Below are 57,671 nucleotides of genomic sequence, written 5' to 3'. Positions count from 1 at the left end.
TCGAAGCGGCTGGCCACGGGCTCACGCAGCTGCACGCGGCGTCGATCGCGGGCGGCCGTCCCGGCGTGCTCCACGGCAACCGCACTTATCTCTTGATGGATGCCGACGGCCAGATCCAGGACGCGCATTCGATCTCCGCCGGCCTCGACTATCCCGGCATCGGCCCCGAGCATTCCTGGCTGCACGAGGTCGGCCGCGTCAATTATCTCTCCGCGACCGACGACGAGGCGCTCGCCGCGTTCCAGCTGCTGTCGAGGCTCGAAGGCATCATCCCCGCGCTCGAACCGGCGCATGCCATCGCCAAGGTGATGGAGCTCGCACCGAAGCGGCCGAAAGACCACCTGATGGTCGTCAATCTCTCCGGCCGCGGCGACAAGGACGTCCCGCAGGTCGGCGACATCCTGAGGGGCAAGAAGTGACCACGCGTATCGACACCCGTTTTGCCGAGCTGAAGACGCAGGGTCGCTCGGCCTTCGTCACCTATGTGATGGCCGGCGATCCCGATCTCACGACTTCGCTCGAGATCGTCAAGGCGCTGCCCAAGGCAGGCGCCGACGTCATCGAACTCGGCATTCCCTTCACCGATCCGATGGCGGATGGTCCCTCGATTCAGGCTGCAGGTCTGCGCGCGCTCAAGATCGGCATGACCTTGAGGAAGACGCTGGAACTGGTGCGCGACTTCCGCAAGGACGACAACGTCACGCCGCTGGTGCTGATGGGCTATTACAATCCGATCTACATTTACGGCGTCGACAAATTTTTGGCTGATGCCAAGACATCAGGCGTTGACGGCCTGATCATCGTCGATTTGCCGCCGGAGGAAGACGACGAGCTCTGCATTCCCGCGCTGAAGGCGGGCCTGAACTTCATTCGCTTGGCGACCCCGACCACCGACGACAAGCGCCTGCCCGCGGTGCTCGCGAACACATCAGGCTTTGTCTATTACGTCTCTATCGCCGGCATCACCGGTGCAGCTGCGGCGGACGCCAATGCCGTTGGCGAAGCTGTCGCGCGCATCAAGCGGCATACCAAGCTGCCGATCTGCGTTGGTTTTGGCATCCGCACGCCGGAGGCGGCGCGTGCCATTGCCGAGAAGGCCGATGGTTCGGTGGTCGGCACCGCGCTGGTGGATGCGCTCAAGAACAGCCTCGATGCCGAGGGGCGTGCGACCGCCAAAACCGTTAACGCCGTGGCGGAGCTGACGGCGGCCCTGGCCCAGGGCGTCAAAGGTGCGAAACAGGCGGCGGAATAGGCCATAATTCCGCTTCCGGGGCGGGCGACACGGCGGCTTGCCGGGCAGGGGCCCGGCCGCCATATATTCCTTCAGGCGATTCCCAGCGGGATCGCACATCGGAGCAAACCATGAACTGGCTTACCAATGTGGTCCGGCCGAAGATCCGCAACATGCTGCGGCGGGAGACGCCGGAGAATCTTTGGATCAAGTGCCCGGATTCCGGACAGCTCGTGTTCTACAAGGACGTCGAGGCCAACCAGTTCGTCATCCCCGGCTCAAACTACCACATGCGCATGAACTCGGTGGCGCGTCTGAAGTCGATCTTTGACAACGAGACCTGGTACGACGTCGCGCTGCCCGAGGTCTCGCCCGATCCGCTCAAGTTCCGCGACGAGAAGAAATACGTCGACCGCATCAAGGATGCGCGGGCGCGCACCAACCTGAACGACGCGATCAAGGTCGGCTACGGCAAGCTCGAAGGCGCCGCCGTCGTCGTCGCCGTGCAGGATTTCGATTTCATGGGCGGCTCGCTCGGCATGGCCGCGGGCGAAGCCATCGTTCGCGGGCTGGAGCTCGCGGTCGAGAAGAAGTCGCCCTTCATCGTGTTCGCCGCATCCGGCGGCGCGCGCATGCAGGAAGGCATCTTGTCGCTGATGCAGATGCCGCGCACCACCGTCGCGGTGCAGATGCTGCGCGAGGCAAAGCTGCCCTACATCGTCGTGCTGACCAACCCGACCACCGGCGGCGTCACCGCCTCCTACGCCATGCTGGGCGACGTGCAGATCGCCGAGCCCGGCGCGCTGATCGGTTTTGCCGGCGCGCGCGTGATCGAGCAGACGATCCGCGAGAAGCTGCCTGAAGGTTTCCAGCGCGCCGAGTACCTGAAGGAACACGGCATGGTCGACATGGTCGTGCATCGCCATGATCTGCGCCCGACCCTGGCGCGGCTCTGCCGCCTGCTGACCAAGGCGCCGGCGCAGGAAGGTGCATCGAAGCCGGCGCAGCCGGTGACGAGCCCGGCGCAGATCGTATCGGCCGCCGAGACGGCGCCGGCCGCGCCGCACGCGTGAACGCCTCCTCTGACAGTGCAAAGACACCGCTCGGCGAAGTGATCGGGCGGCTGTCGGCCCTGCATCAGAAGCGCATCGATCTCGGCCTCGAGCGGATGCACCGCCTGCTCGAGCGGCTCGGCCACCCCGAACGCAAGCTGCCGCCGGTGATCCACATCGCCGGCACCAACGGCAAGGGCTCGACGGTCGCCTATCTGCGCGCGACGCTGGAGGCGGCAGGCCTGCGCGTCCATACCTACACCTCGCCGTATCTCGTCCGCATCAACGAATGTTTTCGCCTTGGCCGCGTCGGTGGCGGCGTGCTGGTCAGCGACGACGAGTTGCGCGCCGCGCTGGAGGAGGTCGAGCGCGTCAATGCCGGTGAGCCCGCGACCGTGTTCGAGCTGAAGACCGCGGCGGCGTTTCATCTGTTCGCGCAGAACCCGGCCGACGTCGTGCTGCTCGAAGTCGGCCTTGGCGGCCGGCTCGATTCGACCAATGTGGTCGACACGCCGGCGGCCTGCGTGATCACGCCGGTCAGCATGGACCACATGGATTTTCTAGGGGACACGCTCACATCGATCGCCGGCGAAAAGGCCGCGATCATCAAGCGCGGTGTGCCCGTGATTTGCGCCGAGCAATCGCCGGAAGCGATGGCCGTGATCGAGGCGCAGGCCAAGCGCATGCGCGCGCCGCTGTTTGCCGCGAACGAAAGCTGGCACGTCAATGTCGAGCATGGACGGCTGGTTTACTCCGACGACCGCGGCCTGATGGATCTCGCCGCGCCGCGCCTGTTCGGCCGCCACCAGTTCGACAATGCCGGCCTTGCGATCGCGACGCTGCGCGCGATTCCGACCTTCAAGGTCAACCAGGCAGCCTTCGAGGCCGGCGTCGTCGGTGCCGAATGGCCGGCGCGGATGCAGCGCCTCACTTCGGGCGAGCTGCTTTCGTGGGGGCCGCAGGGCTCGGAGATCTGGCTCGACGGCGGCCATAATGCCGAGGGCGGCCGCGTCGCGGCGGCCGCGCTCGGCGATCTCGAAGAGCGGGTGTCGCGGCCGCTGGTGGTGATCGCGGGCATGATGGCCAACAAGGATGCGCGAGGCTTTCTCGCCAATTTCGCCGGCCTCACCCGCCACATCATCGCGGTGCCGATCCCCGACACCGAGAATGCGATGCCGGCCGACCGTCTCGCGGATGCGACGCGCAGCCTCGGCATGCGCGTCGAGATCGCGCCCGGCATCGAGGCCGCGCTGCGCGCCCTGTCGAAGCTTGCCTACGAGGTGCCACCGCGCATCCTGATCACCGGCTCGCTATATCTTGCCGGTCACGTGCTTGGGCTCAACGGCACGCCTCCTGCATAGGTGGTTTCGTGTCCCGGACGCGGCGCGGCATGAAATGACGCGACGCTGAGCCGGGACCCAGAATGCCGCGACATGGGCCCCGGCTCTGCTGCGCACCGCTGAAGTAGCGCTGCGCTGCGTCCGGGGCACGAGAGAGAGAATCCCCAATGCGTTTTGCCGCGATCGCCGACGTCCACGGAAACTACCTCGCGCTGGAGGCGGTGCTCGCCGATATCCGCGCCCACGGCATCGCCGACATCGTCAATCTCGGCGACATGCTGAGCGGCCCGCTCGATGCACGCCGTACCGTCGAAATCCTGATGCAGCTTGATGCCGTCCATGTGCTCGGCAATCACGACCGCTATCTGCTCGACCGCCCGCCGGCGAAGATGGGCTCCTGGGACCGTCCGGCCCATGCGCAGCTCAATCCTGCGCAGCTCGACTGGCTGCGCGCACAGCCGATGACGCGCGTGTTTCGCGAGCAGGTCTTTCTCTGCCACGCCACGCCCGGGAACGACGAAGTCTATTGGCTCGACACCGTGCACCCCGACGGCACCGTCGCGCTATCGCCGCTAGACCGCATCGAGCAGCTCGCGCAAGGCATCACGCAATCGCTGATCCTCTGCGCCCACACCCATCTCGCCCGCGCAGTGCGGCTGCGTGACGGAAGGCTGATCGTCAATCCCGGCAGCGTCGGTAGTCCCGGCTATCGCGACAAGCATCCGTTCCCGCACGTCGTCGAAGCCGGCACGCCGCACGCGCGCTATGCGATCCTCGACCTGGCCAATGGTGCCTGGCAGGTGACGTTCCGCCACATCGCTTACGATCACGACGCGATGGCTGCGCTGGCGCGCCGCAACGATCAGCCGGAGCTGGCCAACGCGCTGGCGACGGGCTGGATCAGTTAAGCAAAACAAAACGGCCGGCGTGACGCCGGCCGTTGCACAAACCTTCTGACGCCGCGGATCAGACCGCCGACGTGATCCACTGCTGCAGCTTCGCCTTCGGCGCGGCGCCGACCTGACGGGAGGCCATCTCGCCGCCCTTGAAGATCATCAGGGTCGGGATCGACATCACGCCGTATTTGGACGCGGTCTTCGGGCTCTCGTCGACATTGAGCTTCACGATCTTGACCTTGTCGCCCATCGCGCCGGCGATCTCGTCGAGGGCGGGGGCGATCATGCGGCAGGGGCCGCACCATTCGGCCCAGAAATCGACGACCACGGGGCCGTTCGCCTTGAGCACTTCGGCTTCGAAATCGGCGTCGGAAACCTTGCTAACGGCCATTGGAGTACCTCACTCGGTTGAAAGAGAATCGGCGCGACGTGGAATCGCGCCCGGGATCATGGGGTGAACCTATGAACGGCTCCTTGCCGGGTCAAGGACGCTCACACCGAGATGAAGGGATGCCAGCGCCGCGTCCAGCGCGGGGGCCGAAATCTCCATATATTCAAGGGCCTCGGTCCAGAGCAGGACGGCCCGGATCGGCTTTTGGGGATAAAGCCGGGCCAGCACCGCCCGGTACAGCGCAAGCTGCCGGACATAGGCCGCCGGCGCATCAGTGGCGCTCTTGGGGGCCGCCTGGTTGGTCTTGAAATCGACGATCAAAACCTCGTCCGGACGAACGACCAGCCGGTCGATCTGCCCCGACACCAGCGCTGGGCCGCGGCCCGGCCGCTCCAACCGGCCCGCAATGGCGACCTCCGCCCGGCTGCCGGCGGCAAAGACCGGGGCAAAACGCGGCTCCGCGATCAGGGCGAGCACCTTGTCGGCCAGCGCGATGCGGTCGGCTTCCGGCCAGTCCGCGGCGTTACGCGCCATGAATCCGAGCGCGGCCTCGCGCCGGCGTTCGGTGGCAATGTCGGGTAGGGATTGCAGGAGACGGTGCACCAGCGTGCCGCGCTGCAGCGCCAGCGCGCGCGACTGCACCGATTCGCCTGTCCGCACGCTGCGGCCCTCCTCCGACGGCTGGCCGGACGGGCGCACGGCATCGTCGTCGATGACCTCGCGCGGCGCCGGTGTCCGCAGCCAGTCCGGCAGCGCGATGGTCTGGTCCACGGATGCCGCCGGCGTGCCCAGGGCCGCGACATCCTCCGGCCGGGCGAATCGCGTGACCTTGCCGAGCGGCGTCTCGGTCGTCTGCTTGTCGAGGCCCGCGCCGGCGAGACCGGTGTCGATGAGGTCGTACCAGCTCAGCTTGCGCACCGTTCTCATGTTGCCGGGCATGCAGCCGCCGACGATCAGCCGGTCCGCTGCGCGCGTCATCGCGACATAGAGCAGGCGGCGATATTCGTCCTCGGTCTCCTCGATCATCGCCTTGCGCGCCTCGACGACCGGCTTCGGATCGTCTGCCTTGCGGCCGGCCCAGACCACGACCTCGCCGCCATTGCCGCGCGGCACCTGGATCAGCCGCAGCCGCTGCGAATCCGCCGGTGACGACGTCGTGTCGACCATGAACACGACGGACGCTTCCAGGCCCTTCGCGCCGTGCACCGTCATGACCCGCACCTCGTCGCGCGAGATCTCCATGTCGCGCTTCACCTCGGTGTCGGCCGAGCGCAGCCAGGCCATGAAACCCTGCAGCGAGGCCGGCGCCTTGCGCTCGTAGTTCAGCGCCAGCTCCAGGAATTCGTCGAGCGCGTCATTGGCCTCGTGGCCGAGCCGGCGCAGGATGCGCGCGCGGCCGCCGTCGCCCCCGAGCAGCCAGGCGTAGAAGGCGAACGGCGTTTCCTCGCGCGCGCGGATCTCGCAGGCTTCCAGGCGCCGCAACACGGTCGCGAATTTGTCGCTTGTGCCCGCGTGCTCGCCGAGCGCGCGGCGCAGCGAGCCCTTGCGATCCCAGGCGAGCTGGAACAGATCGTCGTCATCGAGTCCGAACAGCGGGCTCTTCAGCGCCACCGCCAGCGCGAGATCGTCCTGCGGCAGCAGCAGCGCGTCCGCAAGGTTCATCAAATCGATGATGCCGATGTGTTCGGTCAGCTTCAGCCGGTCGGCGCCGGCGACCGGGACGCCAGCGTGCTTCAGCGCCTGGATCACGGCGTCGAACGCATTGCCGCGCCGCCGCACAAGGATCAGCATGTCGCCATAGCGCAGCGGCCGGCGTTCGCCCTCGTGACCCGTCAGCGTGCCGCTCTCGACCAGCCGCTTGATCTCGGCCTGGATGCGGCGGGCGAGTTTGACTTCGGGACTAGTGACGGCGACGCCGTCGAACGGGGCGCGCCAGCCCTCGATCTCCTGCCGATCGTCGGCCTCAGCCAGGTCCCACAGCTCGATCACGCTGGGGCCGGCATCGGCGAGCGCGTTGTGCAGGGGATGGCCGATCTCGACCGAATGGATGCTCTTGTAGATCTGGGGCTCGCGGAAGACGTGATCGACCGAGTGCAGGATCGCGGAGCCCGAGCGGAACGAATAGGTGAAGGCGACCGGATCGAACTTCAGCCCGGCCGCGGTGAACTTGCGGTGCAGCTCGCGCCGGCGTGCGTCGAACTCGTGGGGAGCGGCGCCCTGGAATGAAAAGATCGACTGCTTCTCGTCGCCGACCGCGAAGATGGTGCGGTTGAGCCCTTCGCGCGCGCCTTCGCCTGCGGTGAACTCCGAGATGATGTGCGCGACGATGTCCCATTGCCGCGGGCTGGTGTCCTGGGCCTCGTCGATCAGCACGTGATCGACGCCGCGGTCGAGCTTGTAATGCACCCAGCCCGAGGAAACGCGGTTCAGCATCGCCAGCGTCTTGTCGATGAGGTCGTCATAGTCGAGCAGCCCGCGCTCCTGCTTCTCGCGGCGGTAGTTGGCGGCGGCCGCGATCGCGATGTGCAGCAGGGCCGCGGTGCGGTCGCGCATGACCACCGCGCGGCGCTTCTCAATCAATCCACCGAGGCGCTGCACCTCGGCCTCGAACAGGCGCGCGACGGACGGGTTGCTGTCGCAAAATTTCTTGGTCAGCACCGCCTTGCGCGGCAGCTTGTCGTCGGTGAGGAAGACACAGAGATAGGCATCGACCTGCGCAGCGCCGGAGAAGATCTTCGCTTCGCGAAGCCGGCCAGCCTGGTCGTTGTCGGACTTGCTGCCGTCCTCCAGCGCGAACGCGATGTCGCCCCAGCGCGAGCGCGGCAGGAGCGGTCCGTCGAGAATCTCGGTTTCGACGTCCTCGATGCGGTCGCTCGCGTCGACGCCGAGCACCGCAGCCATCTGCGCCGCAGCCGCTTCCGCGCTACCGGCCTCGTCGGTCCAGGCCATGAAATGGTCGCGGCTGAGACAAGCCTCGCGCACGACCTCCTTGAAGGTGACATCGGCGGCATTCGCCATCGCCGTCAGCAGCGCACGGCCGGTGACGCTGTCGGGATCGCGCGCGGCCTCCAGCAACACCTTCAGATTGGCGCGCTCCATCATGTCGGTCTGGTCGCGCTCGTCGATGACCGAGAAGCGCGCGGGCACGTTGGCCTCGAACGGAAATTGCTGAAGCAGGCGCGTGCACAGCGCGTGGATGGTCTGCACCTTCAGCCCGCCGGGCGTCTCCAGCGCGCAGGCGAACAGTTTTCGTGCGTCACGCCGCAATTTTCGATCAGGATGCGGGATGCCGACGGCGCGGATCGCGGCGTCCAGCCCGGCATCATCCAGCGTCACCCAGTGCCCGAGCGTGGTGAACACGCGCTCGGCCATGTTGGCGGCGGCGGCCTTGGTGAAGGTGATGCAGAGGATCTTTTCCGGCGGCACGCCCGACAGCAAGAGGCGGATCACCCGCTGCACCAGCACATGCGTCTTGCCCGAGCCGGCATTCGCCGACACGAAGGCCGACGCGGTCGGGTCGGATGCGCGCGCCTGCCGCGCGCGCACCTCGTCGGGGATGGGGCGCGGAAGCTTCACCATTCCTCGATCCCCAAACCGCCGGCCGCGGACCATTCCTTGATGCGGGCGAGGTCGTCATAGGCGCCGTACCGGTTGGTCCACATCGGCAGGTTCAGCGAGGTGTAGGGCTGGCTCTCGTCCTCGAAGGCCCGGATCAGTGCTTCCAGCTTGGCCCGCGCTTCGGCGGCTGCCGTATCCGGCGGCTGCGGCTCATCGCCCTGCTTGTACTTCAGCTCGAGAATGCGTTCCTCGCCCGGCGGATTGTTGCCGCTGAGACGGACATAGACGAGCTGGCTCACCGATGCTCCGGCGTCGATATCCGGGAAGCCGCCCTCGCGCAGGATCGCCGCCTCCAGCGTCAGCTGCGGCGACAGGCCCATGCGCACCTGCTTGCCGGTCGGCGGCTGGCCGGTCTTGTAGTCGAGGATGGCATAGCCGCCGCCCTGGCGCCGCTCGATGCGGTCGGCGCGCGCGGAGAGGCGGAAGCTACGCTGATGATCGAGCGTGATCGAGATCTCGCCACGGGTTTCCGCCGTGATCGCCTCGATCCCGTCGCGCCGCACGGTCTCCCATTCGCCGAACCAGCGCGCGATACGCTGGAAGCGCGGCCACCACAGCGCGCGGGCCTCGGGCCGTTCCATCAGCGGCGCAAAATGCTTCTCGCCGATCGCGCGCAGCACGCGCGCGGGGTCGTCGGGTAGACGCGTCGCATAGCTTTCCGTGAACTCGCCGACCGCATCGTGGATCGCCGAGCCGCGATCGGCGGCCGACAGCGGCATGTCGACGGGGTCGAGCGCATCCAGCCGCAGGATGTACTTGGCGTAGATCGTGTAGGGATCGCGCAACCAGTCCTCGATCGCGGTCACGGACATCTTGAGCGGCCGCGTCGCGCGCGGCGGCCGCGGCTCGGGCTGCTTGATCGGCCGGACCTCGTCGGGCTTGTCCAGCGCGCCTGCGAACTGCACGTATTTCTCGCCGGCGCGAACGGCTGCCTTCCAGAGATCGTCACCTGCGACCGCCTCCAGCCGGTGCAGGAAGCGCGAGGCGACTGCCGGCGCGCCGCCGGCCTTGGCGGAGTGGGTGAGGATCACCTCGTCGCCGCCGAGCAGCTGGGCGAAGTCGTGGGCGGAGAGGCCGATACGGCGCTCCGGCAGATCGAGACCAAGCTCGTGCCGCATCGGCCGGCTCAGCCAGGGATCGATGCGCGGAGCCGGCGGCCAGACGCCTTCGATCAGGCCGCCGATGATGATGCGGTCGGCCTGCATCAGGCGCGATTCCAGCGGACCGTAGATCTGCAGCCGCGCGCCGGGCCTGTCGCGCCGCCGCACCGCGCGGTCGCCGAAGGCGGTCTGGAACACGTCAGCGTAGTCCGCTAGCTGCACCATCAATCCGCTGGTCGTGCCGCCGCGCAGGAGATCGTCGAAGGCGCTCGCGAGCGCGAGACCTTCGCGCTCCTCGAACGCGAGCGGAATGCCCTGCTCGTCGCGCGACAGCTCGATCATGATCTCGCGATGCCGGTGCGCGAGCTCGGCGAAGTCATATGGTTTTGATGGCGGCAGGCTCTCGATCGGCGCCAATGCTTTTTGCAGCGTGTCGATCAGCGCCTGGACGCGATCGAGATCCTCGGCGTTCAGACGCGCGCGCGGTTCTGCCCTATGAAGCGCAGAGACTTCGCTGCGCCACAGCTTTGCGAGCTCGTCGCGAAAGCGGTTGAACTCGCGCAAGAGGCCGGCCGTGCCCGCAGGCGGGCGCGTGCCGCGCAAGATCGCGAGCTCGAGGCCTTCGATCGCCGCCTTCCATGCGCCGGGCGCGCGGCCGAGCCGGCACAGCGGATGCTTCAGCATCGCCAGCAGCGTCGGCGGCTCCAGGCCCTTGGTTGCCGCTTCCGCCACAAGACGCGCAAAGACGCCAGCGGAGGTTTCCATCAGCACGTCGCCGCCGGAATCGTCGAAGGCGAGATCCCATCGCGTCAGCGCGGCCATCACCCGCCGCGCCAAGGCGCGGTCAGGCGTCACCAGCGCCGCTGATTTGTCGAGATGGCGCGCCTCGCGCATCGCGATGGCGATCGCGAGCGCTTCCATTTCGGGATTGGGAGCCTCGACCACCGCGAGATTTGTCATGCCACCGGCGATCTTCGCGGCGACATCCGGCTGCTTCAGCCTGTCGTGCCAAACCTCCGTCTTGGCAGACGGCCGCATCGATTCCGATGCGAGGATGTCGCGGCCGCCTTCCACCGGTGGCTGAAGAATCTCGACGTCGCTGCGCTTGATGCCGAAGCGATCCAGCAGCGCGTGCATGGCATATTGCGGATGGTTCGAGGCCGGATGCTCGGCGAACTTGCCGAGCGAGTCGCGTACGCCGCCGATGGTGCGCCAGGCGTCGTCGTCGAGATCGGTATCGAGGCCCGGCAGCACCACCGCACCATGGGGCAGCGCGGCGACCGCATGCAGGAATTTTGCGGTGGCCGGCATCGAGCCGGTCGAACCGGCCGCGATCACCGGCCCATGCGGATGCGCGGTCAGACGCCTCGCTTCCGCAGCGATCAGAAGATCGCGCCGCGCCGCCGGCTCGATCCGGTTGATCTCGGCGAGATGATTGGGCCAGGCGATGCGCGCGATGCGCAAAAAGTCGAGCGAGTGCTGCCAGTAGCGATCGAGGTTATCAGGTACGAGACCATCGAGCGCGCTCCAGTCGACGCCGCGCGTGACCATGTCGTCGATGAGGCGCGCGAGGTCGCCGGCGAGAGCAAGCGTCGAGGCGGGGCCGCCGACCACCAGCGGCGCCAGCACCGGGCCCTTGGCCCAGGCGGCGACGAGTTGTGCCAGCGTCAGCCGCCGTTCCAGCTCGCCAAGCCGTGGTGGAATGTCGAGCGGCGTTGCGCTGGAAAACTGTTCGCCCTCGTCCGCGAAGGCGAGCTCGTCCTCGTCGATGTCGCCGAGCGCGACGATGCGCGGCAGCACGACGGCATCGGCCTTCATCTCGTCGAGGAAGATCTCGCGGACGACGCGCATGGCGCGCCTTGTCGGCAGATACAGCGTGGCGTCGGCCAGTCGCGCCGGTTCCTTGCGGGCCTCGAAGCCGTCCACCAGCCGGCCGTCGAGCAGGGCCGTGACGACCGTGCGCAGGAACGGAACTGAGATGGGAACGCTGAAAACACGCATGGGCTGCCTGATTCGGGAATCAGGGCAATATAGGCAGGCGGGCACGAATGGTCATGGGTGGGAACGAAGTCGTCCCCGTTGTTCGCGGGCTGGCACAGGTGCCGTAGGGTGGGCAAAGCGAAGCGTGCCCACGCATTTTTGCGATCGAGAGAGATGGTGGGCACGGCGCAAGGGCGCCTTTGCCCACCCTACGGCACCGTCTTCGGGGCTGGCTACGCCACGCTCTCCAAAAATGCCTCTTCCGCGGCGTGCACCGCATCGGGCGTGCCGACATGCATCCAGACGCCGTCGAGACGGAGGCCGAACAGCCGCTCCTGCTCGTTGGCGCGGTCGAACATCTTTGTCAGCGAGAATTCGCCCTGCGGCGCACCGGCGAAGATCGACGGCGACAGGATCGCCGCGCCGGCATAGACGAACGGAACGACCTCTTTCTCCTTGCGCTTGCGCAAGGCGCCGTCGGGCAGCATGCCGTAATCGCCGCGGCCGCTATAGCCGATGCTGGTCGCGGTCGGCGCCATCAGCAACAGGATGTCCATGCGCTCGGGGTCGAAGTTTTCGGCAAGCCGCGTCAGATTGGAGCGCACGCCGTCGATCCACAGCGTGTCGGAGTTGACGTGAAAGAACGGGGCATCGCCGAGCAGCGGCAGCGCCTTGACCACGCCGCCGCCGGTGCCGAGCACCTGGTCGCGCTCGTCCGAGATGGTCACGCGCGGAAGCTGACGCGATGCGACATGGTCGATGATCTGGTCCGGCAGGTAGTGCACATTGACCACCGCCTCAGTCACGCCGGCATGGCCGAGCTTGTCGAGCACGTGGTCGAGCAGCGGCTGCCCGGCGACCGGCACCATCGGCTTCGGCATCTTGTCCGTCAACGGACGCATGCGCAGACCGAACCCTGCGGCGAGCACCATGGCTTTGGTCGGCTTGACGGACATCCTTTGCCTTCTCAGAACTCTTTCCGCTTCGGACCTATCTGGTTTCGCGTTTGCAGCAAATCCTAGCACGGGACCGCATCAATCGCACCGCGTCTCAACCGCCTTAACCACCCGCCGTGACGGTTGTACGACGGGTGTTGCCGTTACGCCCCAACGGACGCGGAACGCGCCTTTTTCTTCCTGTCGCCGACCTTCAGGAAATTGACGCCGATCTGGTCGCCATTGACCCAGGCCAGTTCGCAGCGCCGGTACGCAAGTCCCGTGGACGACAGCAGCAAGAAGAATTCCTTCAGATGCAGGCCTTCGACCGAACCGTCGATCGTCAGCTTGGCGCCGCTCTCGGAGACATCCTCCATGGTGCAGTCGCGCCGCCAGGTGCCGTCGATTCCCATCATCTGGGCCGGTATCCCGCGCTCGAAAACAACCCGGCTGTTGCCGCGCTGATCCGTCTTTACCGCCATCTGCCCCGCTCCAGCCCCGTATTTATCCGGCTGCCTCGCCGCCAGGATAGCGACGTCTTGGCTAACAGCCGGTAAATCGGGCCCGAATCAGGCCTGTGGCGGGCCTTGGGGTGACGGCACGTTGGCGAGATACCACTCGCGCAAGACGCTGAGCGCGGGATGCGCCAGCGAGCGCTGGAGGTAGGTCCAGATCCGCGGTTGGTGGCGCAGATAATGCGGCTTGCCGTCGCGGCGGTTGAGCCGCGCGAAGGTGCCGAGCAGACGCGTGTTTCGCTGCGCCGACATGATCGCGTAGAGCTCGGCGAAGTCGGCCGCATCGAAGCTCGCATCGTCCGCGCGCCGCGCCTTGATGTAGCGCGACAGCAGCGTCAGCTCGATGTTTTCAGGCACGTCGATGCGGGCGTCCTGGAGCAGCGACACCACGTCGTAGGAGTGCGGCCCGAGCACGGCGTCCTGGAAGTCGATCACGCCGACACGTTCGATGCCGGAGCGGTCAGCGAGCCAGATCAGATTGGGCGAGTGATAGTCGCGGATGATCCACGTCCTCGGCGCCGCCAGCGGCTTCTTCAACAGCTCGCGCCACATCGCGAAGAATTCCGCGCGCTTCTCATCGCTCAGCGGCGCGTTGCGATCGGGCAGATACCATTCCGGCATCAATCCGATCTCGATCAGAAGCGCCTCGACGTCGAAGACGGGGATGTCGTAGGTCTGCCCGTCCAGCGACAGCGTCTCCGGCAGCGCCTTGGCGTGCAGCATCGCCAGCACGTCGGTCGCGGCCTCGTAGCGCTCGGCGATCGGGCGCGGCGGATCACCCTCGATCATGCCCTCGCTGCCGAAGTCCTCGCTGATCAGAAAGCCATGGTCGAGATCGAAATGGTGGATGGCCGGCGCCGAGATGCCTTGCGCGCGCAGGCCCTCGTCGATGGCGACGAACGGCCTCACGTTCTCGGCGAGATGCACCGCGGCGCTATAAGACTTTCCGTTGTAGAGGGCCGCGCCGTCAGGGCGCTGCGGGAAGTTCATGAGGATGACGATCTCGTCGCCGCGCAGCAGCCGCGCATAAGAGCGGGTCGAGGCGTCGCCGTTCATGCGCTTGCGCGTTGCATCGATATAGCCGGATGCATCGAGGAATTCGCGCAGCGCCTGCAGCCGCGCGACCTGCGCAGCGCCTTTGCCGAAACCGGTGATGTCGGCGGCGCGCGCATTCGAGCCCAGCGCGGGGCGATGCGTCAGTGCGATGTCGATGCGGTCCGCGGGCATGGCCGACGGCGCACGCTCGGGCCATTCGATCAGCACGAGCGTCGCCTCGGGAAGCGGCGACAGCCCGATCTCCTCGAGCTCGCCCTCGTCCTCGACGCGGTAGAGATCGGCATGCATCACCGGGAAGGGCGGCAGCTCGTAGCCCTGCACCAGCGTGAAGGTCGGGCTCGGCACCTCCAGCTCCTCATCGCTGGCGAGGTAGCGGATCAGCGCGCGGGCAGCGGCGGTCTTGCCGGCGCCGAGGTCGCCGGTCAGGGTGATGACATCGCCCGGTCCGACCAGCAGGGCGAGATCGGCCATCAGTTGCGCGGTGGCCGTCTCGTTGTGAAGCGCGACGGAGAATGTGGTGGGCGCGGTCATTCGGCGGCGTCGCGATGCGCCGCCTGGTCGGTCGGGAAATCGCAGATCACGACCGTGCCCCGGCCGACGATCGAATCCACCCGCACCTTGCCGCCATGCAGCTCGACGAAGGAGCGCACCAGCGACAGGCCGAGCCCGGCGCCGCGGTGACGCGACCCCTGCGAGCGGCTTTCGAACCAGTTGAACACCTTGTCTTTCATGTCGGCAGGTATTCCAGGCCCGGAATCTGTCACAGTGAAGACCACGCTGCGTTCGGTGCGCCGCGCGCTGATGCCGACGGTGGAATCCTGTGGAGAAAACCCGACGGCGTTGGCGAGGAGGTTATAGAGCACCTGCACCACGCGCTTCTCGTCGCCGATGAAGCTGCCGATATCGGGCGCGATCTCGACCTTGAGGCGGATGCGGTCGGTGGCGAGGCGGTCCTGGATGCCCTCGGCGGCGAGCTCGATGGTTTTGCTGACGTCGACGGGCCCGAGTTCCAGCTTCATCGCACCGGCGTCGATGGTGGCGAGATCGAGGATGTTGTTGGTGAGCGCCAGCAGTGCGTTGGTCGATTTGGTGACGTAGTCGAGATATTCGGCCTGCTTCGGCGTCAGCGGCCCGGTCGAGGGATCGCTGAGGAAATGCGCGAAGCCGATGATGGTGGTGAGCGGCGAGCGCAGCTCGTAGGAGACGTGGTGGACGAAATCCACCTTCATCTGGTCGGCGGCTTCCAGCGCCTCGTTGCGCTCGCGCAGCGCGCGCTCGACATTCTCGGTGTCGGTGATGTCCTGGAAGGTCAGCATCGTGGCGCCGTCGGGCAGCGGCCGGATCATGCCGTCCAGCACGCTGCCGTCCTTGCGTTCCAGCTTCAGCGGCACGTCGGCGCGGTTCTCGATCGAGGTGATGGCTTCGCGGATCTGCCGCCAGACCTGCGGCTCGTCGAACAGCTGATGGCACCAGCCTTCCACGGTCTGGATGTGCGGCTCGTCGCGCATGGCATCGCTCGACAGCTTCCACATCCGCACGAAGGCCGGGTTGAACAGCTGCGCCTTGCCGTTGCTGCCGAACACGGCAACGCCCTCGGCGAGACTGTCCAGCGTCTCGCGCTGGACCCGGATCATGCCGTCGAAGCGGCGGGCCAGCTCCAGGCTCTCGGTGACGTCGTCGAACAAATAGGTGACGCCGCCTTCCGGGTTTGGCGTGGTGACGACGGAGAGCGCGCGGCCGTCGGGCAGATACCAGGTGTCCTTGGCGGTCTCGACCGCGCGATAGGCCTCGTGCAGTTTTGCCTTCCAGGCGCGGAAATCCGGCTGCTCCGGCAGTTTTCGCGCAGCACGGAGCTGGTCCAGCACGCTGGAATCATCGGGATCAGCGTCGAGGAAGGTGCGGTCGAGGTCCCACAGCCGGCGGTAGGAATCGTTGTAGAAGGCGAGGCGCCGATGGCCGTCGAACACGGCGACGCCGGAGGAGAGCTGGTCGAGCGTGCGGCGATGTGCCTCCGCCATCCGCACCAAGGCCGAGCTCAGCGCATCCGCCTCGCTGGCATCGATAGCGACGCCGACGCTGCCGCTGCCGACATTGACGGCGCGGACGTCGTACATGCGCCGCTCGCCGCCGATTACGATCGGCAGCCGCGAGGTGAAGCTGGCGGCATCCTTCAGTCCGCGCTCCATCGCGGTGCGGTCGGCGCTGTCGAGCAGCTCGAGCTTGCGCTCATGGGCATCAGTGATGCTGGCCGCCTCGGTGGCGCGGACATAGGCCGGATTGGCGTAGGTGAGCGCGCCGTTCTCGCCCTTGGCCCAGATCGGCCACGGCGCGGCGGCGGCGAAGCCGCGCAGCATTTCGGTCTCGTCCGAGAGCGCCTTGTAACGCAGATGGGTCTCGGCCAGATCGCGCCGCAGTCCGGAGAGCTCGCGAATCCGGACGATGGCCTGGCCGCCGATGGCGCGGCCGATGGCTTCCAGCGTGTGGCCATGCGCGGTGGTCACCGTCAGCTGGAACCCGTCGCCGCGGTCGCGCAGCGCGTCGACGGCGTGGTCCATCTGCAGCGCGGGTTCCGGCGGCAGCCAGGTTCCGAACGCCAGCACGCGCTGCGGCGAGGAATCGCGCGGCAGCACCATCGCGATGTCGCCGGAGATCTGCGCGCGGTTGTCGCCGGCCGGCCAGGAGATCAGGATCTGCGGCTCGGCGAACAGCAGCGCGCCGAAGCGGTCGGACTGCAGTTGCAGCTCCCCGATCCGCGCCCGCAGCTGTGCCTCGTTCGTTGCCGTGCGCACCCGCGTGCGCATCAGCAGGATCGCGGCCATGACCGAGAAGCCGAGCAAGGCCAGCGCGGTGGCGAGCACCGCGAGTTCCTGCCGGTTGAAGTCCAGCAATATGGAGAGTGTGTCGACGAGGTCGGCGGCCTCAGCCGGCGCAGCCGGCAGCAGCGCTGCGAGAGCGCCGCCCAACAAGCTGTTGCGCGCCAACGATGTGCACGACAGCAGCGTCCGACGCATCGACACGATCACGCCTGACATAGTTGCCCCAAGACCGCACGGATTTACGCGCGGCGACCCCCGCCGCACGCGAATCAAAAGACAATACCCCCACCGCGACTCCACCGGTAAGAGTCCAGATCGTGAACGCAAACGCGGCTCCAAAAAAATGCCGGCTGCGCGGTTCCAGGTGCTCGTAATTCTGCGGGTGATTCGGCTGTAATTGCCGTGTGTTAGCGCGTTGTGCGGAGTGTTTGCCGCGATGAAGGTGCGCTCCCCCCCCCCTTGGGGGGAGGGTTGGGGAGAGGGTGTCTCCGCAACGGGACAATCCCCCAGAGGAAAGAACCCTCACCCGGCACTACGTGCCGACCTCTCCCGCAAGCGGGGAGAGGTGTACCCACTCACAGCTCGGCTAGCGGCCCGTCGAGCCGAAGCCGCCGGCGCCGCGATCGGTCGCGGACAAGGTCGCCACCGGAACCAGCGCGGCCTGCACCACAGGGGCGATCACCATCTGCGCGATGCGCTCGCCGCGCTTGATCACGAACGGCGCGGCGCCGTGGTTGATCAGGATCACCTTGATCTCGCCGCGGTAGTCGGCGTCGATGGTTCCGGGCGAGTTCAGCACGGTGACGCCGTGCTTGGCGGCAAGCCCCGAGCGCGGCCGCACCTGTGCCTCGTACCCCGGCGGCAAGGCGATCGCGAGCCCCGTCGGCACCAGCGCATATTGGCCGGGAGCGAGCGTCATCGGCTCGGCGTCCGGCACCGCGGCCATCAGGTCGAGGCCGGCCGCTTCCGCCGTCTGATAGGCCGGCAGCGGCAGGGCATCGGCATGGGCCAGCTGCTGCAGTTCGACGGTGACCTTCGTGCTCAAGATGCGGACTCCAGGGATTTGCCGGTCACGCTTTTTGCGACATGCGCGACCAGTTCGATGGCGACCTGTTCCTTGGTCATCACCGGCCAGGAATCAACTGTGATTTCGTCGTTCTTCTCAGCATTCTTGCTGATGAGGTGCACGGTGTTGCGATCGCCGCCCATCACGCCGGTCGCCGGCGAGACGTCGTTGGCGACGATCCAGTCGCAGCCCTTGCGCGCCAGCTTGGTCTTTGCGTTGTCGATGAGGTGCTCGGTCTCGGCGGCAAAGCCGATCACCAGCGGCGGACGCTTGTCGGCGAGCTTTGAGATCGTGGCGAGGATGTCGGGGTTCTCGACCAGCTGAAGCGGCGGCATGCCGGCCGCGGTCTTCTTCAGCTTCTGCTCGCCCTCATTGGCGACGCGCCAGTCGGCGACCGCGGCGGCGAAGATCGCGATGTCGGCGGGCAGCGCCGCCCGGACCTGCTCCAGCATCTGCCGCGCCGATTCCACGTGTTTCACTGTGACGCCGGCGGGGTCGTCGAGATCGACCGGGCCGCTCACCAGGATCACCTCGGCGCCGGCGGCCTGCGCAGCGGCGGCAATGGCAAAGCCCTGCTTGCCGGAGGAGCGGTTGGCGATGTAGCGCACCGGATCGATCGGCTCGTGCGTCGGACCTGCGGTGATCAGCACGCGCTTGCCGGCGAGTGGCTTCGGTACGGGCGGCCGCAGCAGGCGCTCGGCGGCAGTGGCGATCTCGATCGCTTCCGACATGCGGCCGACACCGGCTTCGCCAGCTTCGGCCATCTCGCCGGAATTCGGTCCGACCAGCACCACGCCGTCGCGCTGGAGCTGGGCGAGATTGCGCCGCGTCGCCGCGTTGTTCCACATCAGCGGATTCATCGCCGGTGCCAGCAGGATCTTTCGATTGGTGGCGAGCAGGATCGCGCTGGCGAGATCGTCGGCATGGCCGTTCGCCATCTTCGCCATCAAATCGGCCGTCGCCGGCGCCACCACGATCAAATCGCAGTCGCGCGCGAGGCGAATATGGCCGGCGTCGAACTCGCTCTGGGGGTCGAACAGGTCGGTGTAGACGCGCTCATGCGAGAGCGCGCTGACCGCCAGCGGCGTGACGAATTGCTGCGCCGCCTTGGTCAGCACGCAGCGGACCTCGACGCGCCGCTCCTTCAGCCGGCGGATCAGGTCGAGCGATTTATAGGCTGCGATCCCGCCGCCGATGATCAGGGTGACGCTGGCCTCGGGGAGCGCGCCGGTGCGCTGGGGTACGGGGGCGATGGATTGGGCCGGGGGCGCCGAAAACGGCGTCAGCGGCTCCTCTCGGCCCTCGATCAGCTCCCTCAGGATGACCCGGACCTCTTCCTCGACCGACCTGTGGTTCTTGGCCGAGCGCAGCCGCAAATAGGTTTTGACGGCATCGTCGAGCTTGCGGATGGTCAGGCTTGCCATGACGCCCCTCCAGCACGGAATGATAGCGATGCTATCACTCGTGTGATTGCAGTGCAATCACAGATTCCGGACGGCGATCAGGATCCCGATGAAGGTCGCGGCGATGATCCAGAGCGCCACGGTGCGCCAGCGGTTCTTGCGGCCCTCGCTGCGGCCCATGGCCGCGATGCTCTCCGGCGACAGTTTTAACCCCTCCCGGGTCATGGTCTCGAGCTGCTCGAGGACCTTCACCGAGCGCTCCGCGATCTCCGGCAGGCGCATCAGCACGCGCGCGATGTCCCCGGTCCCCGCGAGCGCACCCTCGATGCGGCCGATCGGACCGAGATTGCGCTCGATCCATTCGCGCACCACGGGGTCGGCGACCTTCCAGATGTCGAGCCGGGGATCGAAGCCGCGCGCCACGCCCTCGACCACCACCATGGTCTTCTGCAGCAGGATCAGCTCGGGCCGCGTCGTCATGTCGAACAGGCCGGTGACCTCGAGCAGCAGCGTCAGGAGCCGCGCCATCGAGATCTCCTCGGCGGTGCGGTTATGGATCGGCTCGCCGATGGCGCGGATGGCTTGCGCGAAATTTTCGACCGAATGGTGCGCGGGCACATAGCCCGCCTCGAAATGCACTTCCGCCACGCGGCGATAGTCGCGGGTGATGAAGCCGAGCAGGATCTCGGCGAGGAAGCGCCGCTCCTTCATCCCGAGCCGGCCCATGATGCCGAAATCGACCGCGACGAGGCGGCCGGCCTCATCGAGGAACAGATTGCCCGGATGCATGTCGGCGTGGAAGTAGCCGTCGCGCAAGGCGTGCCGCAGGAAGCTCTGGATCACCTTGCGGCCGAGATCGGGCAGGTCGACCTGCGCCTCTGCAAGGCGCTTGTGATCGTTCAGCGCGATGCCGTCGATCCACTCCATCGTCAGCACGTTGTGCGTGGTGCGATCCCAGTCGACGGTCGGCACGCGGAAATCAGGATCGCCCTGCGTGTTCTCCGCCATCTCCGACAGCGCGGCTGCTTCGAGCCGCAGGTCCATCTCCATCGCGACCGAGCGCGACATGGTGTTGATGACCTCGATCAGGCGCAGCCGGCGCGCCTCGGACGAATAGGCCTCGGCCTTGTACGCGACGAAGAAGAAATCCGAGAGGTCGCGGCGGAAGCGGGCGGCGACGTTCGGCCTCAGCACCTTGATCGCGACCGGCCTGCGAATACCGTCGCGCTCGACCTCGCCGCGATGCACCTGCGCGATCGAGGCAGCCGCGACCGGCGGGCCGAAGCTCGCGAACACGTCCTTCAGCGGCCGCTCCAGCGAGGTGGTGATCGCGGCTTCCGCCTCGGCTTGCGAAAACGGCGGCAGACGGTCCTGGAGGCTTTCGAGGTCGCGCGCCATGATGACGCCGACCACATCCGGGCGCGTTGCCAGGAATTGGCCGAGCTTGAGATAGGCCGGGCCCATCCGTGTCAGCGCGCGCGAGATCCGCGGCCCGTGCTTGACGCCGCGCCGCTCGACGATGCGCGCGAGCTTCAGCGCAAGCTGGCCGGGCGGCGGCACCAGGCTTGGGTCGACGGAGCCGAACACGCCCTCGCGCGCAAACACGAACGCGGCGCGGATGAGGCGCGCAATGTGGGTGAAAGCAGAGATCACAAACGCCAGCCCGAATGCAGTGCGACGATGCCGCCGGAGAGTGTCTGCCAGCTTACGCGGGAAAAGCCGGCCTCGCGGATCATGTCGGCGAAGGCGGCAGGCTTCGGAAATTTGCGGATCGATTCGACGAGATATTGGTACGATTCGGCGTCGCCCGTGACCATGCGGCCGAGCGGCGGGATCACCTTGAACGAGAACAGATCATAGAGCTTGTCGAGGCCGGGCATCTCGACGGTGGAGAACTCCAGGCACAGGAAGCGGCTGCCGGGCCTCAGCACACGATAGGCCTCGCGCAGCGCCAGGTTGATCTGCGGCACGTTGCGAATGCCGAAAGCGATCGTATATGCGTCGAAGCTGCGGTCGGCGAAGCCGAGCGCTTCGGCATTGCCCTCGACGAAATCGACCTGGGTCTCGAGATGGCGCTTGGCGGCGCGCTCGCGCCCCACCGCGAGCATGTCGGAATTGATGTCGCAGACCGTGGCGTGGAAGCCGGGACCAGCCGCCTTGGCGGCGCGGAACGAGATATCGCCGGTGCCGCCGGCGACGTCGAGCAGGGCGAACGGCCGGTCGCTCCGCGGCGGGTCCAGCGCGTTGATCATGATGTCCTTCCAGACCCGGTGCAGGCCACCGGACATCAGGTCATTCATCAGGTCATAGCGCGACGCCACGCTGTGAAACACATCGTTCACCAGCGTCTGCTTGTCCCCCAGGGGAACGTCTTTGAAGCCAAAATGCGTGGTTTCGCCCGGCCGATCCATTACTCTACTCCACGAGGCGGACCATAGCCTGCCCGCCGCAATGGCGCTATCACACCGCCTTCATAAGGTGAATGCCTGACCATGCCTGAATTGCCCGAAGTCGAGACCGTCCGCCGCGGCCTTCAGCCCGTCATGGAGGGTGCGAAAATCCTGGTCGCGGAGGCCCGCCGGCCGGACCTGCGCTTCCCGTTCCAGCCGGATTTCGTGGCCCGGCTGAAGGGGCAGGTCGTCACGGGGCTTGGCCGCCGTGCAAAATATCTCATGGCCGATCTCGGCTCCGGCGACGTGCTGCTGATGCATCTGGGCATGTCGGGCTCGTTCCGCGTCATCAAGCCGGACAACGAGGCCGCACCGGGCGAGTTTCACTATCCGAAGGGGAAGGACTCCGCGCATGACCACGTGCTGTTTCGGATGTCCTCCGGCGCCGACATCGTCTTCAACGATCCGCGCCGTTTCGGTTACATGAAAGTGATCGCGCGCAACGCGCTCGAGGACGAGCCGCTGCTGCGCGGGCTCGGACCCGAGCCGCTCGGCAACGAGTTCGACGCCGCGATGCTGGCGCGCTCCTGTGAAGGCAAGACCACCAGCCTGAAGGCCGCGCTGCTCGACCAGCGCGTCGTCGCGGGCCTCGGCAACATCTATGTCTGCGAGGCGCTGCACCGCTCGCATCTGTCGCCGCGCCGGATCGCCGCCACACTGTCGACCAAGAAGGGCGAGCCGACCGATCATGCGAAACGGTTGGTCGGTGCGATCCACACCGTGCTGAACGACGCCATCAAGGCCGGCGGTTCGTCACTGCGCGACCATCGCCAGACCTCGGGCGAGCTCGGCTATTTCCAGCACTCCTTCAAGGTTTATGACCGCGAGGGCGAAAAATGCACGACGCCGCGCTGCGGCGGCACGGTCAAGCGCATCACCCAGAACGGCCGTTCGACCTTCTGGTGCCCGAAATGTCAGAAGTGAGAGGGATCGCAGCCGGGAGGTTGTGAGTCTCTGTAGGACGACAAACCCACGACGTCATTGCGAGCGCAGCGAAGCAATCCAGAATCTTTCCGCGGCGGCAGTCTGGATTGCTTCGCTGCGCTCGCAATGACGGGTGGATGGAACGCGAAGCGAAGCAATCCGGCCGGGCTGGGGGCCGGATTGCTTCGTCGCTGGGGACCTTCCGGATGGAGAAGGGCCGGCTGGCGTCGGCGCGATCGCCCCGCTCAGGACATCAGGGTCGTGGTCTCGTCCGCCGCAAGCTCGGTGGCGACGTGCAGCATGCCGTCCGCGGCGGAGATGACCTGGTCGATCAGGACATTGGTCGTGGCTTCGAGCTCGAGCCGGGTCTCGATCCAGCGCCAGAGGCCGCGGATCTCGTTGGCCGATTTGCCGTTCGGCGCGAATTCGCTCACCGCGAGGCCGCTGGCGAGCGAGTCCTGGTGATCGTTGCGCATCACGATCAGCGGGCGCGCGAGCACCCCGGCGAGATCGAGCGCGGCTTCCTCGGCGAGCGCGCCCGCGGCATTGTCGATGCGCTGGCCGCGGATCGGCGTCTGGTTCAGCACGAAGCTGTAGGGACGCTTCCAGGCGCGCGCGACGCTCAGCGTCGAGACGGTCGCCTCGATGTCGGCGACGCTCGGGCGGGCCGGGATCAGGCAGAGATCGGAATGGCGGATCGCGGCAGTGGTGGCGGCGGAAAGGCCGGCCGCGGTGTCGACGATCGCAAGCTGGAGGCCGCTGTCGGCGAGCATCTTCAGGCGCGGCGCGATATCGGCGGCGTGATAGATCGGCTCGACCACGAGATCGTCGGTGGTGCGGCGGCGCTGCCAATTGGAGAGGGTGCCCTGCGGGTCGGTCTCGATCAGGCGGACGGTGAAGCCGGCCTGCTTGGCTGCCAGCGCGAGGCCGATGGCAAGCGTGCTCTTGCCACTGCCGCCCTTTTGGGTGGCCAGTACGATCGTATGCATATGAAGATGATTCCTTTGGAGTGCCTGGGTATCGGGTTAACGCCACGCGAACGTGCATCGCTTCTCGATGCTGAGCTCTTCTCGCTCAGGACGTGCCCTGCCCGATCCAAAGGGGACCGCGGATGTCCGAATCAACGGTAACGATGATGGCAGAATCGGGAATGCCAGCTAATCCGTACCAATACTGGACCCGTAATTGCGCGTGTGATGTGCTCGCCACCTTGAATAGAAAGGGCAGGCGAGATGAGCGGCAACTGGCGCGACCGGACGGCAACCACCTTTGACTGCCAGAAGATGCCGGCGGTCTCGAGCCGCGGCATGGTGGTCAGCAACCATCCGCTCGCCTCCAGTGCCGGCGCCGAGATGCTGGCCGCGGGCGGCAACGCCATCGATGCCGCGATCGCAACCCTGTTCACCCTGACCGTGGTCGAGCCGATGATGGTCGGCATCATCGGCGGCGGCATGGCCCATATCCGGCTTGCCGACGGCAGTCACCGCTTCATCGACGGCCAGAGCACGGTCCCGTCAGTGGTGCGCGACACCACCTACACCTCCAAGCCGGGCTCGGCGCATGACGTGTTCGACACCGTCGGCAACGAGAACCTCAACGGCCCGAAGGCCGTCGCGGTGCCGGGTTCGCTGAAGGCCTGGTGCGAGACGCTGCAAAGGTTCGGCACCATGAGCCTCGCCGACGTGATGCAGCCTGCGATCAAGCACGCCGCGCGCGGCTATGCGGCGACGCCCTACTTGCATGAATGCATCAGCGAGTGCGCGGCGGAGATGCGCAAGGACAAGCCGATCGCGGCGGTCTTCCTGCCTGACGGCGAGCCGCTGAAGGTCGGCCAGCGCGTGGTGCAATCGGAATATGCCGAGACGCTGCGCTATATCGCCGATCACGGCGAGAAGGCGCTCTACGAGGGATCGCTCGGCGACATCCTCGCGGACTACATGGAGAAGGCCGGCGGCTTCATCCGCCGCGACGATCTCACCGGCTACAAGACCGTCGAGCGCCAGCCGATCCGCGCCGACTATCGCGGCTGGACCATTTTGGGGCCGCCGCCGCCCGCGGCGTCCGGCGTGCATATCGCGCAGATGCTGAACATTCTCGAAGGCTACGACATCGAAGCCCTCGGCTTCGGCACATCAGAGGCGATCCACTATCTCGCCGAGGTCCTGAAGATCGCCTTCGCCGATCGCGCCGCGGCCAGCGGCGATCCCGATCATGTCGGCGTGCCCGTCGAGAAGCTGACGTCGAAAGCCTATGCCGAGGGACGCCGCCGCGCGATCGATCCGGGACGGGCGCAGGCCTGGGGCGCCGGCGTGTCGCAGCTCGAGGGCGCGCACACCACGCATATGACGGCGGCAGATAGTTTCGGCAATGTGGTGGCGACCACGCAGACCATCAACAATCTGTTCGGCGCCAAGATCATGATCCCGGGCTTAGGTGCCATCGCCAACAACTACATGAACCTGTTCGATCCGCGCCCCGGCCACGCGCTGTCGCTGGCGCCGGGCAAGCGCGTGACGACCTCGATGTCGCCGATGATGGCGCTGCGTGATGGCAAGCTGCGCTTTGCGCTGGGGTTGCCCGGCGGAAAACGCATCTTCCCGAGCGCGATGCAGGCGCTGGTCAATCTGATCGACCACGGCATGAGCCTGCAGGAAGCGGTCGAGGCGCCCCGCGTCTGGACCGAGGGCAATGCGCTCGAGGTCGAGCAGAAGGTGCCGGAGAGCGTGCGGGTGAAGCTCGCAGCGCTCGGACACAAGGTGCAGCCCGTCGCAACGGTCGCCGGCGGCATGAATGCGATCGCGTTCAACGACGACGGCACCATGACCGGCGCCGCCTGCTGGCGCGCCGATGGGACGCCGGTAGGGATTTCGGGCGGCCTCGCGAAGGCCGGGGTGAGGTTCAGGCTGAGCTAGGCCCCGTGCCCCGGACGCTGCGCAGCGCGAAGCGGTGCGCTGCAGAGCCGGGGCCCAGAAACTTCGCACACCGAATTCGCGGATGCATGGGTCCCGGCTCTGCGCAGCAACGCTATGCGTTGCAGCGCGTCCGGACACGAGAGCTATTTCCGCACGCAGATCACGCGCACGACGGCGGCTTTCGCATCTGTCGAGCTTCCGTTCGCGGTAACGCCGTTTGCCTTCAGGAAATCTCGCGCCGTTTCTGCCGAGACCATCACCGCCTGCGACGCCGGCACCGCCGTCGCGGGTCCCGCGACCATTGCCGGCTTCAGCAGTGCGACGCCGGCGAATTTGCCGTCGCCGTCGATGGCAGGACTACCGGAGAATCCAACCGCCGGCGGCGGAGACAATGCGGAATCGCTCGAGGTGACCGGCGCCAGCGCGCCCTTGACGCTCGATACGCCGGCTGCGCCGCCCTGGCTTTGGGGATCCGCGATGCCGATGACATCGACACTCGTCTTCGCTGCGCCACTGGCGAGGCTGAGCGGCTTCAGGCCGCGCGCGCCGTAGATGTGCAGCAGCGCGAGATCGTGCTCCTTGTCCTCGGCGAGACGGTCGGCGCTGCCGAAGCCTGCGATGGTGACCGCAAGGCAACTGTCGGTGACGAGGCGGTCGGCCAGAATCGCGCCGTCATCGCTGACGACGATGCCGGTGCCGTATTCGACAGTCTTGCGCGGTGGCGGCCCGGCCATCGGGGTGGACGGAAATGCGTTGAACGCACTCGACATCGCGATCACGACCGGCTCGACCGTATTCTCCATCGCCTGGTCGTAGAGGATCGTCATGATGCGGACCTCGTCGCCCCTGAAGGTGCCGCGCACGTAAAACTTCTTCAGGCCCTGCAAGCCCGACAGCACGAAGAAGTCGGGCTTGACCACGGTGTAGTCGACCTTGCGCCCCGCAGGCTCCTTCTTCTCGGCGTCCGCGAGCTTTGCCGTGGTCGGGTTCGCCTCCTTGCGGCGGCTGAGCAGCACCTGCACGGTTCCGGTTGGCGAGGTCCATTTCGTGCCGTTGGCGTCGCTCGCCTGCTGCGGCACCAGCTTCGTGGGAATGCCGAGCCGCGCACCGCTGGTCGGCTCCATCACGATCTTCCAGCCGACGCTGTCCTGCTTCCGCCTTGCGGTCTCTGCGAGTGCCGCACGCTCCTGCGGATTGAGCACGCCGGTCGGCTTGCCGCCCTTGGCCTTCTGGTATTCATGGCGTTGACCATGCGCTCGCTGACGTCGCCGGTGATGGCGCCGTTATATTGGCCGACCCAGGCGAGGTCGGACTGCAACGACAGGCGCTCGGCCTGCGCCATGGCATCGGCGGTTTCCGACGCCGTTTGCAGTGCGGGCGGGCGGACCGGAACGGTCTGGACCGGCTTCGGCTTGGTGCCGGGGATCTGCGGCGCCGTCATCTGGGCGTGCGCGCCTGTGGCGGCCGCCAACATCAGTGTTGCCGCAAGCATCGATCTCATGACAAATCCAGCCAGCCCATTGAACGCAATGCCATTCAAGCACATCTCGTTGGTCGCGAACAATGTTGCGGTGGTTCAGGTGGCTTAGAGACCACGAACTGAGGTCCTCATCCTGAGGAGCGGCCCAAAGGCCGCGTCTCGAAGGATGGCCACAGGCGATATCGGGGCCTTCATGGTTCGAGACGCGCGTTCCGCGCTCCTCACCATGAGGGTTGAGAGGAACGTACGACGATGCTGAGCCCGGATGAACTCGAACGCTATGCCCGCCATATCGTGCTGCGCGATGTCGGTGGCCCCGGCCAGGCCGCGCTGAAAAAGGCCTCCGTGCTGGTGGTCGGTGCCGGCGGGCTCGGCGCGCCCGCTCTGATGTATCTCGCCGCGGCCGGCGTCGGCACGCTCGGCGTGGTCGATGACGACGTGGTGTCGCTGTCCAACCTGCAGCGCCAGGTGATCCACACGACGCCCGACATCGGCCGGCACAAGGTCGAGAGCGCGGCCGAGCGCATCGCGGCGCTCAATCCGCATGTGCGTTTCGTCGGCCACGCCACCTGGCTCAATGCCGATAACGCGCTGAGCCTGATCGGCGATTACGACCTCGTGCTCGACGGCTCCGACAATTTCTCGACGCGCTATCTCGTCTCGGATGCTTGCTTCTTCGCGAAGCGGCCGCTGATCACGGCGGCGCTTGGCACCTTCGATGGCTCGCTCACCACCATCCGCGCGCATGAGACCAACGAAGCCGGCGAATTCAATCCGACCTATCGCTGTCTGTTCCCGGAGGCGCCGCCGCCGGGCACGATACCGGCCTGCGCCGAGGCCGGCGTGATGGGCGCGCTCGCGGGCGTGCTCGGCTCGATGATGGCACTGGAGGCGATCCGCGAGATCGTCGGCTTTGGCGACGGCCTCGTTGGCCGCCTCCTGATGATCGACGCACGCGCGATGCGCTTCGAGACGCTGCGCTATGCGCGTGATCCCGCCAATCCGCTCAACGGCGACGGGCCTGTTTTCGAGGATCTCAGCGTGCACCGCGCGTAGCGCGCGGCACCCTACAGCATGCTCGGCAGCACGCGGTCCGGCGGCTTGTGGGCGTCGAGGAAGGTACGGATGTTGATGATCACCTTCTCGCCCATCTCGACGCGGCCCTCGATCGTGGCCGAGCCCATATGCGGCATCAGTATCACCTTGCCGGCTTTCGCAAGCCGCACCAGCTTCGGATTGACCGCGGGCTCGTGCTCATAGACGTCGAGGGCGGCGCCGCCGATCTCGCCCCCTTCGATCAGCTTGATCAGCGTGTCCTCGTCGGTGACCTCGCCGCGCGCGGTGTTGACGATATAGGCGTCCTTGCGGATCAGCTTCAGCCGCCGCGCCGAGAGCAGGTGATAGGTCGCCGGCGTATGCGGACAGTTCACCGAGATGATGTCCATCCGCGCCAGCATCTGGTCGAGGCTCTCCCAATAGGTCGCACCCAGCTCCTCGGCGATCTTCGGGGCGACGGGACGGCGGTTGTGATAGTGGATCTGCAGGCCGAAGGCGCGGGCGCGCCGCGCCACCGCCTGGCCGATGCGGCCCATGCCGACGATGCCGAGACGTTTTCCCCCGATGCGGTGGCCGAGCATCCAGGTCGGCGACCAGCCGGCCCAGGATTTTCCTTCGGTGAGGATCGAGGCGCCTTCGATCATCCGGCGCGGCACGGCCAGGATCAGCGCCATGGTCATGTCGGCGGTGTCCTCGGTCAGGACTTTTGGCGTGTTGGTGACGGTGATGCCGCGGGCATGCGCGGCCTCGACGTCGATATTGTCGACGCCGTTGCCGAAATTGGCGATCAGGCGCAGCTTGCAGTCGGGCTGGTTGACGATGTCGGCGGTGATGTGGTCGGTCACGGTCGGAACCAGCACGTCGGCGGTGCGCGCGGCTTCCGCGAGCTGGTCAGGCGACATCGGCGTGTCGTCGAGATTGATCCGCGCGTCGAACAGCTCGCGCATCCGCGTCTCGATCGAATCCGGCAGCTTGCGCGTCACCACGACGAGGGGCTTTTTCTTCACCGACATGTCCTGCTCTCATGAGGCGCCCCACGCCGCCTCTGTCGCCAAAGGCCGGTCGTTCAGGCCTCATTAACCCGGTTGTTCGACACTGCCCTTGCCGTGTCGTCCCCGGCGTTTCCTTCAAGCTCTCCCGACATTTCCAGGCTGGAAAATCGGGACAAACTGGTTGTTCAAGCGTCCGTCCTCTCTAGCAGAAGGCCGGGCCAAGACAAGAACCACGGGTCAAGGCTTGGCGGAACACCCGCGTGGGGCGGGGAAGGGACCGACAGGGCAGGTTTTTGGAGTTTGGGGTGAGGATTCGGCGTGTGGCCGGGCCCTCGACAGGAGACGGGTTGATGGCGTTGGGGCGTTTTTGTTCGGTGATGGCGCTCGTGTGTACCTGGTTGAGCGCCTCGGTCGGCCCCTCGCATTCGGCGAAGGACAATACCCCGCAGACCGCCAGCGGCTTGCCGGTGCCGCGCTATGTCAGCCTCAAGTCGGATCACGTCAACGTCCGCGCCGGCCCGACCAAGGACAATGACGTGGCCTGGGTCTATACCCGCGCCGGCCTGCCGGTCGAAATTACCGCCGAGTTCGAGAACTGGCGCCGGGTGCGCGATTCCGAGGGCGCCGAGGGCTGGGTCTATCACTCGCTGCTGTCGGGCCGCCGCACCGCGGTCGTCACCATGAAGCACAAGGACGATCTCGCGCCGATCTACGACCGGGCCGATCCCGACAGCGCGGTCGCGGCCAGGCTCCAGGCCGGTGTCGTCACGCAGGTGAAAAAGTGCACTGCAAACTGGTGCCGCGTCACCGGTAACGGTTTTGACGGCTGGATCCAGCAGGAACGCCTCTGGGGCGTGTATTCGGACGAGCAGGTGAATTGACTGGTTGTTGTCGTCCCGGCGAAAGCCGGGACCCATAACCACAGGCAAAAGTTTTACCAAGACTGGTGGTTATTCAGTCGTCCCGCGGTACGGGCAGCTATTCCTATCGATAAATCACGCGGTATGGGTCTCGGCCCCCCGTGCGCAATTGCGCACTAGGCCGGGACGACGCTAGCGCTTCTTGCGCAGGCGCACGACCATGTCGATGCGGGAGATCTCGTAGCCCTCGGGCACCTCCGGCATCTTGGACAGCGCCAGATGCGGATCCTCGATGTCGACCAGCTCATGGCTGTTCTCGAGGTAGTAGTGGTGGTGGGTGGTGACGTTGGTGTCGAAATAGGTCTTGGTGCCGTCGACGCTGACCTGGCGGAGCAGGCCGGCATCGGTGAGCTGGTTCAGCGTGTTGTAGACGGTCGCCAGCGACACCGGGACCTTGGCGAGGGTTGCTTCCTCGTACAGCATTTCAGCCGTGAGGTGGCGTGCGCCCTTGCCGAACAGGAGCCAGCCGAGCGCCATCCGCTGGCGCGTCGGACGCAGCCCGGCGGACTGGAGCATTTCGTTGACGTCGTGCCAGGGGCAGCCGGTCAGGGCCGGCTGGCGGCCGGACAGAAGGGCCGCGGCATGGACGTCGTCGTCGTGGTTGGGCGCGGTATTCTCGCTCATTTCCAGTTTTCGGGCACGCGTGAACAATATCTCCCTGCAATATAAGAATAGAAAGATGCAGATGCAAGTTTCTCGCAACTAGAGAGGTTCTAATCAGCTCTGGAACCGGGCGAGGACGCCGTCATTTTACCTTCATGAGAGCGCTTTGCCACTGAAATGGCGTGTGTTAGAGAGCCCGCGGTTCCGCTTAGCCGATTTTGGCGCAACCGGGCATGGAAGCCCGGTCCGCCGTCCATCCGGGGCTTGCGGGAGCTGCGCCTGACGACGGCAATTGGCGTTGCTCTCCGACCGAGACGGGGCCCATTTTCGCCAAAGAACGCCGCTCAACCGGTATTTGAACAGAGGCTCGTGCATGCTGAACAGGCGCAACGGTTACGAATACGAGGATTTGCTGGCATGCGCGCGCGGCGAGATGTTCGGCCCGGGCAATGCCCAGCTGCCGCTGCCGCCGATGCTGATGTTCGACCGCATCACGGAAATCAACGACAAAGGCGGCGAGTTCGGCAAGGGCCTGGTGCGCGCTGAGCTCGACGTGAAGCCCGACCTCTGGTTCTTCGGCTGCCATTTCAAGAACGATCCCGTCATGCCCGGCTGCCTCGGCCTCGATGCGCTGTGGCAAATGGTCGGCTTTTATCTGGGCTGGATCGGCGGCGAAGGTCGCGGCCGTGCGCTCGGCCTCAACGAGCTGAAGTTCAGCGGCCAGGTGCTGCCCGAGGCCCGCAAGGTTGTGTACAACGTCGACATGAAGCGCGTGATGCGCTCAAAGCTCGTGCTCGGTATCGCCGACGGGTGGCTTTCGGTCGATGACCAGATTATCTATCGCGCCAAGGATCTGAAGGTCGGCCTGTTCAAGCAGGGCACGAGCCTGGGCTGAGGCGCATCACCAAGAAAGACAACGATTTAGGCGAGGCTGTCATGAGGCGGGTTGTGGTCACCGGAATGGGCATCGTTTCGTCCATCGGAAACAACACCCAGGAAGTGCTTGCGAGCCTTCACGAGGCGAAGTCGGGCATTTCGCGGGCTGAGAAATATGCCGAGCTCGGCTTCCGTTCGCAGGTGCAAGGTGAGCCGACGCTCGATCCTTCGACGGTGGTCGACCGCCGCGCCATGCGCTTCCTCGGTCAGGGCGCGGCGTGGAATCACATCGCGATGGAGCAGGCGATCCAGGATTCCGGTCTGTCGCCCGACGAAGTCTCCAACATCCGTACCGGCATCATCATGGGTTCGGGCGGTCCGTCCGCGCGCACCATCGTCGAATCCGCCGACATCACCCGCACCAAGGGGCCGAAGCGCGTCGGGCCGTTTGCAGTGCCGAAGGCGATGTCGTCGACGGCTTCCGCGACGCTCGCGACCTGGTTCAAGATCAAGGGCGTGAACTATTCGATCTCCTCGGCCTGCGCGACGTCGAACCACTGCGTCGGCAATGCCTATGAGACGATCCAGATCGGCAAGCAGGACGTCATCTTCGCCGGCGGCTGCGAGGAGCTGGACTGGTCGCTGTCGGTGCTGTTCGACGCCATGGGCGCGATGTCCTCGAAATACAACGACACGCCGGCCACCGCGTCGCGCCCCTACGACGTCAACCGCGACGGCTTCGTCATCGCCGGCGGCGCCGGCGTGCTGGTGCTGGAGGAGCTCGAGCATGCCAAGGCGCGCGGTGCGCGCATCTATGGCGAGATCGTCGGCTATGGCGCGACCTCGGACGGCCACGACATGGTCGCGCCGTCGGGCGAAGGGGCCGAGCGCTGCATGCGCATGGCGATGTCGACGGTGAAGACCAAGGTCGACTACATCAATCCGCACGCGACCTCGACGCCGGCCGGCGATCCGCCGGAGATCGAGGCGATCCGCAGGGTGTTCGGCGTCGGCGAGAAGTGCCCGCCGATCTCGGCGACCAAGGCGCTGACCGGGCACTCGCTGGGCGCGACCGGCGTGCAGGAGGCGATCTACTCGCTGCTGATGATGAACAACGGTTTCATCTGCGAGAGCGCACACATCCAGGAGCTCGACCCCGTGTTCGCCGACATGCCGATCGTGCGCAAGCGCATCGACAATGTGAAGGTCGGCACCGTGCTGTCGAACTCGTTCGGTTTCGGCGGCACCAACGCCACGCTGGTGTTCAGCCGGCTGGATGTGTGAGCTCCCACACCGCGGCTTCTCGGCCTGTAATTGCTGTCTCTGGAATACTGGATCGCCCGCATGCGCGGGCGATGACGTGGGAATGATAGGAGCCGCGAGGCAATGGAAGGACTGATGAAAGGCAAGCGCGGTCTGATCATGGGCATCGCCAATGATCATTCGATCGCCTGGGGTATGGCGAAGACGCTGCATGCCCACGGTGCCGAGCTTGCCTTCACCTTCCAGGGCGAGGCGCTGGGCAAGCGCGTCAAGCCGCTGGCGGAATCGCTCGGTGTGGATCTGGTGCTGCCCTGCGACGTCGAGGACATCGCCAGCGTCGACGCCACCTTCGCTGTGCTCCGCGAGAAATGGGGCAAGCTCGACTTCGTCATCCACGCGATCGGCTTTGCCGACAAGAACGAGCTGAAGGGCCGCTACGCCGACACCAGCCGCGAGAACTTTTCGCGCACCATGGTGATCTCCTGCTTCTCGTTCACGGAAGTGGCGAAGCGCGCCGCCGAGCTGATGACGGAGGGCGGCAGCATGATCACGCTGACCTTCGGCGCCTCCGAGCGATCGATGCCGAACTACAACGTGATGGGCGTCGCCAAGGCGGCGCTGGAAGCCTCCGTGCGCTACCTCGCCTCCGATTTCGGACCGCGCGGCATCCGCGTGAATGCGATCTCCGCGGGGCCCATCCGCACGCTCGCGGGCTCGGGCATCGGCGAGGCGCGGGCGATGTTCGCCTTCATGCAGAAGCACTCGCCGCTTCGCCGCGGCGTCACGCTCGACGAGCTCGGCGGCTCGGCGCTGTATCTGCTGTCGGACCTCTCGGGCGGCGTGACCGGCGAGATCCACTATGTCGATTCCGGCTACAACATCGTGTTGATGCCGCGGCCGGACGATCTGAAAGCCGAATAGACGACCCTGCCGTAGGGTGGGCAAAGGAGCGCAAGCGACGTGCCCACGATCTCTCAGCGATCGCCATAGATGGAGGACGTGGGCACGCTACGCTTTGCCCACCCTACGAGAGTCCATTTAACCGGCCGCGATCTTCTCGGCGCGCTGGAATGCCGGCCGCGCCATGCAGCGGGCCAGATAGGCATCGAAGGCCGGCCGCGACGGCACCATCTTGAACAGGCGCACCGCAAAATTCAGGCCCGAGCCGACCGTGACGTCGGCGGCGGAAAACTCCTCGCCGAGAATCCACGGACCCTTGGCGAGCGCGGCCTCCAGCACGTCGAACACCTGCGTCGCGCTGCCCCAGGCCGCGGTCGAGGTCGGGATCTCGATCTTGGTGAAGATCTGGATGATGGCCGGCTCGATGCAGCTAGGTGAAAAGAATAGCCATTGCAGATAGCGCGCGCGGCGCGGGTCGGTCACGCCAGGCGCGAGCTTCGTCTCGGGATAGCGGTCGGCGATATAGGCGCAGATCGCCGCGGCTTCGCCGAGCGCGGCATCGCCGTCACTGAGCGCCGGCACCTTGCCCATCGGATTGATCTTCAGATAGTCCGGCGCCTTCTGCGCGCCGGTCGAGATATCGGTCAGCACGCGCTCATAGGGCAGGCTGCTCTCCTCCATTAGCCAGAGCGTCGTGAACGAGCGCGAGCGGGGCGACCAATAGAGCTTGATCATGGCGGGAACCCTTTCATCGGCGGAAGGCCAACAGCGCGCAATTCATGCCGCGTTTGCCGCGCATCCGCAACGCACTACGCCTAGGCAGAAGGCAAGCGGCGTGAACGACATGTGGGTCAACGTTCTTTGGCGTCGCTTTGACTCGCGGCTGATCGAACGCCGAGCAAAAGCGGCAGCGTCTTGTCGAGGCTTTCGGTCAGCATGGCGCGCACGCCATCGCGCAGATCGGGATTGTCGGCGGCATCTTCAGGGCGCGTTGGAAACGATTCTGCGGGTAATTCGCGATAGGGGCCGCCGATTTGCCTGCCCAGAAGCCTCTGCACCACCAGGGAATGATGCATGTTGATCAGCGCAGAGCTCTGTCTGACAACGGAGAAGTCGCGCCCGTCAAAGATGCGGATAAACGCCAGGGCGTAGAGATAGATGCGACGCCCTAGCACGACATCCTGGTTGAGGATGCCGAAACCGCGGACCGTATAGTTCGATGTCCCGATAGGGCTGATTGAATTGAGGATCTGGATGTAGTGCCGGCAATTCGTTCCTTTCACGACCTCGCGCATGTATCCGGCCAGCTCCGCGTTGAGATCGCCGAACAACCTGTCCTTCAATGTGTCCTTGGACTCATCGCGGGGAGGAAATTTCGCCGGGTTGTAGGGGATTCTCAGAACGGACACGCCGGCAGGGATCGCGGCGCGGGTCCGCGCGAAGATCAGATCGCTGAGTCCCCAGCCTGGAATCGGGACCACCATCTTCTTGTTCTGAAATACGGTCAGGCCGGTCGTCAGCGCGGTGAACTCGTCGCCGGTGGTGACGACGACACCGAAGTCGCACGAGCCGCCGCCGGCGGAAGCGGGCCTGCCCGTGGCTCCACGCCGCGTGGCCGTCTTGCCGTTGGCTTGCTTGCTGACCGATCCTGCCGTCTCGGCTCCTGTCACTGATGGCGCCGATGGCGTCTGCGCCCAAGCAGCTATCAAAAAGCCCCACAGGACAGCCGCAACGACGACCAACCGGGCCAGAACGACAAATGCAGCCCAGCCGCAGCAAGCGGACGAGCGATGCCCTTTGTCGCGTCCCGTCGGCAAATGTGCTTACTCGCCCTTGATGTACGCGGGTAGATACTTGTCCAGCTGGGCCGTGAGCAGGCTGCGTGTGCTGTCACGCAGCAATGCACTGTTGGTCACCTGTTCAGGAGTCTTGGGAAACTCGAGATTGTTGAGGATCTGCGTATTGTCGTACTTGTTGGAAAAACTCGAAGCAATCACATCTCCGAAGCTCCGGGTAGGCGCTCGATGGATGACGAAAGTTCGTCCGTCAAAAACGTTGATACGGAAATAGGCAACCACGACGCCGCGCCCGGAAGGGCTCGCCCAATTCTTGTAGACCCCGAGGCCCTCGATTGATTGATTGGTGCCATCAACGGAAACGCGGGCTTTCGTAGCTACGACGTAGCGTTCGCAATTTGCAGTTCCCGCGATCTGCCGCACCAGGGCCGTCAGGTCGTCGCGGTCATTGCGGAACAATTTCGCTTCCGGATGATAGTACGGCTTGAAGGCTCCGCTTGCGTAAGCGATCTTTCGGACGGCCGTGCCGGGAGCCGCGGCGCGAACCGTCGCGACGAACAGATCATCGATACCCCACGCCTCGATCGGCGCCTCCATATACTCGTTGCCGAACATCGTGAGGCCGACATGTTGCACCGAGAACTGGTCTCCGATCGCGGAAATGACGCCGATCTGACAGGGGCCGCTCTCCGCCGCGACCGGCTGTCCTGCAGCCGGTTTGGCCTTCGGCGCCGCCTTCTTGACTGCCGGCTTGGCCGGCGCCGCAGTCTGAGCGGAGGGCGCCGTGGTTGCCGGAGGAGTTTGGCCGGCTGCGGAGGTCAGGAGGGACAGCAGCGCGATCAGCGAGACAGCAATGCGAAACATGGATTCCGGGAGATCAGAGGCATGAGGTCATCGGACACGCCACACTAGGTGGGGAACGCGACAACCGCAAGCTGCACCATAGATTCGCTGCCTACCCGGCGGGCCGCTTCCAGCGGTAGTACTTCATCATGAACCCGTTCGACGGCTCGATCTCTTGCTTCTCGAACACAAAACCTTCGCGCTCGTACCAGCGCCAGGCCTTTTCGTTCTCGCGGACGCAGCGCAGATACATCTCATCCGGCATTTGCGTGCGCGTGAAGGCGAGCAGCTTCCGCCCGAGCGATTGGCCCTGATAGGCGGGCCCGACGAACAGCATGTCGAGGTAGAGCTTTGGCAGATGCAGCGCCAGCATCGCGGCAATGGCGCCGTCGTCGTCGGCGACGTACAGGCTCCAGCCGTCTTCGATCTCGTGCCGGATACGTGCGCGTAAGTTTGCCAGCAGGAATTCGCTGGCCTCGCCGAGCCCCGTCGAAACCCAGCTCTCCATCCAGACGCGGCCGACTTCGTCATATTCGTCGGCACGGGCGGGGCGGATGATCGGATCTGACATCGTAGCCTTAGGCCTTTTGGCTGCGCACGGCTTGTTTCGCGCGCACCTTGCCGGCCGACAGGCACACCACCTCGGAAATCTGCAGCAGCTGCCGCGCCAGCGGGCTGGTCTTGCGCCAGACCATGCCGATGGTGCGCGAGGGCTGCGGGTCGCGAAAGCGCGTCAGCGAGACCGAGGCTGACCGCGTCTCCACCGGCACCGCCATCTCCGGGATCAAGGTGACACCGATGCCGGCGCTGACCATCTGCACCAGCGTCGACAGCGAATTCGCGTCCAGCATCTCGCGCGGCGGCGCCGACTGCATGTTGCAGAACGACAGCGCCTGATCGCGGAAGCAGTGTCCCTCCTCGAGCAGCAGCAGCCGCATCTCCCGCATCATCTCCCGCGAGGGTGCCGGTGTTCCCTCTTCCGCGCCGGGCCGCACCAGCAGGAATTTCTCCTCGAACAGGGCAACCTCGGTGAGCGAGGGCTCCGACACCGGCAGCGCGACGATCGCGGTGTCGAGCCGTCCCTCCACCAGCTCCTGGATCAGCCGCGGCGTCATCGTCTCGCGCACGCGGATGTCGAGCTCCGGGTGCATGCGCGTGAGGTTCTTGGTGATCGTGGGCAGCAGGTAGGGCGCGATGGTCGGGATCATGCCGATGCGCAGGCGGCCGGCGAAGCGGTCCTGCGAGGCCCGGGCGAAATCGCCGAGCTCGTCGACCGAACGCAGGATGTCGCGGACGCGCTGGGCGAGTTCCTCGCCGAACCGGGTCAGCGCGACCTGGCGCGCGCTGCGCTCCAGCAGCAGGCCGCCGAGCGTCTCCTCCAGTTCCTTGATCTGCATCGACAGGGCCGGCTGCGAGATCGAACAGGATTCAGCCGCGCGGCCGAAATGGCCGTGGCGCGCCAGCGCGTCGAAATACCGGAGCTGGCGCAGCGTCAGATTGATCATAAGAAAATCCTATCGCAGCGATCATTAAAGTCAACTTCACCTGATAGGAGGCGGCGCTTAGAGTGGTTCTACCTGGTCAAAGGCGCCGTCGGACGCCACCAGAGGAGGTAATCATGGACGACACTTCGAAGTGCCCGTTTTCGGGCGGAAAACCCACGCGCGTGAACCGCGACTGGTGGCCAACCCAGCTCAGCATCGAGATGCTGCACAAGAATTCCGACCTGTCCGACCCGATGGGCAAGGAGTTCGACTACGCCAAGGAATTCAAGTCGCTCGACCTGAACGCGGTCATCAAGGACCTGACCGCCCTGATGACGGAGTCGCAGGAATGGTGGCCGGCTGACTTCGGTCACTATGGCGGCCTCATGATCCGCATGGCCTGGCACAGCGCGGGCACCTATCGCATCACCGACGGGCGCGGTGGCGCCGGAGCCGGCCAGCAGCGCTTTGCGCCGCTCAACAGCTGGCCCGACAACGCCAACCTCGACAAGGCGCGCCGTCTGCTCTGGCCGATCAAGCAGAAATACGGCCGCAAGCTCTCCTGGGCCGATTTGATGGTGCTCGCCGGCAACGTCGCGCTGGAATCGATGGGCTTCAAGACGTTTGGCTTTGCGGGTGGCCGCGCCGATGTCTGGGAGCCGGAAGAGCTCTATTGGGGTCCGGAAGGCACCTGGCTCGGCGATGAGCGCTACAGCGGCGAACGCCAGCTGGCCGAACCACTCGGCGCCGTGCAGATGGGCCTCATCTACGTCAACCCGGAAGGCCCGAACGGCAAGCCGGATCCCGTCGCCGCGGCCAAGGACATCCGCGAGACGTTCGCCCGCATGGCGATGAACGACGAGGAGACCGTCGCGCTGATCGCCGGTGGTCACACCTTCGGCAAGACCCATGGCGCGGGTGATCCCTCGCTGGTCGGTCCGGAGCCGGAAGCGGGTGCGCTGGAAGATCAGGGCCTCGGCTGGAAGAGCAAGCACGCGTCGGGCCTCGCGGGTGATTCCATCACCAGCGGTCTCGAGGTGACCTGGACGACGACGCCGACGAAGTGGAGCAACAACTTCTTCGAGAACCTGTTCAAGTACGAATGGGAGCTGACGAAGAGCCCGGGCGGTGCGAACCAGTGGACGGCCAAGGGTGCCGACGCGATCATCCCCGATGCTTTCGACAAGTCGAAGAAGCATCGGCCGACCATGCTGACGACCGATCTGTCGCTGCGCATGGATCCGGCCTACGAGAAGATCTCGCGCCGCTTCCTCGAAAACCCCGATCAGTTCGCGGACGCCTTCGCCCGCGCCTGGTTCAAGCTGACCCACCGCGACATGGGCCCGATCCAGCGTTATCTCGGCCCGCTGGTGCCGAAGGAAGCGCTGATCTGGCAGGATCGGATTCCGGCCGTGAACCACGAGCTGGTCGGCGATCAGGACGTCGCTGCGCTGAAGACCAAGATCCTGGCTTCGGGCCTCTCGGTCTCCGAGCTGGTCTCGACTGCCTGGGCGTCGGCCTCGACGTTCCGCGGCTCGGACAAGCGCGGCGGCGCCAACGGCGCGCGCATCCGCCTCAGCCCGCAGAAGGACTGGGAGGTGAACCAGCCGGCCCAGCTCTCCAAGGTGCTCGGCAAGCTCGAAGCGATCCAGAAGGACTTCAATGCGTCGTCAGGCGCGAAGAAGGTCTCGCTGGCGGACCTGATCGTGCTCGGCGGCACCGCCGCGGTCGAGAAGGCCGCCAAGGATGCCGGCGTCGACGTGAAGGTCGGCTTCACGCCGGGCCGCATGGATGCTTCGCAGGAGCAGACCGACGCGGAGTCCTTCGCGCCGCTCGAGCCCCGGGCCGATGGCTTCCGCAACTATCTCGGCAAGAAGCATCAGTTCCTGCAGCAGGAAGAAGCCCTCGTCGATCGTGCGCAGCTGCTCAAGCTCACCGGGCCTGAATTGACCGCGCTGGTCGGCGGCCTGCGTGTGCTCGGTGCCAATGCGAACGGTTCGAAGCACGGCGTGCTCACCGCGAAGGTGGGAACGCTGAGCAACGACTTCTTCGTCAACCTGCTCGACATGAGCGCGCAGTGGACGCCGGCGGCTGACGGCAGCTACGAGGCTCGCGACCGCAAGACCAACGCAGTGAAGTGGACCGGCACCCGCGCCGATCTCATCTTCGGCGCGCACTCGCAGCTCCGTGCCTTCGCCGAGGTCTATGCGACCTCGGACGCCAAGGAGAAGTTCGTCAAGGACTTCGCCAAGGCCTGGATCAAGGTGATGAACCTCGACCGCTACGACATCACGGCGTGAGCTAGTGCACCTCTCCCGCTTGCGGGAGAGGTGACCTCCCGTAGCCCGGATGGAGCGCAGCGCAATCCGGGGCGCCGGTCCCGCATTCCGCTTCGCTTCATGCGGGCTACGGACTGCGGAGAGGCGATGCGCCAGACACCAATAAAAAGGGCGGCCTTTCGGCCGCCCTTTCGCGTTTCTGGCAGTGTCGCGAGGCTTACTCGCCGGCCGCTTCCCGCGGAGCCTTCTCGCCCTCGGCGGCCTTGTCCTTGGCCTCGAGGTCCTCGCCGGTGGTCTGATCGACCACCTTCATCGACAGGCGGGTCTTGCCGCGGTCGTCGAAGCCGAGCAGCTTGACCTTGACCTTGTCGCCTTCCTTGACGACGTCGGAGGTCTTCTGCACGCGCGCCGAAGCGAGCTGGCTGATGTGGACGAGGCCGTCCTTGGAGCCGAAGAAGTTCACGAAGGCGCCGAACTCCATCACCTTGACGACGGTGCCGTCATAGATCTGGCCGACTTCCGGCTCGGACGCGATCGACTTGATCCACTTGATCGCAGCCTTCATCGCCTCGCCATCGGAGGAGGCGACCTTCACGGTGCCGTCGTCCTCGATGTTGACCTTGGCGCCGGTCTTCTCGACGATCTCGCGGATCACCTTGCCACCGGTGCCGATCACTTCGCGGATCTTGTCGGTCGGGATCTTGAAGGTCTCGATGCGCGGCGCGTATTCGCCGAGCTCGGCGCGGGCGTTGGTGAGCGCCTTGGCCATCTCGCCGAGGATGTGGATGCGGCCTTCCTTGGCCTGGCCGAGGGCGACCTTCATGATCTCCTCGGTGATGCCCTCGATCTTGATGTCCATCTGGAGCGAGGTGATGCCCTGCTCGGTGCCGGCGACCTTGAAGTCCATGTCGCCGAGATGGTCCTCGTCACCGAGGATGTCCGAAAGCACCGCGTAGCGCTTGTCTTCGAGGATCAGGCCCATCGCGATGCCCGCGGTCGGCCGCTTCAACGGCACGCCGGCATCCATCAGAGCGAGCGAGGCGCCGCAGACCGAAGCCATCGACGAGGAACCGTTGGATTCGGTGATCTCCGAGACCACGCGGATCGTGTACGGGAATTCGTGATGCGGCGGCAGCACCGGGTGGATCGCGCGCCAGGCGAGCTTGCCGTGGCCGATCTCGCGGCGCTTGGTGCCGCCGAGGCGGCCGGTCTCACCGACCGAGTAGGGAGGGAAGTTGTAGTGCAGCAGGAACGTCTCTTTGTACGTTCCCGACAGCGCGTCGATGTACTGCTCGTCCTCGCCGGTGCCGAGCGTGGTCACGACCAGGCCCTGGGTCTCGCCGCGGGTGAACAGGGCCGAGCCGTGGGCGCGGGGCAACACGCCGACTTCGGCGACGATGTTGCGCACGGTCTTGCTGTCACGGCCGTCGATGCGCTTGCCGGTGTCCAGGATGTTCCAGCGAACGATCTTGGCTTCCAGCTCCTTGAACACCGCAGCGACGCGGAGCTTGTCGTATTTCGGCTCCTGCCCTTCGGGGAAATAGTGAGCGATCACCTTTTCCTTGACCTTGCCGACCGCGGCGTAGCGATCCTGCTTGACCGGAATGGCGTAGGCGGCGCGCAGCTCCTGCTCGACGAGGCCGAGCATCTCCTTCTCGAGCGCCTCATTGTCGATCACGGTGACTTCGCGCGGCTCCTTGGCGGCCTTCTCGGCGAGCTCGATGATCGCGTTGATGACCGGCTGGAAGTGGCGGTGACCGAACATCACGGCGCCGAGCATGATGTCTTCGTTCAGCTCCTTGGCTTCCGATTCCACCATCAGCACGGCGTCGGCGGTGCCGGCGACGACGAGGTCGAGCTGGGTGTCGACCATCTCGTCGAGCGTCGGGTTGAGGATGAACTCGTCATTGGCGAAGCCGACGCGCGCAGCGCCGATCGGGCCCTTGAACGGCGCGCCGGAGAGGGTCAGCGCCGCCGACGATGCCACCAGCGCGACGATATCAGGATCGTTCTCCATGTCGTGCGACAGCACGGTGGCGATCACCTGGGTCTCGTTGCGCCAGCCGTCGACGAACAGCGGACGGATCGGACGGTCGATCAGGCGGGAGACCAGCGTCTCCTTCTCGGTCGGACGGCCCTCGCGCTTGAAGTAGCCGCCGGGAATGCGGCCCGCGGCGTAGGTCTTCTCCTGGTAGTCGACGGTCAGCGGCAGGAAGTCGACGCCTTCGCGCGGCGCCTTCGCCGCGACGACGGTGGCGAGCACCACGGTCTCGCCATAGGTGGCGATGACGGCACCGTCGGCCTGACGGGCGATCTTGCCGGTTTCGAGCTTGAGAGGGCGTCCGCCCCAGTCGATCTCGACTGAATGCTTAGTGAACATAGAGGTCTTCTTTCATGGGTTCTCGAAAGAAGGGACGCTTCGAAAAACAAAAACCATGCGCAAGATTGCGGGACGCTGATCGGAGCGGATGATCAGCGTCCTGCGATCCTGCCATGGTTTTTGGATGTCGGATGGCGTCCATCCTTTCGGGTCATACGGGCGCCTTGCCCGTTGTGCCCAGCCGCCGGATTGCTGCTGGACTGTCAGTCGGCACGAACGCGAACACCGAACCGCGGTCTTCGGTCATGCCCCGGATGCGAGTGGTTGTTGGCCCGCATCCGACGCGCACGCAGCCTCGATCAAAAACCTTCAAATAAGTGCTTTCGTTCGAAAACTACGCGCAAAAACGCGCGCCGGTGGCGCGCGCAGGAACTGTTAGCGACGAATGTTGTGCTTCTCGAGCAGCGCCTTGTAGCGCGCCTCGTCCCTCTTCTTGAGGTAGTCGAGGAGCGAGCGGCGGGTCGAGACCAGCTTCAAGAGGCCGCGACGCGAATGGTTGTCCTTCACGTGGGTCTTGAAATGGTTGGTAAGGTTGTTGATGCGTTCCGACAGGATCGCGACCTGAACCTCGGGCGAGCCGGTGTCGCCGGCCTTGGTGGCATTCGTCTTGATGACTTCCGCTTTGCGTTCTGCGGCAATCGACATCGTCAATTTCTCTCGTTGCGACCGGGGCTGGCAGTCAGGCCGGTCAGGTTGAACACACGCTTGGGGATGATTTCGCCATTGCCAACTTCGGCAAGCGCCAAAAGACGGCCTGCCACCGTGACATAGACTGTGCCGCTACAAGTGGGCGCATCCCGTCCGCGCAACAAAACGGCTTGGCCCCGATGGAGCCTTGCCGCATGAGCCCGAGTGACGGCCAGTGCCGGGATGTCGTCCAGCGCGGTCTCAACGGGCAAAAGCGCGTCGGCGAGGCTGCCCTCGCCGGACGCGGCTCTATCGCATAAAGCCTCCAACTGATCCAGCGGAATCATGTCGTTTTCGCCAAATGGGCCGACCAGGGTCCGCCGGAGCGCGCAGATATGGCCATAAGTGCCGAGAATCCGGCCCATATCGCGGGCGAGCGCGCGGACATAGGTGCCCTTGCCGCATTCTGCCTCGAACACGGCCCGGTCGGTATCTGGTTGATCTACAAGGGCTAAATGGTGAATCTCGACCGGGCGGGGGGCCAGCTCCACGACCTCGCCGTCGCGGGCGAGGTCATAGGCGCGCTCGCCCTGGACCTTGATCGCCGAATAGCGCGGCGGAATCTGCTCGATCACCCCGGTGAAGCGGGGCAGGAGGGCCAGGATGGCCTCCCGGGTCGGGCGCTGGTCCGAGGTCGCGGTCACCCGGCCCTCGATGTCGTCGGTGTCGCGCTCCTCGCCCCAGCACACGGTGAACTGGTAGCGCTTGCGGCCGTCCATCACAAAGGGAACCGTCTTGGTGGCCTCTCCGAGCGCGATCGGCAGGCCGCCGGAGGCGAGCGGGTCGAGCGTGCCGGCGTGTCCCGCACGCTTGGCGTTGAACAGGCGCTTGAGCACGGCAACCGCCTGCGTCGAGGTCATGCCGATCGGCTTGTCGAGCACGACCCAGCCATGGACGTCGCGGCGGTCGCGCCGAACCTGGTTGCCCTTCTGCTGCTTGGCGCGAGGGTCGTTGTTGACGCGGCGCGGCTCCTGATGCGGCTCGGAATTGCCGCCGATCTCCGCAAAATTATTTTTCTGCACATCGCGCTGATCGGCATCGTTGCCGCCGATCGTGCCGTGAGCCGGGTCCATCGTCATTGCTCTTCTTCCCGATCCGTATCCGGATCCTGTTCCAAGTCCTGTTCGAGATCCTTCTGCACCGCAGGTGTTCGCAAAAGCTTCTCGATCCGTTCCGCTTCGTCGAATCGTTCGTCGACGCGGAAACGAATGTCAGGTGCAAATTTCAGGTTAACGCGCCGCGCGACTTCGCCGCGCAGGAATTTCTTGTTGCGCTCGAGCGCAGCGATGACGACCTCGGTGTCGCGGCCACCGAGCGGCATCACGTAGATTGTCGCGAGCTTCAGGTCGGGCGACATCCGTACCTCCGGCACGGTGATGATGTGGCCTTCAAGATCCGCATCATGCACGTTGCCTTGCGCCAGAATCTCGGCCATCGCATGGCGAACCTGCTCGCCGACGCGCAACTGACGCTGCGAGCCGCCGGGCGCGGAACTTTTTTTCTGGTGGTGGCGGGGCATGGTCGAAAATCACCTCGTCGTGCCCGCGTTTGGGACACGAGCATTGTCATTTGTCCTGTTGAAACGAATGAGGCGTGGATGGCCGGAAAAAATCCGGCCATCGCACTCCCGCAATTTCAGCTCAAAAAGATCCAGGCGCTTCGGTAAGATTTGGACTTACAGGGAGCGCTGGATCGTCTCCACGCGATAACACTCGATCACGTCACCCGCACGCATGTCGTGATAGCTCTCGAAGGCCATGCCGCATTCCTGACCGGACTGGACTTCCTTCACCTCGTCCTTGAAGCGCTTCAGCGTCGACAGCTTGCCTTCGTGCACGACGACGTTGTCGCGGATCAGGCGCACATTGGCGCCGCGTTCCACGGTACCGTCGGTGACGCGGCAGCCGGCGACCTTGCCGACCTTGGAGATGTTGAAGATCTCCAAAATCTCGGCGTTGCCCAGCATGGTCTCGCGCAGGGTCGGCGCGAGCAGGCCGCTCATCGCCTTCTTCACGTCGTCCACGAGGTCGTAGATGATGTTGTAGTAGCGGATCTCGATGCCGTTGCGCTTGGCGGCCGCAGCGGCCTCCTTGTTGGCACGAACCGAGAAGCCGATGATCGCGGCGTTGAAGCCTTCCGCGAGCGTCACGTCGGATTCCGAGATGCCGCCGACGCCGGCATGCAGGATGCGGGCGGCGACTTCGTCGGTGCCGAGCTTTTCCAGCGAGCCGAGGATGGCTTCCAGCGAGCCCTGCACGTCGGCCTTGACGATCAGCGGGAATTCCTTGCGGCCCGCCGTCTTCAATTGCGACATCATCTGCTCGAGCGAGCCGCGCATGCCGGAGATCGAGGCAGCCGCGTTCTCGCGCTTCTGGTGCGCGCGGTAGCTGGTGATCTGGCGGGCGCGGGCTTCGTTCTCGACCACGGCGAGACGATCGCCGGCTTCCGGCGGACCGTTGAAGCCGAGCACTTCGACCGGCACCGAGGGGCCTGCCTCCTGCACCGTCTCGCCCTGATCCGAGATCAGCGCGCGGACGCGGCCCATCTCGGCGCCGGCGACGATGATGTCGCCGACACGGAGCGTGCCGCGCTGGACCAGCACGGTGGCGACCGGACCACGGCCGCGGTCGAGCTTGGCTTCGATCACGGTGCCTTCGGCCGGACGCTCCGAATTGGTCTTCAGGTCGAGGATTTCGGCCTGCAGCGCGATCATCTCGAGCAGCTTGTCGAGATTGGTCTTGTTCTTGGCGGACACCTCGACGTCGACGACTTCGCCGCCGAAGGATTCCACCTGCACCTCGTGCTGGAGCAGCTCGGTGCGCACGCGCTCGGGCTTGGCATCGGGCTTGTCGATCTTGTTGATGGCAACGATGATCGGCACGCCTGCCGCCTTGGCGTGATTGATGGCTTCGACCGTCTGCGGCATCACGCCGTCATCGGCCGCGACCACCAGCACGACGATGTCGGTGACCTTGGCGCCGCGGGCGCGCATCGCGGTGAACGCAGCGTGGCCGGGCGTGTCGATGAAGGTGATCTTCTTGCCGCTCTCGGGCGACAGCACCTGATAGGCGCCGATATGCTGGGTGATGCCGCCGGCTTCGCCGGAGACCACGTTGGCGTGACGAAGCGCGTCGAGCAGCGAGGTCTTGCCGTGGTCGACGTGGCCCATCACGGTCACGACCGGCGAACGGGTCTCGGTGTCGGTGGAATCGTCGACCTGGTCGAACAGGCCTTCTTCGACGTCGGAGGCGGCAACGCGCTTGACGGTGTGACCGAGCTCTTCGGCGATCAGCTGCGCGGTGTCGGCGTCGATCACGTCGGTGATCTTGTGCATCGCGCCCTGCTTCATCAGCATGCGGATGACGTCCACCGCGCGCTCGGCCATGCGGTTGGCGAGCTCCTGGATGGTGATCGCTTCCGGAATGACCACCTCGCGGATGAGCTTTTCCTTCGGCTCATTCGAGGCATGGCCCTTCAGGCGCTGGGTGCGGCGACGGAACGAGGCGATCGAGCGCTCGCGCACCTCGTCGGCATTGAGCGCGGTGACGACGGTCAGGCGGCCGCGTTCCTTCTGCGGGCCGGGCTTGTGGGTGGTCTTGGGGGCTGCCGCAGGACGCGCAGCACCGCCGGGACCGCGGCGGATCTGGCGCGGACCATCGTCCTCGTCCGGTCCGGCTGCGACTGCCGGAGTACGACCCAGCGGGCCGCCGCCGGCCGGCCGTTGCGTGGTTGTTCCGGGGCGCGCGGTCGTTGTTCCCGGACGTGCCGTCGCGGGGGCGCCGGGACGCGCTGCGGGCGCGCTGGTGGGACGCGGCGCGGGAGCGGCCGGTGCCGCCGCAGCGGGACGCGGAGCGGATTGCGCCTGCTCGCCTTCGCCGAAACGCTTCTTGGCCTCGGTCTCGGCCTTCCGCTTGGCTTCGTCCTCGTGACGGTGGCGCTCTTCCTCGGCCTTGCGGCGCGACTCGGCGGCCTCGCGCTCGGCGCGTTCGGCGGCCTCGCGGACGGCGCGGCGCTGGGCCTCTTCCTCGGCCTGGCGGCGCTCTTCGACTTCGCGCACCTTGGCATCGGCCAGCGCGCTGGCACGGGCCGAGCGCTCATCCTCGGTCAGGGTGCGCAGGACCACGCCGGAACCGGCATTGCGCGGCGGGGGCGGCGGCGCGGGGCGCGACGGAGCGGGCTTTGCAGCTACCTCAGGCGCGTGCGGCTCGGGGCCGTCACCAATGCGGCGCTTGCCGCGCTTCTCGACCACGACCTGCTTGCTGCGGCCATGGCTGAAGCTCTGGCGCACGGTACCCGTTTCGACGCGCGGCTTGAGCGATAGCGTCTTGCTCGGAACGCTCAGCTTCTTGTCGCCAGGGGTCTTGGTATCAACCATTCAGCAGTCCTAATCCTGATTTATCAGTGTTGTGCGTTGCCGCACCGTCAGATCGGTTCGTCGGTGTCTCTCAGAAATCCTGGCCGTGCTTTTCGGCAGTCTTGTCATCGTCCGCCATCCGGTATCGGACCAGCATCTGGCTACGTGACAGGAATGACCTGCTCGCCGGGCCCGCGAGCAGCGCAGCATGTATCACATTTGACCGGGTCAGTGCCAAATCCAATTCTAACGATTTCAGTGCGGTGACGACGGGAATCGGCGGTTCGGCACCGCGATTTCCGGCATTTTGACGCGCCAGCATGTCCAATTTGCGGATTCCGTCCGCAGCCCCGTCACTGGCGTGGATCAGGACCTCGGCCGTGCCTTCCCGCAGGGCGCTCTCGACCTTGCCGAAGCCGGCCACGACCTGGCCCGCCTTGGCAGCAATCCCAAGGGCTTCCGTCACGCTCCTGACGAGGAGCGCCTCAATATCGGCGGGAAGCGTCTGGGGAACGCGCAGCTCGCGCTTGAAGGCTTTGTTAAATTGGTGACGCCGCGCGGCTTCCGCAACCACCTCGCGTGAGGCGGTGACCCACATGCCGCGACCGGGCAGCTTGCGCTTGAGATCGGGAACTATGTCGCCTTGCGGCGAGACGACGAAGCGGATCAGCTCGTCGATCGGCCGGACCTGCCGGGTGACCGCGCACATCCGCATGGTCGCGGACCTTTCGGTCCGCGGTCCATGGTCGAGTTCGCTGTCCGTGCTGGCGAGCATCCGGGCGACATCCTCCGTCGCCCTTAAGCCGGCTGATCTTCGGTCGCTTCAGCCTCTTCAGCGGGCTTGGCGAGATCGGCCTCGGTGATCCAGCCGGCCTTGACGCGGGCCTGCATGATCATCGCCTCGGCATCGTCACGGGAGATCTCGATACCGTCGAGTGCACCCGGATACTTGGTCTGCTCGCCGCCTTCCTTGCGCTCGGTCCAGCCGACCAGATCGTCGGTGGCACAGCCAGCGAGGTCGTCGACGGTCTTGATGTCGTTCTCGCCGAACTTCACCAGCATCTTGGAGGTGACGCCTGGCACGTCCTTGAGGGCGTCCTCGACGCCGAGTTCCTTGCGCCGTGCCTCGAGCTCGGCTTCCTGCTGCTCGAGATATTCGCGGGCGCGGTTCTGGAGCTCCTGTGCGGTCTCCTCGTCGAAGCCCTCGATGCCGGCGAGCTCCTTGACGTCCACCATCGCGAGCTCCTCGACCGAGGTGAAGCCTTCGGACGCCAGCAGCTGGCCGACCACCTCGTCGACGTTGAGCGATTCCATGAAGACGCGGGTGGAGTTCTCGAAGTCGGCCTGGCGGCGCTCCGATTCCTCCTGCTCGGTCAGGATGTCGATGTCCCAGCCGGTGAGCTGCGAGGCCAGACGCACGTTCTGGCCGCGGCGGCCGATCGCCAGCGAGAGCTGGTTGTTGGTGTCGGGCACCACGACCTCGATGCGCTCGCGGTCTTCGTCGATGACGACCTTGGAGACTTCGGCCGGCGCCAGCGCGTTGACCACGAAGGTCGCGATGTCGGGCGACCAGGGAATGATGTCGATCTTCTCGCCCTGCAGCTCGTTCACCACGGCCTGCACGCGCGAGCCGCGCATACCGACGCAGGCGCCGACCGGATCGACCGAGGAATCGCGGGAAATCACGCCGATTTTCGCGCGCGAGCCCGGATCGCGGGCGACCGCCTTGATCTCGACGATGCCGTCATAGATTTCCGGCACTTCCTGCGCGAACAGCTTCGCCATGAACTGCGGATGGGTGCGGGAGAGGAAGATCTGCGGGCCGCGGGTCTCGCGGCGGACGTCGAAGATATAGGCGCGGACGCGGTCGCCGTTGCGGAACACTTCGCGCGGCAGCATCTCGTCGCGGCGGATGATGGCTTCACCGCGGCCGAGATCGACGATCACGCTGCCATATTCGACGCGCTTGACGACGCCGTTGACGATGTCGCCGATGCGATCCTTGAATTCCTGATACTGCCGGTCGCGCTCGGCCTCGCGCACCTTCTGCACGATGACCTGCTTGGCCGACTGCGCGGCGATGCGGCCATATTCCAGCGGCGGCAGGGTGTCGGCGATGGTGTCGCCGACCTGGGCGCCGGGATTGGCGCGCTGCGCATCGACCAGCGAGATCTGGTTGGAATGATTTTCGACCTTGTCGACGACCAGCATGTGGCGCGACAGCCGCAGCTCGCCCTTCTTCGGGTCGATCTCGGCGTGAACGTCAGTCTCGCTGCCGTAGCGGGCCCGCGCGGCCTTGGCGATGGCGTCCTCCATCGCCGCGATGACGATGCCGCGGTCGATCGATTTCTCGCGCGCAACGGCATCGGCGATCTGAAGCAATTCAAGTCGATTGGCGCTGACTGCCATGGCTAGTCTCCTTGGTCAGGCTCGAACTCGCCGCGCCGCGCGCGTTCGGCGGCAAGGCGATGTTTCTTCGTATTGGTCGGGGCCGGCTTCTTTTTCGGCTTGGTGTTCTTGGTGGTTTTTTCGCTGATTTTCGCGTGCGGCGCCTGCGGCGGTTCCAGGCCGAGATCGCGCCGCATCTGGCGCTCTTCGGCCTTGCCGCGGCGCATGGATTCGGCGATCAGCTCGTCGGTCAGCACCAGGCGGGCCTCGCCGATATCCTCCATCGTCAAGAGAACGTCGGCATCGTCGCCCGCCTTGACGTCGTCGCGATGCAGATGCACGCGGTCGCCCTCGACGGCACCCAGCGTGCCACGGAACCGCTTGCGCCCCTCATGGGCGACGGCCATGTCGACCTTCACGAGATGCCCGGAATAGCGCTCGAAATCGGAACGGCGCACCAGCGGCCGGTCGATGCCCGGCGAGGAGATCTCCAGCCGATAGGCGCGGTCGATGGGATCGGCGACATCGAGCACGGGCGACAGCGCCCGCGAGATCGCCTCGCAATCCTCGAGCTGCATCGAACCGTCCGGCCGCTCGGCCATGATCTGCACGGTGCAGCCGGCTTCCCCGGAGATGCGGATCCGGACCAGGCGGTAACCCATGCCCTCGAGCACGGGAGCTGCGACCGCAGACACCCGCGCCGCCACGCCCGGCTCGACCACGAGCCTCGGCTCGGCCAGCAGTTCGGCATCGGTGGAACCAGTGTTCGGTTCGGTCATATCAGCGGTCAAGGCGCTCGTTGGTTAACGCTTGGGTTAAGGCTTGGTTAAGACTTCAAAGCCCGCTTCGGAACTCTCCCGACGGCGCGTCGGGCCGGATCTTCCGCCAACCCGCGTTCAGGTAATAAAAAAGAGCGGGTCCTTTCGGGCCCACTCTCACTACGCGGATCGTATGAGAAGATGAATTGGCGCTGATATAGCCCTTTCCGCCCTCCCGGACAAGGCCCATCGGAGGCCGGACGAGGCTTTTTGCGCCCGATTCGCGGCTCCCCGCGCAACGCTTCCTTCATTTCCGAGGCCTAAATTGCTTGATTGTGGGGCGGCTTGGACCGAGGGCGCACCCGCGGCGTGCCCTGTACGAGTTTGTGTTTTCATGACCGCTGCCACGTCGCTCATTCCCGGACTGGACGCTATCGTCAAACGCGGCGACCCTCGCCGTCGCGGCGAGATCGCGCGCGCCATCGCCGACCTCTACTTCCAGGATCCCGCGAGACTCGGTCCCGAGCTCATCGATCTCTTCGACAATCTCCTGATCGATCTCGTCCCGCATGCCGAGCTCGGCTCGCGCGTCGATCTCGCCGAGCGCTTCTCGCGCCTGAACAACGCGCCGCCGCATCTGGTCAATCAGCTGGCGCGCGAAAACGAGATCATGGTCGCAGGTCCCGTGCTGCGCCGCTCGCCGGTGCTCGATGACGCCGCGCTCGTCGAGATCGCGCGGTTGAAGGGCCAGGGTCATCTGCTGGCGATGACGGAACGTCCCGTCCTGCCGGCCGTCGTCACCGACGTGCTGGTTGAGCGCGGCGATCGCGATGTCGTGCGACGTGCCGCGGGCAATGCCGGCGCAGTGTTTTCGCCTGCCAGTTATTCCGAGCTGATCAAGCGTTCCGCGCAGGATGGCGTGCTGACGCTCAAGATCGGCCAGCGCAGCGATCTCTCCGGCGAACACCTGAAACAGCTTCTCGACGGCACGCTCGACGTCATCCGCCGCCGTCTCTCCACCGTGGTCAATCCCGTGCGCCAGGTCGAGATCAAGCGCGCCATGGCCGCGATCGAGGAGGCCGCGCTGCCGCCGGGGCCGCGACGCGATTTCTCCGCGGCCCAGCGCACGGTGCTCACCTTGCATCGCGAGGGCCATCTCGGCGAGAGCGCGCTGCTCGGCTTTGCCAAGGCACACAAATACGAGGAGTCGATCGCCTCGCTCTCGGCGATGGCTGGTATCCGCATCTCGATTCTCGACCGCTTGATCGCAGGCGACCGTTACGATCCGATCCTGATCCTCGGCCGAGTGCTCAATCTCGGCTGGCCCACGGTGCGCGCGCTGATCCTGCTCTGGTACGGCCCCAATCGCACGCCCGCCGATGCCGACCTCGAGGCCGCGCGCATGAACTTCGCGCGCCTGATGCCGACGACGGCCGAGCGCGTCGTGAATTTCTGGCGCAACCGGCAGACGATCTAACGTCACACTCCGTCATTGCGAGCGAAGCGAAGCAATCCGGAAATCCCTCCGCGAAAGCGCTCTGGATTGCTTCATCGCTTCGCTCCTCGCAATGACGGCTAACCCACCCGCCTGAATCGCAGATAAGCCGCCTTGCGGCCTTCGCGCGCCGCCTTCCGGCCGTAGCGCGTCATGGTGTAGCCGGCCCATGGTTGCCGGAAATCGTCGGCGCGCTCCGCGAGCCATTTGAAGTCCGGCGAGCGCGCAAGATGCGACAGCGTCCAGGCGCAGTAATCGTCGATGTCGCAGACGAAGCGGAATTCACCATTCGGCTTGAGCACGCGCGCCATCGCGGCGATCGTCCTGTCCTGGACGAAGCGCCGCTTCCAGTGACGCCGCTTCGGCCAGGGATCCGGATGGATCAGGTCGATCCGCGACAGCGAGGCCTTCGGCAGCCAGGCCAGCAGCTCGGCGGCATCGCCGGCGAACAGGCGGATGTTGCCGATGTTCGCCGCTTCGATCTGCGCGAGGATTTTCGCCATGCCGTTGACATAGGGCTCGCAGCCGATGAAGCCGGTCGCGGCGAAGGCCTGCGCCTCGGCCGCGAGATGCTCGCCGCCGCCAAAGCCGATCTCGAGCCGCACGTCATCCGCTGCGGGATCGAAGATCTCGCGCGCATCCGCCGGCTTCTCGCCCTCGATGTCGAGTGCAAGATGCGGCAGCAGATTGTCGATCAGGTCGGCCTGATGCTGCCTGAGCTTGTGGCCCTTGCGGCGTCCGAAGAACGCGCGCTCGCTGTCGTCGCGATCGGGGTCTGACTTGCGCTCGCTCATCGCAGTGTCTGATACAGCCGATAGAGCAGTCGCGCGCGCGGTTCGAGCGACGAGACATAGAGCTGCTCATAATGGGTGTGCGCGCCCTTGCCGTCGACGCCGAGCCCGTCGAGCGTGGCGGTGTGGGGCGCGGTGAAATTGCCGTCCGAGCCGCCGCCGGTATAGGTGTCGATCAGCTCGAAGCCGATCTCGGTGGCGAGCGTCCTGGCGTGCTCGTAGAGCGAGGCGCCGGCATTGCCCTTCTCGTAAGGCGGACGGTTGAGCTCGCCGGTGACCGTGACGGTGACGCCGTCCGTCTTCGATGTCAGCCCGAGGATCTTGCCGACGAACTCGTCCGCGTCGGTGAAGCTCGGAACGCGCAGGTCGATTTCGGCATAAGCCTCTTCCGGCGTCACGTTGGGGCGCGTGCCGCCGCGCACCACGCCGACATTGACGGTGACGCCGCGCTTCAGGTCGTTCATTCCCTCCAGCGCGTGGATGATGTTGGCGAGCTCGCGGATGGCGCTGCGGCCGTCTTCGGGCCGCGAGCCGGCATGCGCCGGCACGCCCTTGATGAACACCTCGAAGCGTCCGACGCCCTTGCGTCCGGTGACGATCTTGCCGCCGTCGCGCGCCGGCTCCGTCACCAGCACGTATTTGGCCTTGCGTCCCTCTTTCTCGATCAGTGCGCGCGAGGTGGGGCTGCCGATCTCCTCGTCGGAGGTGAACATGTGGGTGATGCCGAGCGGCGAACGCTTGCCGTCGGCACAGAGTGCAGCGAATGCATGATGGGCGACGTAGGCGCCGCCCTTCATGTCGTAGATGCCCGGACCGAACGCGCTGTCGCCCTCGACCTTGAACGGCAGGCGCTCGATGAAGCCCAGGGGGTGCACGGTATCGAGGTGGCTCAGCACCAGGATGCCCGGCTGCTCCTGACCCCAGGTCGAGCGGGCCAGAAGGTGATCGCCGCAGCCGTCGACGCCGGCGACGCGCTCGAGCGTGACGGGCAGATCGCGGTGTTGATCCGCGACCAGCGACACGAGTTTGTTGACCTGCTCAGGCGCCTCTGTCGGCGTCTCGATCTCCACCCAGCGCCGGATGCCGTCGAGAATGGTTTGGGTATCGAACCAGTTGGAGTTCGTCATGGGCGCATCTATGCCTTTGAATCGCATCATCTGGGAGGGCGCGCGTCAACGCGCGGCCGCAAATGACGACATAGGCCAGATTTGGCGCAGCCTCAAATCGGATTGCGCTGGCGTCAGCGCTTGTCGGGGCCTTCGCGGGCCGCGATCTGCTCGACGAGATCGACGATCGAGCGGCGCATCTTCGAATCGGTGATTCGGGTGAACGCCTTGGTCAGAGCGAGACCTTCGGAGGTCGCGAGGAAGTCGGAAACATAAGAGGGCGAAGCACCTTCAGCGAAGCCGTCCGGGCCGGCCACGCCGCTCGGGCCGCCTTCGAACAGGAACGACACCGGCACCTGCAAAATCTCGGCAATCTGCTGGATGCGGCTCGCGCCGACCCTATTCGTGCCCTTCTCGTATTTCTGAATCTGCTGGAATGTCAGGCCCAAAGCTTCACCAAGCTTTTCCTGGCTCATGCCCAACATGATGCGGCGCATACGCACGCGGCTGCCGACATATTTGTCAACAGGGTTGGGCGCTTTCGACATTTCCTCAGCCTCCAAACACCACCCTCAGCGCAATCGACCGGAATGCCTCAGGTGCCAGCAGCGTAAAAATCAAACCCTGTTATTGGGAAACATTGCGGAGAAATTTAGCAACGCCCACTGTCTTTCGCAGCGGGTGCAGAATGAGGAACCCGCGTGCAATCTGTCAACCGTGGGACTACGGTTGTCAAAGGATTCCGGCCACCTCGGCGGCGACGACGCGATCAGGGGTGCCGTTTGGCAACACGCCGGCGGACCGCGAGCATCACACCGAGCGCGACGAGCATGGCTGCGGGCACGTCGCCCAGCCGCGCGTAGACGGTCGGCGGGATTGCGGCGGGCAGGTTTGCATCCAAAATGCCTTCGATGCCGAGACCCAGGCTGGCGACGGTGCGTCCGACCGGATCGATCACCGCGGAGATGCCGGTATTGGCGGAGCGGACCAGCGGCAATCCGAGCTCGATCGCGCGCATGCGTGCCTGCTCCAGATGCTGATAGGGGCCGGTCGAGATGCCGAACCAGCCGTCATTGGTGAGGTTCACGATCCAGCCCGGACGTTCGTTGCGTCCTGCCACCTCACCGGGAAAGATGGCCTCATAGCAGATCAGAGGCAGCGCCGATGGTGCGGTGGGGACCGGCAGCGCATGCCGCACGCTGCCGGCGATGAAGCCGCCGCGCACACGCGTCAGCTGCTCGAAACCGAGCTTCTCCATCAGCTCCTGGTAGGGAAGAAATTCGCCGAACGGCACGAGGTGCAGCTTGTCATAGACGGCGAGCACGCTGCCGTCGTGATCGATCACGTAGATCGAATTGTAGGCGCGTGTGATCGGCGTTCCCCGCGGCAGGTCGGGCGCGCGCACCGAGCCCGTGATCAGCACCGTGCCCTTCGGCAACAGGTCGGCGATTTGCGCCATCGCGTCGGCTTCGCGGGTCAGGAAGAACGGGAACGCGGATTCCGGCCAGATCAGGATGGTGGCATCGCGCACGCCGGTCGATTGCGGCCCGGAGGCGCGGTCCGACAGCGCGAGGTATTTCTTCATCACCTCGGCCTTGGCGGCGTAGTTGAACTTCGCGTCCTGCTGCAGGTTCGGTTGCATCAGGCGCAGCTTGGCGCCAGCGACCATCGCGGTCGGATGCAGTGACAGGCGGATCGCGCCGAAAATGCCCATCACAATCAGAAGCGCGATTGCCGCGGCTGACGCGCGCCACGCCACGCGGCGATCGGGCGTGCGGTCAATCAGCGTCGCCGGGCTCGCAAAGATCGCAACCGTCAGGAAGGTCATGCCCCACAGGCCGATCAGCGAGGCCGTCTGCGCCAGCGGCAGCGGCTCGGACAGCGCATAGCCGAATGCGTTCCAGGGAAAGCCGGTCAGCGCATGACCGCGCAGCCATTCGGCGATGGTGAGGCTTGCCGCGAGCGCGAGCACGCGCGTGGCGTTCTTGGTCCAGAGCAGGCGCGCCAGCGCACATCCGATCGCCGTGAAGATGGAGAGATAGGCCGGCAGGCCCAGCACGGCGAACGGTGTCAGCCAGGCGAAGATGTCGGCGTCGACGAAGAAGGCGTAGCCGATCCAGTAGAGGCCGGGAACGAAATAGCCGAGACCGAACCAGTAGCCGGTCAGCGCCGCGGCGGGGACGCCGCCATATCGTCCGGCGCCGGTGCCGTCGATCAGCCAGACCAGCACCGGAAAGGTGATGAACAACACCGGGAAGAGGTTGAACGGCGCCAGCGCCAGCACCGACAGCGCGCCGGCGGCCATGGCGATGACGGCGCGCTTCCAGCCCCAGGTGAGGATGATGGCGAGCGCGATCTGACGAAGTCGCTGCAATGCGTTCACTGCGGGCCGGTCCCGTCGCTCGGCGGCGGGGTCGGCGTGTCACTGGCCGGCGGCGGGCTGCTCTCCGGCGCGGCCTCGCGGCGCCGGCTCTCGCGCTGGCTGCGCGGCGCCGGTCGTTCCTTCCGCGTCGAGATGCGCAGCCGCTTGACGCGGCGCGGATCGGCATCGAGCACCTCGACCTCGTAATTGCCGGGACCCGAGATCACCTCGCCGCGCACCGGCAGGCGTCCGACGAAGCTGACGAGATAGCCGCCGAGCGTCTCGACCTCCTCACCGGCCTCGCCGGTGACGAAGTCCGCGCCGATCACGGTGCGGACGTCGTCGAGGCTGGCGCGGGCATCGGCGATGAAGGCGTTGTCCGGCAGGCGCACGATCGAGGGCGGCTCGTCGCTGTCGTGCTCGTCGTCGATCTCGCCGACGATCTGCTCGACGATGTCCTCGATCGAGACCAGCCCGTCGCTGCCGCCATATTCGTCGACGACCAGCGCCAGATGAATGCGCGTGGCCTGCATCTGCGCGAGCAGGTCGATCGCCCGCATCGACGGCGGCACGTAGAGCAGCTTGCGGATGATGCGGGCGTCCTCGAGCGGCATTGCCAGATCGACCGCGCGCAGATCGAGGCCGGCCGGCAGCGGCTTCTTGCGCTTGGTCTTGGTGGCCTCCGACACCCGCGCCCGCACGGTCATGAAAGCGAGCAGATCGCGGATGTGGACGATGCCGACGGGATCGTCGAGCGTCTCGTTGTAGACGACGAGGCGGGAATGGCCGGCGCTCTCGAAGCGGTCCATCAATTCGCCGAGCGGGATGTCGCGCTTCACGGCGATGATGTCGGCGCGATGCACCATGACGTCGGCGATGCGGCGCTCGTGCAGGCCGAGGATGTTGCGCAGCATGGTGCGCTCGACGGCGGAGAAGCCGGTGTCGTCGGGCGTCGTGGCGTCGAGCACGACCTGGAGATCGTCGCGCACCGATCCCGCCTTCCAGCCGAACAGCGTGCGGATGGCGCGCAGCAGCCAGCTCTCGGCGGTCGGGCGCAGCACCTCGCCCGGTGTCACCACGGCCGGCAGGTTGGGCGTGTTGCGCGGATTGTCGTGGGTTGGCTCGGAATCCGGCATCTCAGTGCGTCCCCGGGCGGTCGGCATAGGGGTCGGG

47 protein-coding genes and 1 pseudogene (2 of these 48 running past the window's edge) are annotated in these 57,671 nt (G+C 65.8%); 14 read left to right on the top strand and 34 right to left on the bottom strand.

The window, feature by feature from the left end:
* The 5 genes from trpB to IQ16_RS01695 form a co-directional block, all read left to right on the top strand.
* A protein-coding gene (gene trpB / locus IQ16_RS01720) for a tryptophan synthase subunit beta (RefSeq protein WP_018644155.1) crosses the window boundary here: on the top strand, nt 1-419 show its end. 796 nt of this gene lie to the left of the window's left edge; only the last 419 of its 1,215 coding nucleotides appear in the window; its start codon lies off the left edge, out of view; the stop codon is at nt 417-419.
* Nucleotides 416-1,252: a tryptophan synthase subunit alpha gene (gene trpA, locus IQ16_RS01715; RefSeq protein ID WP_018644156.1), complete on the top strand. Its 837-nt coding sequence runs from the start codon at nt 416-418 to the stop codon at nt 1,250-1,252. Before trpB ends, trpA begins: the two co-directional genes overlap by 4 nt.
* Nucleotides 1,253-1,362: 110 nt before the next feature.
* Nucleotides 1,363-2,304, top strand: coding sequence for an acetyl-CoA carboxylase, carboxyltransferase subunit beta (accD, locus tag IQ16_RS01710; RefSeq protein WP_018644157.1), 942 nt, complete (start codon nt 1,363-1,365; stop codon nt 2,302-2,304).
* Nucleotides 2,301-3,644: a bifunctional folylpolyglutamate synthase/dihydrofolate synthase gene (locus IQ16_RS01705; RefSeq protein ID WP_018644158.1), complete on the top strand. Its 1,344-nt coding sequence runs from the start codon at nt 2,301-2,303 to the stop codon at nt 3,642-3,644. Before accD ends, IQ16_RS01705 begins: the two co-directional genes overlap by 4 nt.
* 146 nt (nt 3,645-3,790) lie before the next feature.
* Nucleotides 3,791-4,531, top strand: coding sequence for a metallophosphoesterase family protein (locus IQ16_RS01695; RefSeq protein WP_145831162.1), 741 nt, complete (start codon nt 3,791-3,793; stop codon nt 4,529-4,531).
* 58 nt (nt 4,532-4,589) lie between these two features.
* Here IQ16_RS01695 and trxA read toward each other — a convergent pair whose 3' ends face one another.
* From trxA to ubiE, 11 genes are all read right to left on the bottom strand, one after another.
* Nucleotides 4,590-4,910, bottom strand: a complete 321-nt coding sequence (gene trxA, locus IQ16_RS01690; RefSeq protein WP_008540017.1) for a thioredoxin — start codon at nt 4,908-4,910, stop codon at nt 4,590-4,592.
* A 69-nt stretch (nt 4,911-4,979) separates the two neighbouring features.
* On the bottom strand, nt 4,980-8,489 hold the full coding sequence (addA, locus tag IQ16_RS01685; protein ID WP_026312171.1) for a double-strand break repair helicase AddA: 3,510 nt from the start codon (nt 8,487-8,489) through the stop codon (nt 4,980-4,982).
* Complete coding sequence (gene addB / locus IQ16_RS01680) at nt 8,483-11,629, bottom strand: double-strand break repair protein AddB (protein WP_018644161.1); 3,147 nt, start codon at nt 11,627-11,629, stop codon at nt 8,483-8,485. Before addB ends, addA begins: the two co-directional genes overlap by 7 nt.
* A 212-nt stretch (nt 11,630-11,841) precedes the next feature.
* The gene (locus tag IQ16_RS01670) at nt 11,842-12,564 is read right to left on the bottom strand and encodes a nucleotidyltransferase family protein (RefSeq protein ID WP_018644162.1); all 723 of its coding nucleotides are present in this window, start codon (nt 12,562-12,564) and stop codon (nt 11,842-11,844) included.
* A 143-nt stretch (nt 12,565-12,707) separates the two neighbouring features.
* Complete coding sequence (locus tag IQ16_RS01665) at nt 12,708-13,025, bottom strand: PilZ domain-containing protein (RefSeq protein ID WP_018644163.1); 318 nt, start codon at nt 13,023-13,025, stop codon at nt 12,708-12,710.
* 87 nt (nt 13,026-13,112) lie between these two features.
* On the bottom strand, nt 13,113-14,645 hold the full coding sequence (locus IQ16_RS01660; RefSeq protein WP_018644164.1) for a bifunctional tRNA (adenosine(37)-N6)-threonylcarbamoyltransferase complex ATPase subunit type 1 TsaE/phosphotransferase: 1,533 nt from the start codon (nt 14,643-14,645) through the stop codon (nt 13,113-13,115).
* Nucleotides 14,642-17,146 carry a sensor histidine kinase gene (locus IQ16_RS01655; RefSeq protein ID WP_026312172.1) on the bottom strand — a complete coding sequence of 835 codons (2,505 nt, stop codon included), beginning with the start codon at nt 17,144-17,146 and terminating at the stop codon, nt 14,642-14,644. The genes IQ16_RS01660 and IQ16_RS01655 overlap by 4 nt, the downstream gene beginning before the upstream one ends.
* Nucleotides 17,147-17,516: 370 nt before the next feature.
* On the bottom strand, nt 17,517-17,975 hold the full coding sequence (gene dut / locus IQ16_RS01650) for a dUTP diphosphatase (RefSeq protein ID WP_018644166.1): 459 nt from the start codon (nt 17,973-17,975) through the stop codon (nt 17,517-17,519).
* Complete coding sequence (gene coaBC / locus IQ16_RS01645) at nt 17,972-19,420, bottom strand: bifunctional phosphopantothenoylcysteine decarboxylase/phosphopantothenate--cysteine ligase CoaBC (protein WP_018644167.1); 1,449 nt, start codon at nt 19,418-19,420, stop codon at nt 17,972-17,974. The genes dut and coaBC overlap by 4 nt, the downstream gene beginning before the upstream one ends.
* 57 nt (nt 19,421-19,477) lie before the next feature.
* Nucleotides 19,478-21,052: a 2-polyprenylphenol 6-hydroxylase gene (gene ubiB, locus IQ16_RS01640; RefSeq protein ID WP_018644168.1), complete on the bottom strand. Its 1,575-nt coding sequence runs from the start codon at nt 21,050-21,052 to the stop codon at nt 19,478-19,480.
* Nucleotides 21,049-21,810, bottom strand: a complete 762-nt coding sequence (ubiE, locus tag IQ16_RS01635) for a bifunctional demethylmenaquinone methyltransferase/2-methoxy-6-polyprenyl-1,4-benzoquinol methylase UbiE (RefSeq protein WP_018644169.1) — start codon at nt 21,808-21,810, stop codon at nt 21,049-21,051. Before ubiE ends, ubiB begins: the two co-directional genes overlap by 4 nt.
* 81 nt (nt 21,811-21,891) lie before the next feature.
* Between ubiE and mutM the strand changes: the two genes are divergently transcribed.
* Nucleotides 21,892-22,773: a bifunctional DNA-formamidopyrimidine glycosylase/DNA-(apurinic or apyrimidinic site) lyase gene (mutM, locus tag IQ16_RS01630; protein WP_018644170.1), complete on the top strand. Its 882-nt coding sequence runs from the start codon at nt 21,892-21,894 to the stop codon at nt 22,771-22,773.
* A gap of 245 nt (nt 22,774-23,018) precedes the next feature.
* Here the strand turns inward: mutM and IQ16_RS01625 are convergent, their stop codons facing one another.
* The gene (locus tag IQ16_RS01625; RefSeq protein WP_018644171.1) at nt 23,019-23,762 is read right to left on the bottom strand and encodes a ParA family protein; all 744 of its coding nucleotides are present in this window, start codon (nt 23,760-23,762) and stop codon (nt 23,019-23,021) included.
* Between the two features lie 243 nt (nt 23,763-24,005).
* Between IQ16_RS01625 and ggt the strand changes: the two genes are divergently transcribed.
* Nucleotides 24,006-25,685, top strand: a complete 1,680-nt coding sequence (gene ggt / locus IQ16_RS01620; RefSeq protein WP_018644172.1) for a gamma-glutamyltransferase — start codon at nt 24,006-24,008, stop codon at nt 25,683-25,685.
* Between the two features lie 143 nt (nt 25,686-25,828).
* Here ggt and IQ16_RS01615 read toward each other — a convergent pair.
* Nucleotides 25,829-27,186, bottom strand: a pseudogene (locus IQ16_RS01615) (serine protease).
* 231 nt (nt 27,187-27,417) lie between these two features.
* Here IQ16_RS01615 and IQ16_RS01610 point away from each other — a divergent pair.
* The gene (locus tag IQ16_RS01610) at nt 27,418-28,221 is read left to right on the top strand and encodes a HesA/MoeB/ThiF family protein (protein WP_018644174.1); all 804 of its coding nucleotides are present in this window, start codon (nt 27,418-27,420) and stop codon (nt 28,219-28,221) included.
* An 11-nt stretch (nt 28,222-28,232) separates the two neighbouring features.
* On the opposite strand, the gene IQ16_RS01605 is transcribed toward IQ16_RS01610, so the two are convergent.
* Nucleotides 28,233-29,234 (bottom strand): 2-hydroxyacid dehydrogenase, encoded by a 1,002-nt coding sequence (locus tag IQ16_RS01605; RefSeq protein WP_018644175.1) that lies wholly within the window; start codon nt 29,232-29,234, stop codon nt 28,233-28,235.
* Between the two features lie 329 nt (nt 29,235-29,563).
* Here IQ16_RS01605 and IQ16_RS01600 point away from each other — a divergent pair, with 329 nt between their 5' ends.
* Complete coding sequence (locus tag IQ16_RS01600) at nt 29,564-30,094, top strand: SH3 domain-containing protein (protein WP_018644176.1); 531 nt, start codon at nt 29,564-29,566, stop codon at nt 30,092-30,094.
* A 171-nt stretch (nt 30,095-30,265) separates the two neighbouring features.
* Here the strand turns inward: IQ16_RS01600 and irrA are convergent, their stop codons facing one another.
* On the bottom strand, nt 30,266-30,757 hold the full coding sequence (gene irrA / locus IQ16_RS01595) for an iron response transcriptional regulator IrrA (protein ID WP_018644177.1): 492 nt from the start codon (nt 30,755-30,757) through the stop codon (nt 30,266-30,268).
* Nucleotides 30,758-31,109: 352 nt separating this feature from the next.
* On the opposite strand from irrA, the gene fabA reads away from it, so the two are divergent.
* From fabA to fabI, 3 genes are all read left to right on the top strand, one after another.
* Nucleotides 31,110-31,631: a bifunctional 3-hydroxydecanoyl-ACP dehydratase/trans-2-decenoyl-ACP isomerase gene (fabA, locus tag IQ16_RS01590; RefSeq protein ID WP_018644178.1), complete on the top strand. Its 522-nt coding sequence runs from the start codon at nt 31,110-31,112 to the stop codon at nt 31,629-31,631.
* 41 nt (nt 31,632-31,672) lie between these two features.
* A complete protein-coding gene (gene fabB / locus IQ16_RS01585) occupies nt 31,673-32,896 on the top strand; it encodes a beta-ketoacyl-ACP synthase I (RefSeq protein ID WP_018644179.1) in 1,224 nt (407 codons plus the stop codon).
* A 102-nt stretch (nt 32,897-32,998) separates the two neighbouring features.
* Nucleotides 32,999-33,796: an enoyl-ACP reductase FabI gene (gene fabI / locus IQ16_RS01580; RefSeq protein WP_018644180.1), complete on the top strand. Its 798-nt coding sequence runs from the start codon at nt 32,999-33,001 to the stop codon at nt 33,794-33,796.
* 117 nt (nt 33,797-33,913) lie between these two features.
* Here the strand turns inward: fabI and IQ16_RS01575 are convergent, their stop codons facing one another.
* The 5 genes from IQ16_RS01575 to IQ16_RS01555 form a co-directional block, all read right to left on the bottom strand.
* A complete protein-coding gene (locus tag IQ16_RS01575) occupies nt 33,914-34,510 on the bottom strand; it encodes a glutathione S-transferase family protein (protein WP_018644181.1) in 597 nt (198 codons plus the stop codon).
* A gap of 116 nt (nt 34,511-34,626) precedes the next feature.
* A complete protein-coding gene (locus IQ16_RS01570) occupies nt 34,627-35,445 on the bottom strand; it encodes a hypothetical protein (protein WP_018644182.1) in 819 nt (272 codons plus the stop codon).
* Nucleotides 35,446-35,598: 153 nt separating this feature from the next.
* Entirely contained in the window at nt 35,599-36,207 is a 609-nt protein-coding gene (locus tag IQ16_RS01565) for a hypothetical protein (protein WP_244635497.1), read from the bottom strand.
* A 319-nt stretch (nt 36,208-36,526) separates the two neighbouring features.
* On the bottom strand, nt 36,527-36,985 hold the full coding sequence (locus IQ16_RS01560) for a GNAT family N-acetyltransferase (RefSeq protein WP_018644184.1): 459 nt from the start codon (nt 36,983-36,985) through the stop codon (nt 36,527-36,529).
* A 7-nt stretch (nt 36,986-36,992) separates the two neighbouring features.
* Nucleotides 36,993-37,919: a hydrogen peroxide-inducible genes activator gene (locus tag IQ16_RS01555; protein ID WP_018644185.1), complete on the bottom strand. Its 927-nt coding sequence runs from the start codon at nt 37,917-37,919 to the stop codon at nt 36,993-36,995.
* 113 nt (nt 37,920-38,032) lie between these two features.
* On the opposite strand from IQ16_RS01555, the gene katG reads away from it, so the two are divergent.
* A complete protein-coding gene (gene katG, locus IQ16_RS01550) occupies nt 38,033-40,198 on the top strand; it encodes a catalase/peroxidase HPI (protein WP_018644186.1) in 2,166 nt (721 codons plus the stop codon).
* A gap of 196 nt (nt 40,199-40,394) precedes the next feature.
* Here katG and pnp read toward each other — a convergent pair whose 3' ends face one another.
* The 8 genes from pnp to rimP all read right to left on the bottom strand — a co-directional run bounded on the left by pnp (nt 40,395) and on the right by rimP (nt 50,765).
* Complete coding sequence (pnp, locus tag IQ16_RS01545; protein ID WP_018644187.1) at nt 40,395-42,557, bottom strand: polyribonucleotide nucleotidyltransferase; 2,163 nt, start codon at nt 42,555-42,557, stop codon at nt 40,395-40,397.
* A 375-nt stretch (nt 42,558-42,932) separates the two neighbouring features.
* Nucleotides 42,933-43,202, bottom strand: coding sequence for a 30S ribosomal protein S15 (gene rpsO / locus IQ16_RS01540; RefSeq protein WP_018644188.1), 270 nt, complete (start codon nt 43,200-43,202; stop codon nt 42,933-42,935).
* Nucleotides 43,203-43,204: 2 nt separating this feature from the next.
* Nucleotides 43,205-44,323, bottom strand: coding sequence for a tRNA pseudouridine(55) synthase TruB (truB, locus tag IQ16_RS01535; protein WP_018644189.1), 1,119 nt, complete (start codon nt 44,321-44,323; stop codon nt 43,205-43,207).
* A complete protein-coding gene (gene rbfA, locus IQ16_RS01530; protein WP_018644190.1) occupies nt 44,320-44,763 on the bottom strand; it encodes a 30S ribosome-binding factor RbfA in 444 nt (147 codons plus the stop codon). Before rbfA ends, truB begins: the two co-directional genes overlap by 4 nt.
* A gap of 156 nt (nt 44,764-44,919) precedes the next feature.
* Entirely contained in the window at nt 44,920-47,619 is a 2,700-nt protein-coding gene (gene infB / locus IQ16_RS01525; RefSeq protein ID WP_018644191.1) for a translation initiation factor IF-2, read from the bottom strand.
* 70 nt (nt 47,620-47,689) lie between these two features.
* The gene (locus IQ16_RS01520) at nt 47,690-48,373 is read right to left on the bottom strand and encodes an RNA-binding protein (protein WP_018644192.1); all 684 of its coding nucleotides are present in this window, start codon (nt 48,371-48,373) and stop codon (nt 47,690-47,692) included.
* 23 nt (nt 48,374-48,396) lie between these two features.
* Nucleotides 48,397-50,007, bottom strand: coding sequence for a transcription termination factor NusA (gene nusA / locus IQ16_RS01515; protein WP_018644193.1), 1,611 nt, complete (start codon nt 50,005-50,007; stop codon nt 48,397-48,399).
* Between the two features lie 2 nt (nt 50,008-50,009).
* On the bottom strand, nt 50,010-50,765 hold the full coding sequence (rimP, locus tag IQ16_RS01510) for a ribosome maturation factor RimP (protein ID WP_018644194.1): 756 nt from the start codon (nt 50,763-50,765) through the stop codon (nt 50,010-50,012).
* A 373-nt stretch (nt 50,766-51,138) separates the two neighbouring features.
* Here rimP and IQ16_RS01505 point away from each other — a divergent pair, with 373 nt between their 5' ends.
* Nucleotides 51,139-52,221 carry a DUF2336 domain-containing protein gene (locus tag IQ16_RS01505; RefSeq protein WP_018644195.1) on the top strand — a complete coding sequence of 361 codons (1,083 nt, stop codon included), beginning with the start codon at nt 51,139-51,141 and terminating at the stop codon, nt 52,219-52,221.
* Nucleotides 52,222-52,319: 98 nt separating this feature from the next.
* Here the strand turns inward: IQ16_RS01505 and trmB are convergent, their stop codons facing one another.
* From trmB to ybeY, 6 genes are all read right to left on the bottom strand, one after another.
* Entirely contained in the window at nt 52,320-53,033 is a 714-nt protein-coding gene (trmB, locus tag IQ16_RS01500) for a tRNA (guanosine(46)-N7)-methyltransferase TrmB (RefSeq protein ID WP_018644196.1), read from the bottom strand.
* The gene (locus tag IQ16_RS01495; protein ID WP_018644197.1) at nt 53,030-54,187 is read right to left on the bottom strand and encodes a M20 family metallopeptidase; all 1,158 of its coding nucleotides are present in this window, start codon (nt 54,185-54,187) and stop codon (nt 53,030-53,032) included. Before IQ16_RS01495 ends, trmB begins: the two co-directional genes overlap by 4 nt.
* Nucleotides 54,188-54,270: 83 nt before the next feature.
* Nucleotides 54,271-54,684, bottom strand: coding sequence for a helix-turn-helix domain-containing protein (locus IQ16_RS01490; RefSeq protein ID WP_008131807.1), 414 nt, complete (start codon nt 54,682-54,684; stop codon nt 54,271-54,273).
* Nucleotides 54,685-54,905: 221 nt separating this feature from the next.
* Nucleotides 54,906-56,519 (bottom strand): apolipoprotein N-acyltransferase, encoded by a 1,614-nt coding sequence (gene lnt / locus IQ16_RS01485; RefSeq protein ID WP_018644198.1) that lies wholly within the window; start codon nt 56,517-56,519, stop codon nt 54,906-54,908.
* Nucleotides 56,516-57,634, bottom strand: a complete 1,119-nt coding sequence (locus IQ16_RS01480) for a hemolysin family protein (RefSeq protein WP_026312175.1) — start codon at nt 57,632-57,634, stop codon at nt 56,516-56,518. Before IQ16_RS01480 ends, lnt begins: the two co-directional genes overlap by 4 nt.
* A 1-nt stretch (nt 57,635) precedes the next feature.
* Nucleotides 57,636-57,671: the end of an rRNA maturation RNase YbeY gene (gene ybeY, locus IQ16_RS01475; RefSeq protein ID WP_020607940.1), read on the bottom strand. Its footprint extends 453 nt past the window's final position; the window shows 36 of its 489 coding nt (coding positions 454-489); the start codon falls outside the window, past its right edge; it ends in the stop codon at nt 57,636-57,638.

Origin of the sequence: Bradyrhizobium huanghuaihaiense (assembly GCF_007830635.1) — a bacterium.
Classification (GTDB): domain Bacteria; phylum Pseudomonadota; class Alphaproteobacteria; order Rhizobiales; family Xanthobacteraceae; genus Bradyrhizobium; species Bradyrhizobium huanghuaihaiense.
The sequence above is the reverse complement of the archived record's forward strand: the minus strand, read 5'-3'. Positions and strand labels throughout refer to the sequence as shown.

Excerpts from the sequence above, each read along its gene's own strand:
- IQ16_RS01575 (WP_018644181.1), bottom strand. The coding sequence starts at position 34,510 with ATGATCAAGCTCTATTGGTCGCCCCGCTCGCGCTCGTTCACGACGCTC.
- rimP (WP_018644194.1), bottom strand. The coding sequence starts at position 50,765 with ATGACCGAACCGAACACTGGTTCCACCGATGCCGAACTGCTGGCCGAG.
- katG (WP_018644186.1), top strand. The coding sequence starts at position 38,033 with ATGGACGACACTTCGAAGTGCCCGTTTTCGGGCGGAAAACCCACGCGC.
- addA (WP_026312171.1), bottom strand. The coding sequence starts at position 8,489 with ATGGTGAAGCTTCCGCGCCCCATCCCCGACGAGGTGCGCGCGCGGCAG.
- mutM (WP_018644170.1), top strand. The coding sequence starts at position 21,892 with ATGCCTGAATTGCCCGAAGTCGAGACCGTCCGCCGCGGCCTTCAGCCC.
- addB (WP_018644161.1), bottom strand. The coding sequence starts at position 11,629 with ATGCGTGTTTTCAGCGTTCCCATCTCAGTTCCGTTCCTGCGCACGGTC.
- IQ16_RS01505 (WP_018644195.1), top strand. The coding sequence starts at position 51,139 with ATGACCGCTGCCACGTCGCTCATTCCCGGACTGGACGCTATCGTCAAA.
- ubiE (WP_018644169.1), bottom strand. The coding sequence starts at position 21,810 with ATGGATCGGCCGGGCGAAACCACGCATTTTGGCTTCAAAGACGTTCCC.
- IQ16_RS01555 (WP_018644185.1), bottom strand. The coding sequence starts at position 37,919 with ATGATCAATCTGACGCTGCGCCAGCTCCGGTATTTCGACGCGCTGGCG.
- IQ16_RS01660 (WP_018644164.1), bottom strand. The coding sequence starts at position 14,645 with ATGACCGCGCCCACCACATTCTCCGTCGCGCTTCACAACGAGACGGCC.
- IQ16_RS01520 (WP_018644192.1), bottom strand. The coding sequence starts at position 48,373 with ATGCTCGCCAGCACGGACAGCGAACTCGACCATGGACCGCGGACCGAA.
- IQ16_RS01560 (WP_018644184.1), bottom strand. The coding sequence starts at position 36,985 with ATGTCAGATCCGATCATCCGCCCCGCCCGTGCCGACGAATATGACGAA.
- IQ16_RS01600 (WP_018644176.1), top strand. The coding sequence starts at position 29,564 with ATGGCGTTGGGGCGTTTTTGTTCGGTGATGGCGCTCGTGTGTACCTGG.
- trxA (WP_008540017.1), bottom strand. The coding sequence starts at position 4,910 with ATGGCCGTTAGCAAGGTTTCCGACGCCGATTTCGAAGCCGAAGTGCTC.
- IQ16_RS01490 (WP_008131807.1), bottom strand. The coding sequence starts at position 54,684 with ATGTCGAAAGCGCCCAACCCTGTTGACAAATATGTCGGCAGCCGCGTG.
- rbfA (WP_018644190.1), bottom strand. The coding sequence starts at position 44,763 with ATGCCCCGCCACCACCAGAAAAAAAGTTCCGCGCCCGGCGGCTCGCAG.
- rpsO (WP_018644188.1), bottom strand. The coding sequence starts at position 43,202 with ATGTCGATTGCCGCAGAACGCAAAGCGGAAGTCATCAAGACGAATGCC.
- trmB (WP_018644196.1), bottom strand. The coding sequence starts at position 53,033 with ATGAGCGAGCGCAAGTCAGACCCCGATCGCGACGACAGCGAGCGCGCG.
- fabA (WP_018644178.1), top strand. The coding sequence starts at position 31,110 with ATGCTGAACAGGCGCAACGGTTACGAATACGAGGATTTGCTGGCATGC.
- IQ16_RS01480 (WP_026312175.1), bottom strand. The coding sequence starts at position 57,634 with ATGCCGGATTCCGAGCCAACCCACGACAATCCGCGCAACACGCCCAAC.
- fabI (WP_018644180.1), top strand. The coding sequence starts at position 32,999 with ATGGAAGGACTGATGAAAGGCAAGCGCGGTCTGATCATGGGCATCGCC.
- infB (WP_018644191.1), bottom strand. The coding sequence starts at position 47,619 with ATGGTTGATACCAAGACCCCTGGCGACAAGAAGCTGAGCGTTCCGAGC.
- truB (WP_018644189.1), bottom strand. The coding sequence starts at position 44,323 with ATGACGATGGACCCGGCTCACGGCACGATCGGCGGCAACGATGCCGAT.
- IQ16_RS01625 (WP_018644171.1), bottom strand. The coding sequence starts at position 23,762 with ATGCATACGATCGTACTGGCCACCCAAAAGGGCGGCAGTGGCAAGAGC.
- IQ16_RS01655 (WP_026312172.1), bottom strand. The coding sequence starts at position 17,146 with ATGTCAGGCGTGATCGTGTCGATGCGTCGGACGCTGCTGTCGTGCACA.
- IQ16_RS01495 (WP_018644197.1), bottom strand. The coding sequence starts at position 54,187 with ATGATGCGATTCAAAGGCATAGATGCGCCCATGACGAACTCCAACTGG.
- IQ16_RS01605 (WP_018644175.1), bottom strand. The coding sequence starts at position 29,234 with ATGTCGGTGAAGAAAAAGCCCCTCGTCGTGGTGACGCGCAAGCTGCCG.
- IQ16_RS01695 (WP_145831162.1), top strand. The coding sequence starts at position 3,791 with ATGCGTTTTGCCGCGATCGCCGACGTCCACGGAAACTACCTCGCGCTG.
- pnp (WP_018644187.1), bottom strand. The coding sequence starts at position 42,557 with ATGTTCACTAAGCATTCAGTCGAGATCGACTGGGGCGGACGCCCTCTC.
- fabB (WP_018644179.1), top strand. The coding sequence starts at position 31,673 with ATGAGGCGGGTTGTGGTCACCGGAATGGGCATCGTTTCGTCCATCGGA.
- IQ16_RS01665 (WP_018644163.1), bottom strand. The coding sequence starts at position 13,025 with ATGGCGGTAAAGACGGATCAGCGCGGCAACAGCCGGGTTGTTTTCGAG.
- coaBC (WP_018644167.1), bottom strand. The coding sequence starts at position 19,420 with ATGGCAAGCCTGACCATCCGCAAGCTCGACGATGCCGTCAAAACCTAT.
- accD (WP_018644157.1), top strand. The coding sequence starts at position 1,363 with ATGAACTGGCTTACCAATGTGGTCCGGCCGAAGATCCGCAACATGCTG.
- irrA (WP_018644177.1), bottom strand. The coding sequence starts at position 30,757 with ATGAGCGAGAATACCGCGCCCAACCACGACGACGACGTCCATGCCGCG.
- IQ16_RS01670 (WP_018644162.1), bottom strand. The coding sequence starts at position 12,564 with ATGTCCGTCAAGCCGACCAAAGCCATGGTGCTCGCCGCAGGGTTCGGT.
- ggt (WP_018644172.1), top strand. The coding sequence starts at position 24,006 with ATGAGCGGCAACTGGCGCGACCGGACGGCAACCACCTTTGACTGCCAG.
- nusA (WP_018644193.1), bottom strand. The coding sequence starts at position 50,007 with ATGGCAGTCAGCGCCAATCGACTTGAATTGCTTCAGATCGCCGATGCC.
- IQ16_RS01610 (WP_018644174.1), top strand. The coding sequence starts at position 27,418 with ATGCTGAGCCCGGATGAACTCGAACGCTATGCCCGCCATATCGTGCTG.